This window comes from Bradyrhizobium sp. UFLA05-112 (assembly GCF_053572325.1).
In genome coordinates this window covers 1-53,913 of record NZ_JBANBK010000045.1, presented here as the reverse complement: position 1 = coordinate 53,913, position 53,913 = coordinate 1, and the positions used below count along the sequence as shown (strand labels likewise).

General features: G+C 63.0%; 61 protein-coding genes and 3 pseudogenes (1 of these 64 only partly in view). 40 read left to right on the top strand and 24 right to left on the bottom strand.

Annotation, left to right across the window (positions count from 1 at the left end):
* A protein-coding gene (locus SO180_RS24675) for a multidrug efflux RND transporter permease subunit (protein WP_449381437.1) crosses the window boundary here: on the bottom strand, nucleotides 1–3,064 show its 5' portion. The gene continues 77 nt to the left of window position 1, outside the view; only the first 3,064 of its 3,141 coding nucleotides appear in the window; it begins with the start codon at nucleotides 3,062–3,064; its stop codon lies beyond the left edge, outside the window.
* A 395-nt stretch (nucleotides 3,065–3,459) separates the two neighbouring features.
* Between SO180_RS24675 and SO180_RS24670 the strand changes: the two genes are divergently transcribed.
* Nucleotides 3,460–3,732 (top strand): DUF3551 domain-containing protein, encoded by a 273-nt coding sequence (locus SO180_RS24670; protein WP_449381436.1) that lies wholly within the window; start codon nucleotides 3,460–3,462, stop codon nucleotides 3,730–3,732.
* Nucleotides 3,733–3,750: 18 nt separating this feature from the next.
* Here the strand turns inward: SO180_RS24670 and SO180_RS24665 are convergent, their stop codons facing one another.
* Nucleotides 3,751–4,164 carry a hypothetical protein gene (locus SO180_RS24665; protein WP_449381435.1) on the bottom strand — a complete coding sequence of 138 codons (414 nt, stop codon included), beginning with the start codon at nucleotides 4,162–4,164 and terminating at the stop codon, nucleotides 3,751–3,753.
* Between the two features lie 246 nt (nucleotides 4,165–4,410).
* Here SO180_RS24665 and SO180_RS24660 point away from each other — a divergent pair, with 246 nt between their 5' ends.
* The 6 genes from SO180_RS24660 to SO180_RS24635 all read left to right on the top strand — a co-directional run bounded on the left by SO180_RS24660 (nucleotide 4,411) and on the right by SO180_RS24635 (nucleotide 10,467).
* The gene (locus tag SO180_RS24660) at nucleotides 4,411–6,225 is read left to right on the top strand and encodes a long-chain-acyl-CoA synthetase (RefSeq protein ID WP_449381450.1); all 1,815 of its coding nucleotides are present in this window, start codon (nucleotides 4,411–4,413) and stop codon (nucleotides 6,223–6,225) included.
* Between the two features lie 143 nt (nucleotides 6,226–6,368).
* Nucleotides 6,369–6,614, top strand: coding sequence for an acyl carrier protein (locus SO180_RS24655; protein WP_449381434.1), 246 nt, complete (start codon nucleotides 6,369–6,371; stop codon nucleotides 6,612–6,614).
* A complete protein-coding gene (locus tag SO180_RS24650; RefSeq protein WP_449381433.1) occupies nucleotides 6,601–7,986 on the top strand; it encodes a class I adenylate-forming enzyme family protein in 1,386 nt (461 codons plus the stop codon). Before SO180_RS24655 ends, SO180_RS24650 begins: the two co-directional genes overlap by 14 nt.
* Entirely contained in the window at nucleotides 7,979–8,701 is a 723-nt protein-coding gene (locus SO180_RS24645) for an SDR family NAD(P)-dependent oxidoreductase (protein WP_449381432.1), read from the top strand. Before SO180_RS24650 ends, SO180_RS24645 begins: the two co-directional genes overlap by 8 nt.
* 225 nt (nucleotides 8,702–8,926) lie before the next feature.
* A complete protein-coding gene (locus SO180_RS24640; protein WP_449381431.1) occupies nucleotides 8,927–9,121 on the top strand; it encodes a hypothetical protein in 195 nt (64 codons plus the stop codon).
* A 200-nt stretch (nucleotides 9,122–9,321) separates the two neighbouring features.
* Nucleotides 9,322–10,467: a DUF3095 domain-containing protein gene (locus SO180_RS24635; RefSeq protein WP_449381430.1), complete on the top strand. Its 1,146-nt coding sequence runs from the start codon at nucleotides 9,322–9,324 to the stop codon at nucleotides 10,465–10,467.
* Between the two features lie 57 nt (nucleotides 10,468–10,524).
* On the opposite strand, the gene SO180_RS24630 is transcribed toward SO180_RS24635, so the two are convergent.
* The 3 genes from SO180_RS24630 to SO180_RS24620 form a co-directional block, all read right to left on the bottom strand.
* Entirely contained in the window at nucleotides 10,525–10,965 is a 441-nt protein-coding gene (locus tag SO180_RS24630) for a DUF2147 domain-containing protein (protein WP_449381429.1), read from the bottom strand.
* An 81-nt stretch (nucleotides 10,966–11,046) separates the two neighbouring features.
* A complete protein-coding gene (locus SO180_RS24625; RefSeq protein ID WP_449381428.1) occupies nucleotides 11,047–12,468 on the bottom strand; it encodes an MATE family efflux transporter in 1,422 nt (473 codons plus the stop codon).
* 81 nt (nucleotides 12,469–12,549) lie between these two features.
* Nucleotides 12,550–13,077, bottom strand: a complete 528-nt coding sequence (locus SO180_RS24620; RefSeq protein ID WP_449381427.1) for a GNAT family N-acetyltransferase — start codon at nucleotides 13,075–13,077, stop codon at nucleotides 12,550–12,552.
* A gap of 240 nt (nucleotides 13,078–13,317) precedes the next feature.
* Here SO180_RS24620 and SO180_RS24615 point away from each other — a divergent pair, with 240 nt between their 5' ends.
* From SO180_RS24615 to SO180_RS24565, 11 genes and pseudogenes are all read left to right on the top strand, one after another.
* Nucleotides 13,318–13,914, top strand: a complete 597-nt coding sequence (locus SO180_RS24615) for a superoxide dismutase (RefSeq protein WP_449381426.1) — start codon at nucleotides 13,318–13,320, stop codon at nucleotides 13,912–13,914.
* Nucleotides 13,915–14,294: 380 nt separating this feature from the next.
* Nucleotides 14,295–14,906, top strand: a complete 612-nt coding sequence (locus SO180_RS24610) for a permease (protein ID WP_449381425.1) — start codon at nucleotides 14,295–14,297, stop codon at nucleotides 14,904–14,906.
* Nucleotides 14,903–15,404, top strand: a pseudogene (locus tag SO180_RS24605) (hypothetical protein). Before SO180_RS24610 ends, SO180_RS24605 begins: the two are co-directional and overlap by 4 nt.
* Before the next feature lie 106 nt (nucleotides 15,405–15,510).
* Complete coding sequence (locus SO180_RS24600; protein WP_449381424.1) at nucleotides 15,511–15,747, top strand: hypothetical protein; 237 nt, start codon at nucleotides 15,511–15,513, stop codon at nucleotides 15,745–15,747.
* 2 nt (nucleotides 15,748–15,749) lie between these two features.
* On the top strand, nucleotides 15,750–16,505 hold the full coding sequence (locus tag SO180_RS24595; protein WP_449381423.1) for a metal ABC transporter ATP-binding protein: 756 nt from the start codon (nucleotides 15,750–15,752) through the stop codon (nucleotides 16,503–16,505).
* Between the two features lie 6 nt (nucleotides 16,506–16,511).
* The gene (locus SO180_RS24590; protein ID WP_449381422.1) at nucleotides 16,512–17,378 is read left to right on the top strand and encodes a metal ABC transporter permease; all 867 of its coding nucleotides are present in this window, start codon (nucleotides 16,512–16,514) and stop codon (nucleotides 17,376–17,378) included.
* Between the two features lie 8 nt (nucleotides 17,379–17,386).
* A complete protein-coding gene (locus tag SO180_RS24585; RefSeq protein WP_449381421.1) occupies nucleotides 17,387–18,256 on the top strand; it encodes a metal ABC transporter substrate-binding protein in 870 nt (289 codons plus the stop codon).
* Between the two features lie 153 nt (nucleotides 18,257–18,409).
* Entirely contained in the window at nucleotides 18,410–19,474 is a 1,065-nt protein-coding gene (locus SO180_RS24580; protein ID WP_449381420.1) for a CobW family GTP-binding protein, read from the top strand.
* Nucleotides 19,474–20,493, top strand: coding sequence for a WD40 repeat domain-containing protein (locus SO180_RS24575; protein WP_449381419.1), 1,020 nt, complete (start codon nucleotides 19,474–19,476; stop codon nucleotides 20,491–20,493). The genes SO180_RS24580 and SO180_RS24575 overlap by 1 nt, the downstream gene beginning before the upstream one ends.
* Nucleotides 20,494–20,639: 146 nt before the next feature.
* A complete protein-coding gene (locus tag SO180_RS24570; protein WP_449381418.1) occupies nucleotides 20,640–21,356 on the top strand; it encodes an MgtC/SapB family protein in 717 nt (238 codons plus the stop codon).
* Between the two features lie 98 nt (nucleotides 21,357–21,454).
* Entirely contained in the window at nucleotides 21,455–21,802 is a 348-nt protein-coding gene (locus SO180_RS24565; RefSeq protein ID WP_449381417.1) for a hypothetical protein, read from the top strand.
* A gap of 273 nt (nucleotides 21,803–22,075) precedes the next feature.
* Here the strand turns inward: SO180_RS24565 and SO180_RS24560 are convergent, their stop codons facing one another.
* The 6 genes from SO180_RS24560 to SO180_RS24535 all read right to left on the bottom strand — a co-directional run bounded on the left by SO180_RS24560 (nucleotide 22,076) and on the right by SO180_RS24535 (nucleotide 27,002).
* Complete coding sequence (locus SO180_RS24560) at nucleotides 22,076–23,518, bottom strand: homospermidine synthase (protein ID WP_449381416.1); 1,443 nt, start codon at nucleotides 23,516–23,518, stop codon at nucleotides 22,076–22,078.
* A gap of 48 nt (nucleotides 23,519–23,566) precedes the next feature.
* Nucleotides 23,567–23,956 (bottom strand): RidA family protein, encoded by a 390-nt coding sequence (locus tag SO180_RS24555; protein WP_449381415.1) that lies wholly within the window; start codon nucleotides 23,954–23,956, stop codon nucleotides 23,567–23,569.
* Nucleotides 23,957–24,044: 88 nt separating this feature from the next.
* The gene (locus tag SO180_RS24550) at nucleotides 24,045–24,215 is read right to left on the bottom strand and encodes a hypothetical protein (protein WP_449381414.1); all 171 of its coding nucleotides are present in this window, start codon (nucleotides 24,213–24,215) and stop codon (nucleotides 24,045–24,047) included.
* A gap of 15 nt (nucleotides 24,216–24,230) precedes the next feature.
* Nucleotides 24,231–24,815: a GNAT family N-acetyltransferase gene (locus tag SO180_RS24545; protein ID WP_449381413.1), complete on the bottom strand. Its 585-nt coding sequence runs from the start codon at nucleotides 24,813–24,815 to the stop codon at nucleotides 24,231–24,233.
* A 129-nt stretch (nucleotides 24,816–24,944) separates the two neighbouring features.
* Nucleotides 24,945–26,087 (bottom strand): type III PLP-dependent enzyme, encoded by a 1,143-nt coding sequence (locus SO180_RS24540; RefSeq protein WP_449381412.1) that lies wholly within the window; start codon nucleotides 26,085–26,087, stop codon nucleotides 24,945–24,947.
* A gap of 660 nt (nucleotides 26,088–26,747) precedes the next feature.
* Nucleotides 26,748–27,002: a hypothetical protein gene (locus tag SO180_RS24535; protein ID WP_449381411.1), complete on the bottom strand. Its 255-nt coding sequence runs from the start codon at nucleotides 27,000–27,002 to the stop codon at nucleotides 26,748–26,750.
* 135 nt (nucleotides 27,003–27,137) lie between these two features.
* Between SO180_RS24535 and SO180_RS24530 the strand changes: the two genes are divergently transcribed.
* The 3 genes from SO180_RS24530 to SO180_RS24520 are packed head-to-tail and all read left to right on the top strand — an operon-like array spanning nucleotide 27,138 to nucleotide 30,972.
* A complete protein-coding gene (locus SO180_RS24530) occupies nucleotides 27,138–29,228 on the top strand; it encodes a M3 family metallopeptidase (protein WP_449381410.1) in 2,091 nt (696 codons plus the stop codon).
* Nucleotides 29,228–29,866 (top strand): DUF1007 family protein, encoded by a 639-nt coding sequence (locus tag SO180_RS24525; protein WP_449381409.1) that lies wholly within the window; start codon nucleotides 29,228–29,230, stop codon nucleotides 29,864–29,866. The genes SO180_RS24530 and SO180_RS24525 overlap by 1 nt, the downstream gene beginning before the upstream one ends.
* On the top strand, nucleotides 29,857–30,972 hold the full coding sequence (locus SO180_RS24520; protein WP_449381408.1) for a nickel/cobalt transporter: 1,116 nt from the start codon (nucleotides 29,857–29,859) through the stop codon (nucleotides 30,970–30,972). The genes SO180_RS24525 and SO180_RS24520 overlap by 10 nt, the downstream gene beginning before the upstream one ends.
* Nucleotides 30,973–31,128: 156 nt before the next feature.
* Here SO180_RS24520 and SO180_RS24515 read toward each other — a convergent pair whose 3' ends face one another.
* Nucleotides 31,129–31,527, bottom strand: coding sequence for an MAPEG family protein (locus SO180_RS24515; RefSeq protein WP_449381407.1), 399 nt, complete (start codon nucleotides 31,525–31,527; stop codon nucleotides 31,129–31,131).
* Nucleotides 31,528–31,696: 169 nt separating this feature from the next.
* On the opposite strand from SO180_RS24515, the gene hemH reads away from it, so the two are divergent.
* The 5 genes from hemH (at nucleotide 31,697) to SO180_RS24490 (ending at nucleotide 36,334) form a co-directional block, all read left to right on the top strand.
* Complete coding sequence (gene hemH / locus SO180_RS24510) at nucleotides 31,697–32,734, top strand: ferrochelatase (RefSeq protein WP_449381406.1); 1,038 nt, start codon at nucleotides 31,697–31,699, stop codon at nucleotides 32,732–32,734.
* A gap of 25 nt (nucleotides 32,735–32,759) precedes the next feature.
* Complete coding sequence (locus SO180_RS24505) at nucleotides 32,760–33,740, top strand: ABC transporter substrate-binding protein (protein WP_449381405.1); 981 nt, start codon at nucleotides 32,760–32,762, stop codon at nucleotides 33,738–33,740.
* Between the two features lie 189 nt (nucleotides 33,741–33,929).
* Nucleotides 33,930–34,928: an SPFH domain-containing protein gene (locus SO180_RS24500; protein WP_449381404.1), complete on the top strand. Its 999-nt coding sequence runs from the start codon at nucleotides 33,930–33,932 to the stop codon at nucleotides 34,926–34,928.
* Nucleotides 34,929–34,948: 20 nt separating this feature from the next.
* Complete coding sequence (locus SO180_RS24495; protein ID WP_449381403.1) at nucleotides 34,949–35,392, top strand: NfeD family protein; 444 nt, start codon at nucleotides 34,949–34,951, stop codon at nucleotides 35,390–35,392.
* A gap of 456 nt (nucleotides 35,393–35,848) precedes the next feature.
* Nucleotides 35,849–36,334 carry a helix-turn-helix transcriptional regulator gene (locus tag SO180_RS24490; RefSeq protein WP_449381402.1) on the top strand — a complete coding sequence of 162 codons (486 nt, stop codon included), beginning with the start codon at nucleotides 35,849–35,851 and terminating at the stop codon, nucleotides 36,332–36,334.
* Nucleotides 36,335–36,594: 260 nt separating this feature from the next.
* On the opposite strand, the gene SO180_RS24485 is transcribed toward SO180_RS24490, so the two are convergent.
* Together SO180_RS24485 and SO180_RS24480 are read right to left on the bottom strand one after the other, a co-directional pair.
* The gene (locus SO180_RS24485; RefSeq protein WP_449381401.1) at nucleotides 36,595–36,930 is read right to left on the bottom strand and encodes a hypothetical protein; all 336 of its coding nucleotides are present in this window, start codon (nucleotides 36,928–36,930) and stop codon (nucleotides 36,595–36,597) included.
* A 52-nt stretch (nucleotides 36,931–36,982) separates the two neighbouring features.
* Entirely contained in the window at nucleotides 36,983–37,357 is a 375-nt protein-coding gene (locus SO180_RS24480; RefSeq protein ID WP_449381400.1) for a hypothetical protein, read from the bottom strand.
* A 339-nt stretch (nucleotides 37,358–37,696) separates the two neighbouring features.
* On the opposite strand from SO180_RS24480, the gene SO180_RS24475 reads away from it, so the two are divergent.
* Nucleotides 37,697–38,092 (top strand): hypothetical protein, encoded by a 396-nt coding sequence (locus SO180_RS24475; protein ID WP_449381399.1) that lies wholly within the window; start codon nucleotides 37,697–37,699, stop codon nucleotides 38,090–38,092.
* A gap of 168 nt (nucleotides 38,093–38,260) precedes the next feature.
* Nucleotides 38,261–38,674, top strand: coding sequence for a hypothetical protein (locus SO180_RS24470; RefSeq protein WP_449381449.1), 414 nt, complete (start codon nucleotides 38,261–38,263; stop codon nucleotides 38,672–38,674).
* A 127-nt stretch (nucleotides 38,675–38,801) separates the two neighbouring features.
* On the opposite strand, the gene SO180_RS24465 is transcribed toward SO180_RS24470, so the two are convergent.
* On the bottom strand, nucleotides 38,802–39,014 hold the full coding sequence (locus SO180_RS24465; RefSeq protein WP_449381398.1) for a hypothetical protein: 213 nt from the start codon (nucleotides 39,012–39,014) through the stop codon (nucleotides 38,802–38,804).
* A 65-nt stretch (nucleotides 39,015–39,079) separates the two neighbouring features.
* On the opposite strand from SO180_RS24465, the gene SO180_RS24460 reads away from it, so the two are divergent.
* Together SO180_RS24460 and SO180_RS24455 are read left to right on the top strand one after the other, a co-directional pair.
* Complete coding sequence (locus SO180_RS24460; protein WP_449381397.1) at nucleotides 39,080–39,742, top strand: SOS response-associated peptidase; 663 nt, start codon at nucleotides 39,080–39,082, stop codon at nucleotides 39,740–39,742.
* A gap of 177 nt (nucleotides 39,743–39,919) precedes the next feature.
* On the top strand, nucleotides 39,920–40,228 hold the full coding sequence (locus tag SO180_RS24455; RefSeq protein WP_449381396.1) for a hypothetical protein: 309 nt from the start codon (nucleotides 39,920–39,922) through the stop codon (nucleotides 40,226–40,228).
* A gap of 231 nt (nucleotides 40,229–40,459) precedes the next feature.
* Here the strand turns inward: SO180_RS24455 and SO180_RS24450 are convergent, their stop codons facing one another.
* Nucleotides 40,460–41,455 carry an ABC transporter substrate-binding protein gene (locus SO180_RS24450; protein ID WP_449381395.1) on the bottom strand — a complete coding sequence of 332 codons (996 nt, stop codon included), beginning with the start codon at nucleotides 41,453–41,455 and terminating at the stop codon, nucleotides 40,460–40,462.
* Between the two features lie 168 nt (nucleotides 41,456–41,623).
* Between SO180_RS24450 and SO180_RS24445 the strand changes: the two genes are divergently transcribed.
* Nucleotides 41,624–42,424: a DUF4198 domain-containing protein gene (locus SO180_RS24445; protein WP_449381394.1), complete on the top strand. Its 801-nt coding sequence runs from the start codon at nucleotides 41,624–41,626 to the stop codon at nucleotides 42,422–42,424.
* A gap of 264 nt (nucleotides 42,425–42,688) precedes the next feature.
* On the opposite strand, the gene SO180_RS24440 is transcribed toward SO180_RS24445, so the two are convergent.
* The 5 genes from SO180_RS24440 to SO180_RS24420 all read right to left on the bottom strand — a co-directional run bounded on the left by SO180_RS24440 (nucleotide 42,689) and on the right by SO180_RS24420 (nucleotide 46,298).
* Nucleotides 42,689–43,933, bottom strand: coding sequence for an ABC transporter substrate-binding protein (locus tag SO180_RS24440; protein WP_449381393.1), 1,245 nt, complete (start codon nucleotides 43,931–43,933; stop codon nucleotides 42,689–42,691).
* 404 nt (nucleotides 43,934–44,337) lie between these two features.
* A complete protein-coding gene (locus SO180_RS24435; RefSeq protein ID WP_449381392.1) occupies nucleotides 44,338–44,769 on the bottom strand; it encodes a hypothetical protein in 432 nt (143 codons plus the stop codon).
* On the bottom strand, nucleotides 44,759–45,112 hold the full coding sequence (locus SO180_RS24430) for a hypothetical protein (protein ID WP_449381391.1): 354 nt from the start codon (nucleotides 45,110–45,112) through the stop codon (nucleotides 44,759–44,761). Before SO180_RS24430 ends, SO180_RS24435 begins: the two co-directional genes overlap by 11 nt.
* A gap of 55 nt (nucleotides 45,113–45,167) precedes the next feature.
* Entirely contained in the window at nucleotides 45,168–45,365 is a 198-nt protein-coding gene (locus SO180_RS24425) for a hypothetical protein (protein ID WP_449381390.1), read from the bottom strand.
* A gap of 3 nt (nucleotides 45,366–45,368) precedes the next feature.
* On the bottom strand, nucleotides 45,369–46,298 hold the full coding sequence (locus SO180_RS24420; RefSeq protein ID WP_449381389.1) for a hypothetical protein: 930 nt from the start codon (nucleotides 46,296–46,298) through the stop codon (nucleotides 45,369–45,371).
* A gap of 304 nt (nucleotides 46,299–46,602) precedes the next feature.
* On the opposite strand from SO180_RS24420, the gene SO180_RS24415 reads away from it, so the two are divergent.
* Nucleotides 46,603–47,694: a hypothetical protein gene (locus SO180_RS24415; protein WP_449381388.1), complete on the top strand. Its 1,092-nt coding sequence runs from the start codon at nucleotides 46,603–46,605 to the stop codon at nucleotides 47,692–47,694.
* A gap of 25 nt (nucleotides 47,695–47,719) precedes the next feature.
* Entirely contained in the window at nucleotides 47,720–48,046 is a 327-nt protein-coding gene (locus tag SO180_RS24410) for a hypothetical protein (RefSeq protein ID WP_449381387.1), read from the top strand.
* A gap of 205 nt (nucleotides 48,047–48,251) precedes the next feature.
* On the opposite strand, the gene SO180_RS24405 is transcribed toward SO180_RS24410, so the two are convergent.
* Complete coding sequence (locus SO180_RS24405; RefSeq protein WP_449381386.1) at nucleotides 48,252–48,650, bottom strand: hypothetical protein; 399 nt, start codon at nucleotides 48,648–48,650, stop codon at nucleotides 48,252–48,254.
* Between the two features lie 158 nt (nucleotides 48,651–48,808).
* On the opposite strand from SO180_RS24405, the gene SO180_RS24400 reads away from it, so the two are divergent.
* Nucleotides 48,809–48,991: a hypothetical protein gene (locus SO180_RS24400; RefSeq protein ID WP_449381385.1), complete on the top strand. Its 183-nt coding sequence runs from the start codon at nucleotides 48,809–48,811 to the stop codon at nucleotides 48,989–48,991.
* A gap of 13 nt (nucleotides 48,992–49,004) precedes the next feature.
* Here SO180_RS24400 and SO180_RS24395 read toward each other — a convergent pair whose 3' ends face one another.
* Complete coding sequence (locus tag SO180_RS24395; protein WP_449381384.1) at nucleotides 49,005–50,378, bottom strand: class I SAM-dependent methyltransferase; 1,374 nt, start codon at nucleotides 50,376–50,378, stop codon at nucleotides 49,005–49,007.
* Between the two features lie 526 nt (nucleotides 50,379–50,904).
* Here SO180_RS24395 and SO180_RS24390 point away from each other — a divergent pair.
* From SO180_RS24390 to SO180_RS24365, 6 genes and pseudogenes are all read left to right on the top strand, one after another.
* Nucleotides 50,905–51,078 carry a hypothetical protein gene (locus tag SO180_RS24390; RefSeq protein WP_449381383.1) on the top strand — a complete coding sequence of 58 codons (174 nt, stop codon included), beginning with the start codon at nucleotides 50,905–50,907 and terminating at the stop codon, nucleotides 51,076–51,078.
* A gap of 150 nt (nucleotides 51,079–51,228) precedes the next feature.
* A complete protein-coding gene (locus SO180_RS24385) occupies nucleotides 51,229–51,369 on the top strand; it encodes a hypothetical protein (RefSeq protein ID WP_449381382.1) in 141 nt (46 codons plus the stop codon).
* Nucleotides 51,370–51,830: 461 nt separating this feature from the next.
* Nucleotides 51,831–51,998: pseudogene (locus SO180_RS24380) on the top strand (serine--tRNA ligase); the annotation flags it as partial.
* A 96-nt stretch (nucleotides 51,999–52,094) separates the two neighbouring features.
* Nucleotides 52,095–52,280 carry a hypothetical protein gene (locus SO180_RS24375; protein WP_449381381.1) on the top strand — a complete coding sequence of 62 codons (186 nt, stop codon included), beginning with the start codon at nucleotides 52,095–52,097 and terminating at the stop codon, nucleotides 52,278–52,280.
* A gap of 74 nt (nucleotides 52,281–52,354) precedes the next feature.
* Nucleotides 52,355–52,966 carry a recombinase family protein gene (locus SO180_RS24370; RefSeq protein WP_449381380.1) on the top strand — a complete coding sequence of 204 codons (612 nt, stop codon included), beginning with the start codon at nucleotides 52,355–52,357 and terminating at the stop codon, nucleotides 52,964–52,966.
* Nucleotides 52,963–53,178 (top strand): hypothetical protein, encoded by a 216-nt coding sequence (locus tag SO180_RS24365; protein WP_449381379.1) that lies wholly within the window; start codon nucleotides 52,963–52,965, stop codon nucleotides 53,176–53,178. The genes SO180_RS24370 and SO180_RS24365 overlap by 4 nt, the downstream gene beginning before the upstream one ends.
* A gap of 198 nt (nucleotides 53,179–53,376) precedes the next feature.
* Here SO180_RS24365 and SO180_RS24360 read toward each other — a convergent pair.
* A pseudogene (locus SO180_RS24360) lies at nucleotides 53,377–53,913 on the bottom strand (hypothetical protein); the annotation flags it as partial.

Genomic DNA, 53,913 nt, shown 5'->3' with positions numbered 1-53,913 from the left:
GCAGATTGGAGAAGCGGTCGAGATAGAGATAGACGACCGGTGTCGTGAACAGCGTGAGGGCCTGGCTGACCAGGAGGCCGCCGACCATGGCATAGCCAAGCGGCTGGCGGATCTCCGCGCCGGTGCCGGTTCCGAGCATCAAGGGCACGCCGCCGAGCAGCGCCGCCATCGTCGTCATCATGATGGGACGAAAGCGCAGCAGCGCGGCCTGGCGGATCGACTGCTCCGGCGACAGATGCTGCTCGCGTTCGGCGACGATCGCGAAATCCACCATCATGATGCCGTTCTTCTTGACGATGCCGATCAGGAGAATGATGCCGATCAAGGCGATCAGGCTGAAGTCGAAGCCGAAGATCATCAGGATGGCGATCGCGCCGACGCCGGCGGAAGGCAGCGTTGAGAGAATGGTGAGGGGGTGGATGTAGCTCTCGTAGAGCACGCCCAGGATCAGGTAGACCACGACGAGCGCGGCGAGGATCAGCAGCGGCACGGTGCCGAGCGATTGCTGGAATGCCTGGGCAGTGCCCTGGAAGCTCGTTGCCAGCGTCGGCGGCGCGCGCATCTCGCTGACGGTTTGCGAGACCGCGTCGGTCGCCTGCCCGAGTGCCACGTCCTCGGCGAGGTTGAAGCTGATCGTCACCGCCGGAAATTGGCCCTGATGCGCGATCGCGAGCGGCCGCACCGGCACATTGGTCCAGCTGCAGAAGACCGAAAGCGGCACCTGCTCGCCCGTCAGCGGCGACCGGATGTAGAGCTTGTCGAGCGTATTTAGCTTGCCCTGGAGCTCCGGGGTGATCTCGAGGATCACGTGATAGCTGTTGGTCTGGGTGAAATACTGCGTGACCTGGCGCTGGCCGAAGGCATCATAGAGCGTATCGTCGATCAGCTGCGGCTGGATGCCGTAGCGTGCGGCGGCGTCGCGGTTGATGGTGAGTTGAAGCGTCGTGCCTTCGGTTTGCTGGTCGGTCGCGACATCGCGAAGCTGCGGCAGCGTCTTCATCGCCTCCAGGATCTTTGGCGCCCATGCGTTCAGCTCGGCGAGATTGGCGTCCTGGAGCGTGAACTCGAACTGGGTGCGCGTGGCGCGGCCGCCGAGGCGGACGTCCTGCGAGGCCTGCATATAGAGGCGGGCGCCCTCGACCTCCGCGAGCTTCGGCCGCAATCGCGCGATGATCTGCTGCGCGCTGACGTCACGCTCTTCCCGTGGCTTCAAGGTGATGTACATGCGCCCGGAATTCAGCGCGGTGCCGCCGCCGCCGATGAACATCGCGATCGAATCGACGGCGGGATCGGCCTGCACGATCGCGTTGAGCTCCTCCTGGCGCCGCTTCATCTCCGTAAACGAGATGTCCTGCGGCATCTCGGAGACTGCAGTCAGGAAGCCGTTGTCCTGCTGCGGGAAGAATCCCTTCGGGATCAGGATGAAGAGGTAGACCGACAACGCGATGGTTGCAAAGAAGATGCAGAGCGTGATGAAGCTGTGTTTGAGCGCGATGTCGAGCCCGCGCTCATAGGTGCCGAGCAGGCGCTCGAACATCCGCTCGCTCCACTGATAGGCGCGGCCATGCCGCGCCTCGTGACCGGCGCGCAGGAAGCGCGAGGCCATCATTGGCGTCAGCGTCAGCGAGACCACCAGCGAGACGAAGATCGCCATGGCCAGCGTCACGGCGAACTCGCGGAACAGCCGGCCGATGATCCCGCCCATGAGCAGCAGGGGAATCAGCACGGCGATCAGCGAGATGCTGATCGAGACGATGGTGAAGCCGATCTCCGCCGCCCCCTTGTAAGCCGCGGCAAGCGGTCGCTCGCCATGCTCGACGTAGCGGGTGATGTTCTCGAGCATCACGATCGCATCATCGACCACGAACCCGACCGCGATCGTCAGCGCCATCAGGGAGAGGTTGTCCAGCGAATAGCCGAACACCCACATCAGCGAGCAGGCGCCTAGCAGTGCCAGCGGAACGGTCACGGTCGGGATGATCGTGGCCCAGAAGCTGCGCAGGAAGAGAAAGATCACCATCACCACCAGCGCAATGGTGATCAGGAGCGTGATCTGCACGTCCTCGACCGCGTCGCGGATCGTGATGGTGCGATCGCTGATGATCTTGATGGCGATCGCCGGCGGGATCGCCGCCACCAGCCGCGGCAGTTGCGCCTTGATGCGGTCGATGGTGTCGATGACATTGGCGCCGGGCTGCTTGAAGATGACGAGGAATACGCCCCGCTTGCCGTCGGCCCACGCCGCGGTCTTCATGTCCTCGGGGCCGGCCATCGCCTCGCCGATGTCGCGGACGCGCAAGGGAGCGCCATTGCGATAGGCGATGATGACGTCCTGCCATGCCGCGGCTTCGAGCAGCTGGTCGTTGGCGTAGATGGTGTAGGCGCGCCGCGTGCCGTCGATGTTTCCCTTCGGACTGTCGGTGGTGGTGATCGCGATCTGGCTGCGCACGTCCTCCAGCGACAGGCCCTTGGCGACGAGCTTTGCCGGATCGACCTGGATGCGCACCGACGGTTTCTGCTGTCCGCCGACGAAGACCTGCGCAACCCCGGAGATCTGGCTGATCTGCTGGGCAAGCTGGGCGTCGGTGCGGTCGCTGACTGTGGTCAGCGGCAGCGTGTCCGACGTTGCCGACAGGATCATGATCGGCGAATCCGCCGGGTTGACCTTGCGATAGGTAGGGGGTGAGGGCAGGTTTTTCGGCAATTGGCCGCTCGCCGCGTTGATCGCGGCCTGAACGTCGTTGGCGGCGGCGTCGATCTGGCGGTTGAGATCGAACTGGATGGTGATCGAGGCCGAACCGAGCGAGCTCGTCGATGTCATCTGCGCGATGCCGGGGATCTGCGCGAGCTGCCGCTCGAGCGGCTGCGCCACCGAGGAGGCCATCGTTTCCGGGCTGCCGCCGGGGAGTGATGCGGAAAGCTGGATGGTCGGAAAGTCGACCTGCGGCAGCGGTGCAACCGGCAGCAGCGGATAGGCCACGAGGCCGACGAACAGGATACCCGCCATCAGCAGCGAGGTGCCGATCGGGTAACGGATGAACAGAGACGAGAAGCTCTCTTGCATGCCCTGAAACCATCGACTGGCCAGCGCATCTTCTCCTCGCAAAAAGCGGAGTCGCGCCCGAGAGCCCGAGCGCGAATGTGCGTTTCCTTCAGCCTAAAGCTTGTTGATTGCCCTGAGCCATCGGCGGTTCGGGGCCGGCGTTGTGACAGCAAGATTAGTCCCTTCGCGCCGGCTTGCGAACGGAATCCTGCGGGGGATGATTGCGACCTTTGTCGAACGGGGGTGGCCCGCAGATATGCGCTTTCTGCAGGTCAAAAGACGTCAGCTCGCCTCCTCTTTCGAACGTGCGTCGCAAGCGGGAGAGGTATGTTGCGGAGCGGTCGCCTCCGCCGCCGCGTTATGCCATATCGGAACCGTGCGACGCCCGCCGTCGCTGCCGATTCGAGGAATTTCCGATGCGCATACCGCTCCTGACCATCATCGCCATCGCCGCGCTCCAGGCTGCGACGCCTGCCAGCGCCCAGCGCTACGACCCGCGCTATCCGGTGTGCATGCACGTCTACACGGGAGGGATGCGCAGTGGTGGCAGCGACTGGTTCGACTGCTCGTTCACGTCGCTGGAGCAGTGCCGCGCCACGGCCTCAGGCCTGTCCGCGTCATGCGATGTCAATCCCTACTACAACTACGATCAGCCACAGCCGCGGCGTCGTCCCAAGCGGGTCGACTAGCGCGCCAGCGCTTGCCCGTCAGCGCTCGCCAGGCCACCATTCCGAGCGCGGATCGCGCACGGAGATCCTCGTGGTGCGCAGCGCCACGAGATGGCTGCGCTTGTAGGGAAACCCTGACAGCTCCGAGCATTGCCGGCAGCGCATGTAACGTTCCAGCTCGTGGATCGGCGTCGACTTCTTGCGCCTGATGATATCGAGCGCGACGGTCTGGTGCGTCTCGCAGCCGAGGCACTTCACCTCGAGATAGCGGTAGCCGGCGTTCAGCGCGTCGCCCAGCGTCGGCGACGGCTGCGCCGGCCCCTGAAAGGACAGCATCCGCTTGTTCCAGGCCTCGCAGGCCAGGCGGTCGGCCTCTTTCCGTGCCGCTGCCGCCCGTTCCGCCGCCGCGCGAACGGATGCGCCGTAGATTCGCTCGCGAGATTTGTTGCCCATGGCGCAAGACAATGCGCGCGCAGGAGAGGCGAGGGCAAGCCGCTAGGGATTGCGGGTGTGGATGCTGCGGACGCAAGCCGCGTTGCGCGTGGGTGTACGCCACGGCAGTACATCGTTCCCGTCGGCTTGGTAAAGGAATGACTAGAGTTAATCGCGGACTAACCGCGTTTTACCTTGTCTCTTAACGCCTGGTCAGGGGCTCGCGGTCTATAGCTACCGTGACAGACGAGTGGCCAGCCGAAAGACATCAACAACATGAACACCGGCGTCATCGAGCAGGCGACATCGACGCGCACGCCCTCGGCCTCGAAAATCTGGCTGAAGGCGATCGAGCTCACCGCGCGCATCGAGACGCTGCCGGGCCGGCTGTTCGCCGATGTCGTCGAGGATTGGGCGAGGCGTCAGCCGGATCGCGCGGCGCTCGTCACGGACGACGAAACGATCAGTTACGATCAGCTCGCAAAACGCATCAACCGCTACGCGCGCTGGGCGCGCTCGGTCGGTCTTGTGAAGGGCGACACTGTCGGTATGATCATGCCGAATGGCGTCGACTATGTCGCCGCCTGGCTCGGTATCAGTCGCATCGGCGCCGTCGTCGCGCTGATCAACACCAAGCTGGTCGGGCAGTCGCTCGCGCATTGCATCGATGTCGCAAAACCGTCCCACCTCATCGTCGCGCATGATCTCATCGAGGCGCTTGCCGATGCCACGCCGCACCTGACTTCGGCTGCGAAGATCTGGACCCATGGCGATGCGCGCAGCGAGCGCTCCATCGATGTGGCGCTGGCCGCGCTCGATGACGGCCCGCTCGCGCCGGACGAGCACGGCGACGTGACCATCAATGACCGCGCGCTACTGATCTACACTTCCGGCACGACGGGCCTGCCGAAGGCCGCCAGCATCAGCCATCGCCGCATCCTCAACTGGGGCTTTTGGTTCGCTGGTCTCACCGGTGCCACGCCACAGGACCGGCTCTACGACTGCCTGCCGCTGTTTCATTCCGTCGGCGGAATCGTCGCGCCCTGCAGCATGCTTGCCGCCGGCGGCTCGGTGGTGATCGTGGACAAATTCTCGGCGACGAATTTCTGGCCCGACATCGTCCGGCATGACTGCACGCTGTTCCAGTATATCGGCGAACTCTGCCGCTATCTCCTGAAGGCGCCGCCGTCGGAATACGAAAATCGTCATCGCCTGCGGCTCGTCTGCGGCAACGGCCTGCGCGGCGACATCTGGGAGGATTTCCAGGCGCGCTTTGCGCCTCCCCGCATCCTCGAATTCTATGCGGCGACCGAGGGCAATTTCTCGCTGTTCAACGTCGAGGGCAGGCCGGGCGCGATCGGTCGTATCCCGCCGCTGCTCGCGCATCGTTTTCCGGCGACGATCGTCAAGCTCGATCCTGATGCCGGCATGCCCTTGCGCAATGCCGACGGCCTTTGCATTGCCTGCGCACGCGGCGAGGCCGGCGAAGCCATCGGCCGCATCGGCACTGCCGATGAAGGCGGAGGCCGTTTCGAGGGCTATACCGACGCCGGCGAGACAGAGAAGAAGATTTTGCGCGACGTCTTCGTTCACGGCGATGCCTGGTTCCGCACCGGCGACCTGATGCAGCTCGACGACAAGGGCTTTTTCCACTTCGTCGACCGCATCGGCGACACCTTCCGCTGGAAAGGCGAGAACGTCGCGACGTCGGAGGTCAACGACGCCGTGCGTGATTGCACCGGCGTGGTCGACGCAACGACCTACGGCGTCGGCATTCCCGGCACCGACGGCCGCGCCGGCATGAGCACGATCGTGGTCAACGAGGGCTTTGATCTCACCGCGCTCGCGGGTCATCTCGCCGCGCGCCTGCCTCATTACGCCCGTCCGGTCTTCATCCGTATCTCGACCGAGCTCGATGCGACCGAGACTTTCAAGCAGAAGAAGAGCCAGCTTGCGCGCGAGGGATTTGATCCCCGTGCGATCGCCGATCCGCTGTACGTGATGGAGCCGAAGTCCGGCGCCTATGTCGCAGTTGACCAGGAGACATATGCGCAAATTGTTGACGGTTCTATCAGGCTCTAATGGACTACAAAAACAGAGATAGGTCCAATTTTATCCGAATTGTCCAAGAAGCCATTTACCTCTGTCCGGTAAACCACGGAGCAATGGGAAGCAGGCACTCCGGAAGACGACCAAGCAACAGCAAACACGAAGCGAGCGCAGCAATGTCGATAAGGTTAAAGGTCACTGAAGCGATCAGGCAGATTGCCAAGGAGCAGCACGTCACGCTGCCGGAGCTGACGGACGACCTGTCGCTGCATGAGACGGGCTTCGATTCGCTCGCCTTCGCGATCCTGGTCGCGCGCCTCGAGGACGAGATCGGCGTCGATCCCTTCACGATTTCCGAGGACGCTGCCTTCCCCGCGACCGTCGGCGATTTCGTGCGGGCCTACGAAAATGTCCCCGCGTGAGATCTTTGCACTCCGCGACTATCTCGGCGCGGAGCTGAAGGGACGCACGCTGTCGGACGCGCACGATCTGGTGTCGCTGACTGATGTCCTGTCGCAGACGGTCCTGGGCGGCCGTCTCGGCGAGTTGGCCGGCCGATCGGTGCTGCTGAAACTGTCGGACCAGCTCAAGTCCGGCCTTGCCATGATCGAGCTCGACGGCATCGCCCGGCGCATGCTGTTGTGCCCGCCGGATCTCAATCCGGCGCACCTCGGCGCGCTGATTGCCGACGCGGAGATCGATGCCGTCGTTACCGACGAGCCGGAATTCTGGAGAGACAGCGCGCTTCCGCTCGTCGTGATCGCGCAACTGCCGCTCACCGCGACTACGCCCGGCAAATCCGAGCGCGCCACCGAATGGCTGATGCTGACCTCGGGCACCTCAGGCGTGCCGAAGATCGCAGCGCATACGCTGGAAGCGCTGACCGGCGCGATCCGGGCCGAGGCGCCCGCGCGCGGCCCCGCGCCGGTCTGGGCAACTTTCTACGACATCCGCCGCTATGGTGGCCTTCAGATATTCTTGCGCGCGATCCTTTCCGGCGGCTCGATGGTGCTGTCGGACGCGCATGAGGTTCTCGCGGACCATGTCGCGCGGCTGAACGCGCGCGGTGTCTCGCACATTTCCGGTACGCCCTCGCATTGGCGCAAGCTCCTGATGAGCGGCTCAGCCGCGCAATTTGCGCCACGCTATGTCCGCCTCTCCGGCGAGATCGCAGACCAGGCCGTGCTCGAGGGCCTGAAGGCGGCATTCCCCAACGCCTCGATCGGCCATGCCTATGCCTCGACGGAAGCCGGCGTCGGCTTTGCCGTCAACGATGGGCTCGAAGGTTTCCCCGCCGACTATATCGGCGTGAACGCCAGTGGCGTCGAGATGAAGATCGTCGACGGCTCGCTGCGCATCAGGTCGAAGCGCACCGCGCATGCCTATATCGGCCGCAATGCCGGCAAGCTCGCCGAGGACGACGGCTTCGTCGACACCGGTGACATGATAGAGCTGCGCGGCGACCGCTACCATTTCGTCGGCCGCCGCGGCGGCATCATCAATATCGGCGGGCTGAAGGTTCATCCCGAGGAGATCGAGGCGGTCATCAACCGTCATCCGGGCGTGCGGATATCGCGCGCGAAATCGCGCAAGAGCCCGATCACCGGCGGCATCGTCGTGGCCGACGTGATCCTTGCCGACGGCACCGATCCGGCGCAGGCGAAGGATATCCGCGAGCAGATCCTGGACCGGTGCCGGGTGCAGCTCGCCTCGCACAAGGTGCCGGCGGTGATCCGCTTCGTCCAGACGCTCGACGTCACCCCGGCCGGAAAGCTGGCGCGCACCGATGCATAACGTCCTCATCACCGGCGGCAGCCGCGGCATTGGCCTTGCGATCGCGACGCGCCTGGTGGGCGCCGGCTATAACGTGATCGCGGTGGCGCGGCGCGAGACCGAGGAGCTCGCGGCAGCGGTGCGCGCATCGGAGAAGCGCCTGCATTTCCGCGCTTGCGACCTCGCTGTGATCGACGCGATCCCGGCCTTCGCAAAGCTGGTGCGCGACGAGTTCGGTCCGATCTATGGCCTCGTCAACAATGCCGGCCTCGGCACCGAGGGTCTGCTTGCGACCATGCACAATTCCGAGATCGAGGCGCTGGTGCAGCTCAACGTGTTGTCGCCGATCATCCTCACCAAATATATCGCGCGGCAAATGATGGCCGACGGCGCAGGCCGCATCATCAACATCTCCTCGATCATCGCCACGACCGGCTACAACGGTCTGTCGGTCTATGGCGCGACCAAGGCTGCCGCGACCGGCTTCACGAAATCGCTGGCGCGCGAGGTCGGTAAGCTCGGCATCACCGTGAATGCGATCGCGCCCGGCTTCATCGATACCGAGCTGACGCAGAATCTCTCCGATGAAGGCCGCAAGCGGATCGCTGGCCGCAGTGCGCTGCGCCGGTTGCCCGAGACCGACGACGTCGCGCGGATGGTCGAGTATCTGCTCGGTGAAGGCGGACGCAACGTCACGGGTACGGTGTTCACAATCGATGCGGGAAATACCGCTTAGATCACGATCCGGACCCGAAGGGCCGCGTTAGCGCAAAGTGTGCAGCGGTTTTCGCTGGCGACAAACGCGGAACGCGTTTGCATTGCTCAAACAGTAACGGGGAACCGCAGCGCTACAAATTGAATTGACCGGGCTCAATTTCATTTCAGCGCGTTTGGTTCTAAGATGCTCCGCAATCGGTTGGCTTACGTCAATCGATCTGCCCTAATCGACAGGGAGCAGTGCATGACCGCTTCGAACCTTCCCCGGGTGTCAGCGCAGTCATCTCAAGCGAGAGAGAGCATCAGCAACTGCAAGCCGATGTCGCATCAGAATTCCGGCGATCATGGCTACGAGATGTATCCACAGCAATTCGTGCGGCTGATCGGCTGCCATGACGTGCACGCGCCCTCGGTGGCGGAGAACGAGAAGCTGCACTAGCGCTGCTTCCACGACATCGCGCAAAAGACCCAATCCGTTTTGCTTGCCGATCGCGTCCGCTGGCGCGACGCGAACGATGCTCTTGTTGTCCGGACCTGTTTCCGCCAATTATTACCAATCCCTCCAGGGTGAGCCGACCGGCGAACCCAATCGATTCCTGCCCCGTATCTTGATTGTGCGATACACATCGGTCCCAGGCGATGACACCAGGCGTCTCCTTCTACAGCAGCATCGCTGTCTTCCGCGGCTTCACCAGCCTGATGGATCCCTCCCTCTATTCGCCGTTGCCGGATGATTGGACCATCGGGGTGGCCGACATCGTCGATTCGACCAAGGCGATTGCCGCGCAGCGCTACAAGGCGGTCAACATGGCCGGTGCTGCGGTGATCGCAGCCGTCACCAACGCGCTGGAGGGACGGGAATTCCCCTTCGTGTTCGGCGGCGACGGCGCGAGCTTTGCGGTCGGGCCCGGCGATCTCGATCGTGCCCGTGAGGCGCTGGCCGCGACGGCGACCTGGGTCAGGCAGGATCTCGATCTGAAGATGCGCGTCGCGCTGGTGCCGGTCAGCGCGATCCGCGCGCAAGGGCTGGACGTGCGCGTCGCACGCTTCGGGCCGTCGGCCAACCTGTCCTATGCGATGTTCTCCGGCGGGGGATTGGGGTGGGCTGAAGCCGCGATGAAGCGCGGCGAGTTCGCGGTTCTGGACGCGCCCGACGACACGCAGCCTGATCTGTCCGGCCTGTCCTGCCGGTTCGAGGAGATCCCGGCCTCGCGCGGGCTCATCCTGTCGGTGCTGGTGGTGCCGGCGCGCGGTGCCGATCCGCCTGCCTTCCGCAAAGTGATCGAGGATGTGATCCATCTCGTCGAGCGCAGTCCGGATGCGGGCCGGCCGGTGCCGCCGCAGGGCCCGCCGCTGAAATGGCCGCCGCAGGGGCTCGACTTCGAGGCGCGCGCCAGGCGCGGCGGCTCGCTCCTCAAGCGCCGCGTCAGCGTGCTGGCCTATACACTGTTCGCCTACATGATCGTGCGCTTTGACATCAAGGTCGGCGGCTTCGTGCCGAAGACCTATACGCGGCAGGTCGTCGAGAACTCGGACTTCCGCAAATATGACGACGGGCTGCGCATGATCCTCGACTGCACGCCTGAGCTCGAGCGCAACTTGAGCGATCGACTCGCAGCCGCGGCGAAGAGCGGTGTCGTGCGCTACGGCCTGCACCGGCAGGATGCGGCAATGATGACCTGCTTCACGCCCTCAGCGCTGCGCAGCGACCACGTCCACTTCATCGACGGAGCCCGGGGCGGCTACGCATCGGCGGCGACGGCGCTGAAGGCGATGGTGGCGTGACGCCATTCCAGAAGCGGATTGTGGCTTCACCTCTCCCCGCTGGGGAGATGTGAGCAGTCAGCGTCCGACGCGCGTCCAGGTTTCGCCGCCGCAGAGCGCGCCGACGCAGCCTTCGACGCGGAGCGTATCAGTGCCGGTGACGGAGATGTTGCTCGCATAGGCATTGCCGTCATCGGCGTTGTAGATCTGCCCCGACCATTTGTTCGCTCCTGAAGGCTGCATGCCGCTGAACAACGGCAATCCGATCAGCGGGCGCCTGGCGAGCGCGGGATTTGCATTCTTGCTGTCGCTGGCGGGCTGACCGGTCGCGGTGTCGTAGGGCTCCTTCAGCCAGACGATGACGCCGCAGATGCCGCCGCCGCATTTGCTGACCTTCACCCGTGCATCGCCCGCCTGGGTCAGCCAGGTCCCGCTCGCATCGGCGCTCTGCGCACGTGCGGCAGGCGCGCCGAACAGCGCAGCGAGACAGGCGACGAGAACAGCGAATCTGCGGATCATGGAGAGCCCCGGAAAATGGAGGCGTCTCCATAGCAGCAAATCAGGATCATGCAACGCGCGGCTGCAATCACATTCCTGCGTTCATTTGCCCCAGCGCGCGAGGGCAACGGACGTTGCCGTGGACAGCCCGAACACCGCCATGGCGCCGCCGATCAGAGCGAACAGTGTCCAGGCCGGCGCCTGAGCAGTCGTGAGCGCGGCACCGCCGACGGCAACGATCAGGAGCCGCGCAGTGGACGCAAGCACCGGACCTCCGACGCGCGCGGCACCTTGCGATGAGAAATAAAGCGACACGCCGACGCCGAAGAAGACGAAGGCCGGCCCCGCCCAGTGGAAATAGCTGTGTGCAGCGGCGGTGACGCCGGCGTCGCGCGTGAACAGCGAGACCCACAGCGCCGGATCGAGCGCGACGACGAGGCCGATCAGGCCGACGATGAGGCCTGCCGCTGCCGCCGCCGTCCAGGCGACACGCCGCGCGCGCTGCAACTGGCCGGCGCCAATCGCCATGCCGACCATCGGCACCGAGGCGATGCCGAAGGCGAAGGTGATCGGGATCAGCAGGAATTCCAGCCGCGAGCCGATGCCGTAGCCGGCGAGCATCTCGGTACCGAAGCTTGCGAGAATTTTCGTGAAGATCAGGATGGTGAGCACGGTCTGCAGCGGTGACAGGCAGGCCACCGCGCCGACCTTGAGGATGTCGAGGAACATGCCGCGCTCGAACCGGAACGCCTTGAAATTCAGCGCCAGGCTGCTGCGGCCGGCGAGCAGATACCAGACGAAGAAGACTGCCGCGAGCGTGAAGGCGATGAGTTGGCCGGAGGCGACGCCGCGCATGCCGAGTTGCGGCACGCCGAACAGGCCGAGCCCGAGCGTACCGCCGACCGCGACCTGCACCAGGCTGGCGCCGATCAGTGTCATCGAGGGCAGGCGCATGTCGCCGGTGCCGCGGATCACCGAGGCAAGCGTGTTGACCAGCCAGATCGCGATCGCGCCGGAGAACAGCACCTGCGAATAGTTGCAGGCTTCTTCCAGGACATTGCCGCGGCCGCCGAGCAGCGTGAAGAAGCTGCGGCCGAACAGCAGCATCATCACGGTGAAGAACAGCCCGCCGCAAATGCCGATGATGGCGGCGTGCAGCGCCAGCGTCGCGGCGCGATTTCGATCGCCCGCGCCGAGCGCCCGGCTGATCGCGGACGACACGCCGCCGCCCATCGCGCCCGCGCTCATCATTTGCGTCAGCATGGCGAAGGGAAACACCAGCGCGATCGCGGCCAGCGCAATAGTGCCGAGCCGGCCGATATAGGAGGTCTCGGCGATCGCGACCAGCGTGCTGCCGACCATCGCGATCATGTTGGGGATCGCCAACCTGAGCAGCGTCGGCAGGATCGGCGCGATCAAAAGGCTGGCGATGGGCGACGTCACCGGGGCACGCGAGGCGGCCGGGGCACGCGAGGCGGCCGGGGCACGTGACGGTGCGGCGTCTATGGGGGCGTCTATCGTCATGTGTCACCGGGCGAAATTAGATGATGGACAACATATTATAATGCAGACATCGTCAGCGCCAGCCCTCCATTCAAGCAGGGCTCACCACGGCAGGCCGCATAGGTCGATGGTGCCCAGGCGCGGCGCGCGGACGACATCGAAGACGAACGGTGCGCTACAATCGAAGCGGATCCGCCCCTCCGGCTGCTCGCAATAGACATCGCCGGTGAAAGGATGCCAGTTACGGGCCTGGTAGAATGCGAAATTATGCGGCTCGCAGAACAGGAGCGCGAAGCGGACGGCCTCGTTGGCGCGAATTGTGTGAACAGCGGCATCGATAGCAAGCGTCGCGTAGCCGCGCCCACGGCAATCCTCGCGCGTGCAGACACCGCCGATGCCGCCAACATGAACCTTGCGGCCGTTCCAGGTGATGGTGCGGAAGTAGATGCCTACATGACAGGCAAGCCCGCCCTCAGGCGCCTCGATCAACACGCGAAGCTCGGTATCGGCCCACTTGATGTGGCTCCAGGGCCGCTTCTCGACGGCATCACGCGGCCAGACTGCCTTGAACAGCGGCTCGGCGATTTGCCATGAGGCGTCGCCGTTCAAGATGTCGATCTCGATGCTCATGGGGCCGCTCTTCCTGTTTTCCCGCGCAACGGCGCATTCGTTCTCTCTTAAACGCTTCAAAGGCAATGATATTTTGCATCAGCCCCCGCGAAGCTTTTGTTCTGAGCTGAATTTGAGCATTCAGGCCATGCCGACCGCGCCATGCGGTTTCGCAAATTCTAAGGTATTTAACGGCGCAGGAACCTTCTATAAGGGGTGACCGTTAGAACACGTTCCCCACCCAGTTGCGGACAACAAGCCATGACCTTTACGCTCCCCCCACTCCCTTACGCCTATGACGCCCTCGGCCAGTATATGTCGAAGGAAACGCTGGAATATCACCACGACAAGCATCATCAGGCCTACGTCACCAACGGCAATAACGCGCTGAAGGGGACCGAATGGGAAGGCAAGTCCCTCGAGGAGATCGTGAAGGGCTCCTTCGGGAAGAACCCCGCGGTCTTCAACAATGCGGGCCAGCACTACAATCACATCCACTTCTGGAGCTGGATGAAGCCCAATGGCGGCGGCACCAAGCTGCCGGGCAAGCTCGAGAAGAAGATCAATGAAGACCTCGGCGGCTTCGAGAAGTTCAAGACGGACTTCCAGGCGGCGGGCGTCGGCCAGTTCGGCTCCGGTTGGGCTTGGCTGTCCGTGAAGAACGGCAAGCTCGAGATCTCCAAGACGGCGAACGGCGAGAATCCGCTGGTGCACGGCGCCACCCCGATCCTCGGCGTGGACGTCTGGGAGCACTCCTACTACATCGACTATCGCAACCGCCGTCCGGATTATCTGAAGGCGTTCGTCGAGAACCTCGTGAACTGGGAATACGTGGAGTCGCTGTTCGACAAGGCATGAGGCTTCACGTCACCTGACAAGCGAGAAGGCGGTCGCTGTGTGACCGCCTTTTTTGCTGTGCGGAATTCGCGCGCACAGACATTTCCACATCGTCATGGTCGGGCATAGCCGTCCGAAGGACGGCGTCGTTTCCGCTCCGCCTATGTCCCGCGGCCATCCGCGACCTTTCCCGCGGGACGAAGAACGTGGATGCCCGGGACAAGCCCGGGCATGACGAGATTGTGGAGCGAGCGTGCCGAAGGAAGGCGATCCGCCATGCGATTGCTGTTGCTCGGCATAGCCCTGCGCGAGGCGCGCATCGCTCCCGCCATCACTGTGTTTGCATCGCGTCAGTGGCACCCTTAAGCAGAACGGATATCCCCTCGATCCGACCCGAGCCGTTGTCAGAACCTTCCCCGAACAATCCGACGCCTGCCGAGGACGCGGAGTCCGAGCCGCGGCCGGGGCGCATCCGCAAGCCGATCGGCTGGTCGACGATCATCATCGCAGGTCTGGTGGCGGTAAGCGCGGCGCTGGTCTGGCGGCGAGACGGCGCCGACGGCGTCCTCGACATTCTCACCCACGATCTCTCGCTATTCGGCGGCATCCTGCCGCGCGTGCTCGCCGGCTGCCTGCTCGGGGCCTTCATCTCGGAGATCCTGCCGCACGAGAAGGTGTCGCGCTCGCTCGGGCCGAACTCCGGCCTGATGGGCCTTCTGATCGGTACCGCCTTTGGCGCGATCCTGCCGGGCGGGCCCTTCACCGCCTATCCGGTGGCAAGCGCGCTGCTCGCGGTCGGCGCCGATTTCGGCGCCACCATTGCCATGGTCGTGAGCTGGACCCTGATCGGCTATGGCCGGGCGGTCGCCTGGGAAATCCCGATCATGGGCACCGATTTCACGCTGTGGCGGATCGTGATCTCGCTGCCGCTGCCGGTGCTCGCGGGGGCGCTCGGCCGTTTCGTCTATGTCCGGCTCTATCCGAAGCGTGACGCAGGGGACGACGAGACGTGAGCGCAGCACTCCTCATCGATATCCTGTTGTGGGGCTCGGTGCTCGGCGTCGGCCTGATCGCCTTTCGCCGCGGCAAGCCGGTGTTCAAGGCCTCGCTGCGCGAGGGGGCGATGGATTTCGTCAACATCGTGCCGCGGATCGCGCTGGGGGTGATCGGCTCCGGCTACATCGCCGCGATCATCCCGCAGGAGGTGATCACCGGCTGGCTCGGCCCCGATAGCGGCTGGCTTGGGGTGGTCACCGCCGTGGTCGCTGGGGCTGCCACGCCAGGCGGTCCCGTGATCGGATTCTCCATCGGCGCGGTGGCGTTGAAGTCCGGCGGCGGCGTCCCCCAGGTGGTCGCCTATGTCGTCGCCTGGGCGCTGTTCGCCTTCCAGCGGGTGATCCTGTGGGGAAATCCCGTTCATGCCGGCCCGTTTCGTCTGGTTCCGCTGCGCCGTCTCGGTGCCGTTTCCGTTCGTGGCGGCGGCCATCGCCATGGTGATCGGCAAGCCCTGAGAGGCTGCAAATGTTGGCGTCATTCCGGGTTCGATACTTCGCATCGCCCGGAATGACGGGTAAGGTCGGCGTGGACAGGGGTAATGTTATAATATAACATTCCCAAATGGTTCCCGCCGCGTCCCACGTCCACCATCACGACCATTCCCAGGGCCACTCTCATGACCACGCCCATGCCCATGGGCACGACCACACGCACGCCCATGTCCACGACCCCTCGGCGCCGCATCCCGCCCAGGCCGCGCCCTGGTCGATCCTGCGCATGACCATGGTGGGCCGCTTAGCCGCGGCACTGGCCGTCTGCGTGGTGCTCTGGGGCGTGGTCTTTCTGGCGATGAGGTGACCATGGCGGCGCTCGGTTTCCACAATGTCACCCTGGGTTATGACCGCCACCCGGCGGTGCACCACCTCAAGGGCGAGATCGCGCGTGGGGCGCTGGTCGCGGTGATCGGGCCGAACGGCGCGGGCAAGTCGACGCTGCTCCGCGGCATCGTCGGCATCCTCAAGCCGCTGGCAGGCAGCATCCAACTCGGGGGACTCGATCCGCGCGATATCGCCTATCTGCCACAGACCGCCGACATCGACCGCAGCTTCCCGATCTCGGTGTTCGATTTCGTCGGCACGGGGCTGTGGCGTGGGATCGGCCTGTTCGGCGGCATCGGCAAGGCCGCACGCGAGAAGATCCTGGGCGCGATCGCCGCCGTGGGGCTGAACGGCTTCGAGAATCGCCCGATCGGCACGCTGTCCGGCGGGCAGATGCAGCGTGTGCTGTTCGCGCGCGTGCTGCTCCAGGATGCGCGCCTGATCGTGCTGGACGAGCCCTTCAACGCCATCGACAGCAAGACCACGGCCGATCTGCTCGCGCTGGTGACGCGCTGGCATGGCGAGGGCCGCACCGTGCTCGCCGCTCTGCACGATATGGAGATGGTGCGGGCGCACTTCCCGCAAACGCTGTTGCTTGCGCGCGGCCCGGTGGCCTGGGGCGCGACCGCCGAGGTGCTGACGGCGGAGAACCTGATGGTCGCGATGCGGATGTGCGAAGCCTTCGACGACAGCGCGGCGGCCTGCGCCGACGATGACGAGCGCTCGCAGGCGGCATGACGCACGATGTATGACGCGCTGATCGGCCCCTTCACCGAATTCGAGTTCATGCGGCGCGCGCTCGCTGCCGTGGTCGCGCTGTCGCTCGCGGGCGCGCCGATCGGCGTGTTCCTGATGCTGCGGCGGATGAGCCTCGTCGGTGACGCCATGGCACATGCGATCCTCCCTGGTGCCGCGATCGGCTTCCTGCTCTCCGGCCTCAATCTGTTCGCGATGACCGCAGGCGGCCTGATTGCGGGATTTGCGGTCGCTATCCTCGCCGGCGTGGTCGCGCGCTCGACCGGTTTGAAGGAGGACGCCTCGCTTGCGACCTTTTATCTGGCCTCGCTGGCGCTAGGCGTCACCATCGTCTCGATCAAGGGCACCAATATCGATCTGTTGCATGTGCTGTTCGGCAACATCCTCGCCATGGACGACCAGACACTGCTGGTGGTCGCCTTCAACGCCACGATCACGCTGCTCGTGCTCGCGGTGATCTACCGTCCGCTGGTGATCGAGAGCGTCGACCCGCTGTTCCTGCGCACCGTCAGTCGCGCCGGGGGACCGGCGCACCTTGCCTTTCTCGCGCTCGTCGTCATCAATCTCGTCAACGGTTTTCAGGCGCTCGGCACGCTGCTTGCGGTCGGATTGATGATCATGCCTGCCGGCATCGCCCGGTTCTGGTCGCGCGACCTCACCGCGATGATCTCTATCGCGGTCATCGCCGCAGGGGTCTCGGGCTATGCCGGGCTCGTGCTGTCGTTCCAGACGCGGATTCCCTCAGGGCCGGCGATCATCCTGGTGGCGACCGTGTTCTACGTCCTCTCCGTGCTGTTCGGCAGCGTCGGCGGGCTGGTCCGGCAGATGTTTCCGGGCCGGCATCTGGAGGCTTGATTTCAGCGATGCGCCGCCTCCTGCTCCTCGCCGTTGCGCTCCTGCTGTTCGCCTCGCCGCTTCAAGCGGCGGAGCGGCTCAACGTGGTCGCGAGCTTCTCCATCCTCGCCGATTTCGTTCGCAACGTCGGCGGCGATCGCATCAACCTCACCACGCTGGTCGGTGCCGACAGCGACGTCCATGTCTACACGCCGGCGCCGGGTGATGCGAAGCGCATCGCGGATGCAAGGCTCGTCATCGTCAACGGGCTTGGCCTGGAGGGCTGGCTGCCGCGGCTCGTACAATCCTCAGGCAGCAAGGCGACCGTGGTGACGGCGAGCGCCGGCATCGCTCCGCTCAAGCTCGGTTCGGAGTCCGATCCGCATGCCTGGCAATCGATCCCCAACGCGAAAGCCTACGTGACCAACATCGCCGCCGCGCTGGCCGCGGCCGCGCCTGAGGATGCGGACGTTTTCCGTAGGCAAGCCAAAGCCTATCTGGAAAAGCTCGAAGCGCTCGACCGCGAGGTGCGCGAGGCAATCGCAAAAATCCCGCCGGAGCGGCGCAAGGTGATCTCCACCCACGATGCCTTCGGCTATTTCGCCGCCGAATACGGCATCCAGTTCATCGCTCCGCTCGGCGTCTCCACCGAAACCGAGCCCAGCGCCCGCGATATCGCAGGGATCATCAGCCAGATCCGAGCCCAAAAAATCCCGGCTGTGTTCCTCGAAAATATCAGCGACGACCGGCTGATCCGGCGGATCGCGGCGGAGACCGGCTCAAAGGTCGGCGGGACCCTGATTTCGGACGGTTTGACGGGCGAAAAGGGGCCTGCCCCCACTTACATTGACATGGTCAGGCACAATATAAAGGCCCTGACCAGCGCGCTTGACCATTAGGGCACGATCCGGAAAAGTGTGCAGCGGTTTTCCGAAAAGATCGTGCTCAAGCAAGGGCTAAAGCGCGATGACGATTCAACTTAGATTCATCGCGCTTTAGGGCAGGGGCCACCCCGCCTCGCGTCGCGCGACAAGCCCGACCCCGGAGTTGTTATGTCTGAAGCGACCGCCCCCAAGATTCTTGAAAAGATTCCCGTGACCGTGCTGACCGGCTATCTCGGGGCCGGCAAGACCACGCTTTTGAATCGCATCCTGTCGGAAAATCACGGCAAGAAGTACGCCGTCATCGTCAACGAATTCGGCGAGATCGGCATCGACAACGACCTCATCATCGGCGCCGATGAGGAAGTGTTCGAGATGAACAATGGCTGCATCTGCTGCACCGTGCGCGGCGATCTCGTGCGCATCATGGACGGGCTGATGAAGCGCAAGGGCAAGTTCGACGCCATCATCGTCGAGACGACGGGTCTTGCCGATCCGGCGCCCGTCGCCCAGACCTTCTTCGTCGACGAGGACGTGCAGAAGAACGCGCGGCTCGATGCGGTCGTGACGGTTGCGGATGCCAAATGGCTCTCCGACCGTCTGAAGGACGCGCCCGAGGCCAAGAACCAGATCGCGTTTGCCGACGTGATCGTGCTGAACAAGACCGACCTCGTCTCCAAGGGAGAGCTCGCCGAGGTCGAGGCCCGCATCCGCGGCATCAACCCCTATGCGAAGCTGCACCGCACCGAGCGCTGCTCGGTGGCGTTGGCTGACGTGCTCGACCGCGGCGCCTTCGACCTCGACCGCATCCTCGACATCGAGCCGGACTTTCTGGAGGCCGATGATCATGACCACGACCATGATCATCACCACCATCACGGACATGACCATCACCACCACCATGATCACGGCCACGGCCTGAAGCACTATCACGACGAGGAGATGCAGTCGCTCTCGCTCAAGACCGACAAGCCGCTCGATCCCAACGTGTTCATGCCCTGGCTCCAGAACCTCGTGCAGGTGGAGGGCCAGAAGATCCTGCGCTCCAAGGGCATCCTCGCCTTCCACAATGATGACGACCGCTATGTCTTCCAGGGCGTGCACATGATGCTCGAGGGCAATCACCAGCGGAAGTGGAAGGAGGGCGAGCCGCGCGAGAGCCGTCTCGTCTTCATCGGTCGCGAATTGCCGGAACAGGCCATTCGCGAAGGCTTCGAGAGCTGCATCGTCTCGTGATGAAAGAGTTTACGCCGGCTCCCGATTCACCCTCGATCGTCTCCGTCACCGACCGCGTCAAGCCGGTCGCGCTGGGGATGGCCGTGACGTCTGTGCATTTCCTGGCCGACTGCGCCGCCTTCGTCGGCGGCGAGGAGAATGTTGCGCTGGTGGATAGCCAGGGCGAGATCAGCACCGTCGCCGTCCATAGTGGCGGCATTCTTTCGACCGCGAGCGACGGCAAGCGCCTCGTGATGGGCGGCGACGACGGCAAGGTCACAGCGCTCGACGCCAAGGGCGACGTGACGTTGCTCGCGACCGATCCCAAGCGGCGCTGGATCGATGCGGTGGCGCTGCATGCCGACGGCGCCTTCGCCTGGTCGGCCGGCAAGTTTGCCTTCGTCAAGAGCGGCAAGAACGAAGAGAAGTCGATCGAGGTGCCCTCGACCGTCGGCGGGCTCGCCTTTGCGCCGAAGGGTCTGCGGCTTGCGATCGCGCATTACAACGGCGCGACGCTGTGGTTTCCCAACATGGCGGGGAGTGCCGAATTCCTGCCCTGGGCCGGCTCGCATCTCGCCGTCACCTTCAGCCCGGACAACAAATTCCTGGTCACCGCGATGCACGAGCCGGCGCTGCATGGCTGGCGGCTCGCCGATAACAGGCACATGCGCATGACCGGCTATCCCGGCCGCGTCCGCTCGATGTCCTGGAGCGCGGGCGGCAAGGCGCTGGCGACCTCGGGCGCCGACACCGTGATCCTGTGGCCGTTCGCAAGCAAGGACGGTCCGATGGGCAAGGAGCCCGCGATGCTCGCGCCCTTGCAGGCGCGCGCGTCGGTGGTCGCCTGCCATCCGAAGAACGACATCTTCGCTGCCGGCTATAGCGATGGCACCGTGTTGATGGTGCGTCTGGAGGACGGCGCGGAGATCCTGGTCCGCCGCAACGGCACACCGGCCGTGGCCGCGCTCGCCTGGAACGCCAAGGGGACGCTCTTGGCATTCGCCGACGAAAATGGGGACGGCGGCGTTCTGGAGCTTTAATTCTTCATCGTTCCGGCCGTAGTGTGGGCAAAGGTGCCCTTGCGCCGTGCCCACCATCGCTCCGCGAGACAAAAGTGGTGGGCACGTCGCGCGAACAGCGCGCCTTTGCCCACCCTACCGCATCTCTCAAACGGCGGCGCGAACCCATGCGGTTTCTGACGACCTTCCAGCTTGCAGACTTCCTCGATACGCTGGTCAGCCTTTTCACGGCCTTCGTGCTGGGAACGCTGATCGGCGCCGAGCGGCAATATCGCCAGCGCACCGCGGGCCTGCGCACCAATGTGCTGGTCGCTGTCGGCGCCGCCGCCTTCGTCGATCTCGCCATGCATCTGACAGGGGCCGACGGCGCGGTCCGCGTGATCTCCTACGTCGTCTCCGGCATCGGCTTCCTTGGCGCCGGCGTCATCATGAAGCAGGGCATGGACGTGCGCGGGTTGAACACTGCGGCGACGCTCTGGGCCTCGGCCGCCGTCGGCTCCTGCGCCGGCGCCGACCTGGTCGCGCAGGCTGTCGCACTCACGGTGTTCATCATCGCGGGCAACACGCTGCTGCGTCCCCTGGTGAACGCAATCAACCGCATCCCGCTGAACGAGAAGGCGCTGGAGGCGACCTACTACTTCAAGGTCGCGGTCACGACGGAAGCCTTGCCCGACATGCGCGACCGCCTCGTCGACAAGCTCGAGAGCGCGAAATATCCCGTGGCGGATGTCGAGGTTGTCGAGATCGGCGACGACATCCTGGAGATCGTTGCGAAGCTGGTCGCGACCGCGGTCGATCCGAACGAACTGAACGCCGTGGCCGTCGACATGCAGCGCCACTCCGGCGTGCGCCACGCCACCTGGGAAGTCAGCACGACGGACTGAACGCAGCGTTTCGGCGGGGTTCCCTGCGGCGACATCCCCGCGGAACTGCGGTCCGGCCATTTCGTTGATACTGCGGACGAATTCGCGGGGTAGCTGAGATGGCCGGTAAGCAAGACAAGCTCAGATTTCACCGGGATCTGCTGATCGCCTGTGTCCTGTTCGGGGCGGGCGTCCTGATCTCCGGCCTGTCGCTGGCGCAGATCCGGGCCGAGAGCCGGCAACACATGGCTCAAGCCACGCAGCCGCTGCAAGGCACGCCGACGCCGGATGATCAGAGCAAGACGCCCGCGGAGTCAAAGCCAGGCGGCGACCGCCCCACCACCCCAGCACCCGAGCCCGCGCGGCCCGATCCGCAGACTCAAGGTGCGGCGAAGCCGGTGCTGCCACAAGCGCCCGCCGAGAAGATCGCCCCGCCGATCAAGGAGCCGTCGATCAAGGAGAAGTAGCCCCCAACCGTCATTCCGGGGCGCGACGAAGTCGCGAGCCCGGAATCCATCTATCCGCTAACTCTGCGGCAGGATGGATTCCGGGCTCGACGCTGTCGCGTCGCCCCGGAATGAGGGTGGAGATCGTGGCGTCATCCCGGCTGATTTGCCCGACGCGCCAGTGGTTTCGCAGAACCCGCAACGCCCCACGCCAGCCGTCGCCGGCTACTGTGCATGGGGTTGTTTTCGACATTTTGATGCCCCGCCTTGGCAGGGCATAACGCAGGCGTGTCGTCAGCGCACCAAAATATTCCGGAACTGCCAGGGATCGCTGGTATCGATATCCTCCGGAAACAGTCCCGGACGATCCGTCAGCGGCGTCCAGTCGGTGTAGAAACCCTTCACCGGGCCGAGATACGGCATCTGGATTTCCAGCAGACGATCGAAATCCATCTCGTCGGCCTCGACGATGCCTTCGTTCGGGTTTTCCAGCGCCCACACCATGCCGCCGAGCACGGCGGAGGTCACCTGCAGGCCGGTGGCGTTCTGATAGGGCGCGAGTTTGCGGGTCTCCTCGATGGAGAGCTGCGAGCCATACCAGTAGGCATTGTTGTCGTGGCCGAACAGCAGCACGCCGAGCTCGTCGATACCATCGACGATTTCGTTCTCATCGAGAATGTGGTGCTTTTCCTGCATCTTCGCGGCGCGGCCGAACATTTCATGCAGCGACAGCACGGCATCGTCAGCCGGATGATAGGCATAGTGGCAGGTCGGTCGATAGATCGCCGTGCCCGATGCGTCGCGCACCGTGAAGTAATCGGAGATCGAGATCGACTCGTTGTGCGTGACGAGGAAGCCATACTGCGCGCCGCGGGTCGGGCACCAGGTGCGCACGCGCGTGTTGGCGCCGGGCTGCATCAGATAGATGGCAGCGCCGCAGCCAGCTTCGTGGGTCCGCGCATTCTCGGGCATCCATTTCTCATGGGTGCCCCAACCGAGCTCGGACGGCTGCACGCCTTCCGACAGGAAACCTTCCACCGACCAGGTGTTGACGAAGACATCAGGCTCTTTCGGCTTCTTGGAGCGCTGGGTGTCGCGTTCGGCGATGTGGATGCCCTTGACACCGGCCTGCCGCATCAAGTCCGCCCATTCGGCCTTGGTCTTCGGCTTGGGGGCATTGAGCTTCAGGTCGGCGGCGACATTGAGAAGTGCCTGCTTGACGAAAAAGGAGACCATGCCGGGATTGGCGCCGCAGCAGGAGACGGCCGTCGTCGAGCCCTTGGGCCGCGCCTTCTTGGCGGCCAGCGTCACCTCGCGAAGGGCGTAGTTGGAGCGCGCTTCCGGGCCCTTCGACGCATCGAAATAGAAGCCGAGCCAGGGCTCGTTGACGGTGTCGATGTAGAGAGCGCCGAGCTCGTTGCAGAGCTCCATGATGTCGGTCGAGCCGGTGTCGACCGAGAGATTGACGCAAAAACCCTGGCCACCGCCTTCGGTGAGCAGCGGGGTCAGCAACTCGCGATAATTGTCCCTGGTTACGGCCTTCTGGATGAAGCGCACATTCTGCTTCTCGCAATGTGCCTTGCGGCCCTCGTCCTTGGGATCGATCACGGTGACGCGCGACTTGTCGTAGTCGAGATGCCGCTCGATCATCGGCAACGTGCCTTTGCCGATGGAGCCGAAGCCGACCATGACGATGGGACCGGTGATCTTCGCGTAGATCTGCGAGGGAGGGCTCATGGGATGGTTTCTCCGGAACGTGCTGGCAGACAAAGGGTGAGGGGTGGATCAGGCGCTGCGGCGCTTGGCGGTGACTTCGATCTCGACCTTCATCTCGGGCTTATAGAGCGCTGAGACGACGAGAAGCGTTGCGGCCGGGCGGATGTCGCCGAGGACTTCGCCGCAGACGGCGAAATGCGCGTCGGCCTCGCTGCCGTCGGTGAGGTAGTAGGTCACGCGGACGATGTCGGCCATGTCGAATCCGCCCTCCTTCAGGGCGGCCTCGATGGTCTTGAAGCAGTTACGTGACTGGCTCGTGACATCGGCCGGCATCGTCATCGTCGCATAGTCGTAGCCGGTGGTTCCGGAGACGAAGGCGAAGTCGCCGTCGATCACGGCGCGGCTGTAGCCGGCGGTCTTCTCGAAGGGAGAGCCGGTGGAAATCAGGCGACGGGACATCTGTTCGACCTCGACTGAAGGGGTGTTTCGCGGGGTTAAAGGGCCTTTCGGGGCCCTGCGCAACCCCCGAAACGGCAGTGAAAGGAGCTCAGCGGGAGTGCTGTGTCGTACCTTGCGACGGCGGCGGCGAGCCGCTCCACCGTCGCACCAGGATGTCCCTGACGATCATGACCGCGATCAGGACGAACAGCACCGATGTGATCAGGCTGCGCAGGCGCGGACGGGCATCACCGCTGGATGCGGCCGGGGTCTTCGCCATGATGGACGTCGCCCTTTAGGCCGCGTGCGCGTGCGGGCGCGCCGCCCGCCGTTTGGGCAGCGCAGCGCCGGTCGGGATGATCATGCCGCAGGCGTCATCCAGGCTACCGGCCTCGAATTCGAGGCCGAGCAGCCGTTCGCGCTCGAACGGCCCCGGCAGTGAAAGCGCGCCGGTCTTCTCCGCCGAGAAGCCGAAGCGGGCGTAGTAGGGGGCGTCGCCGAGCAGGATCACGGCGGCATGCCCGCGCGCCCGGGCGGCGGCCAGCGCTTGATGCATCAGCGCGGCGCCGATCCCGAACTCGCGGCAGGCAGGATCGACCGCGAGCGGTCCGAGGACCAGAGCAGCCCTGCCTCCGGCGCTGACGTGCCACAGCCGCACGGTTCCCACGAGCTTCCCCTCGCGCAACGCCGACAGGGCAAGGCCTGCGGCGGGTGCACGTCCGTCGCGCAGGCGCTGGCAGGTGCGGCCATGGCGGTTCTCGCCAAAGCAGGCATCGAGCAGCGCTTCACGCATCGCAACGTCGGCAGCACGCTCCGCACGGATCGCGAACGGAGCGGCTTTCGAGGTGAGGGCGACCTGTGGCTTCCGAAGAGCAGTCATGACACGTCAGTCCTCGCTTGAACTTGCGGACAAGCGTCCGCGCGCACAAGCGTCGTCAGAAATCGAAAATGTCAGGGAGGAGCCGGCATCGCCGGCTCCCGGTTCATCAAGCCTCGACGTCGAGGCGGATCAGATGTGATACGTCTTCAGCGGCGGGATGCCGTTGAACGCCACCGACGAGTAGGTCGACGTATAGGCCCCGGTCCCTTCGATCAGCACCTTGTCGCCGATCTCGAGCGTCACCGGGAGCGGATACGGGCTCTTCTCGTACAGGACGTCGGCGGAATCGCAGGTGGGCCCAGCGAGCACGCACGGCGTCATGTCCGCGCCGTCATGCGGGGTGCGGATCGCGTAGCGAATCGACTCGTCCATGGTCTCGGCGAGACCGCCGAACTTGCCGATGTCGAGATACACCCAGCGCACCTCGTCCTCGTCGCTCTTCTTCGAGATGAGCACGACCTCGGACTCGATCACCCCGGCGTTGCCCACCATGCCGCGGCCCGGCTCGATGATGGTCTCGGGGATCTGGTTGCCGAAGTGCTTGCGCAGCGCACGGAAGATCGACCGGCCGTAGGTGACCACCGGCGGCACGTCCTTCAGGTACTTGGTCGGGAAGCCCCCGCCCATGTTGACCATCGAGAGGTTGATGCCGCGTTCGGCGCAGTCGCGGAACACCTGCGAGGCCATCGCCAGCGCACGATCCCACGCTTTCACCTTGCGCTGCTGCGAGCCGACATGGAAGGAGATGCCGCACGGCTCCAGGCCCAGACGCTTGGCGAGGTCGAGCACCTCGACCGCCATCTCCGGGTCGCAGCCGAACTTGCGCGACAGCGGCCACTCGGCGCCGGCGCAGTCGTAGAGGATGCGGCAGAACACCTTCGCAGCCGGCGCGGCACGGGCGACCTTCTCCACCTCGGCGGCGCAATCCACCGCGAACAGCCGAATGCCGAGCGCGAAGGCGCGCGCGATGTCGCGCTCCTTCTTGATCGTGTTGCCGAAGGAGATGCGGTCAGGTGTCGCACCGGCGGCCAGCGCCATCTCGATCTCGGCGACGGTTGCGGTGTCGAAGCAGGAGCCCATGGAGGCGAGCAGCGCCAGCACTTCCGGCGCCGGGTTCGCCTTGACGGCATAGAACACGCGGCTGTCGGGCAGCGCCTTGGCAAAGCTCTGGTAATTGTCGCGCACGACCTCGAGGTCGACGACGAGGCACGGCTCGGTATCGAGACCTTCAGTGCGGCGGTTGCGCAGAAATTCCCTGATGCGATCGGTCATAGCACCCTCCAAACGGCCCCAGCGACGGAGCCCGTTCAAAATGTTCTCGGACAGGGGTGCTTTGGCGCTGCCGCACGATGGAGACGCGACAGGGCCGAGAACCCGAGACCGAATTGTGCTGCCGTGGATTGGTTGGGAATTTTCCCGCCCGCTCACCTGGCAATGAAGGACAAGCCTTTTCAGTAGCCCGCGCCGGCGTTGGAATGCCGGTAGAGACCAAAAAAGCCCGATCCGTCGTTGCTTTAAGTCGCGTCCCCCGTTGAGAACGAGGTGCGCCGGTTCGCCTCCGGCTGCCAGTCACGGTTGCAAAGAGCAAAGTCACCTTCGACTAGGCATCTCTTTGAGAGAGATGCTGGACACTCCGGGCTTGCTTCAGTCTTCCGACTTCGGCACTTCCGAAGAGCCCCTCGGCTTCTTCACCCCTTGGCGGCTGTCCGGCCTCTTGTCCGGATACCTACCGACTGACACACGACCACAGGCACGTGCGAAATTGGGCAAGACCGCACATAAGCGTTTTGACTCTGCTTCGCAAGAATTTTTTTATGCTGAGAGCAGAATTGCCTAACGGCTGCTTGCGCTGTGGTGCGCGAGCGACGCTGAAGATGAACGGCTGTTAAGTTTGCGCGAGCTTGCGCGCGCCTCTTGCTCGCGCGCGGCGCCTCACGCGCGCTTCGTGAACGGCTCGACGCGCTGAGCAGCGCGGATGAACGCGGTCATGACGAAGACGCCGAGCGCGAACAGCACGGCCTGCACGATGTGCGCGCCGGTGTCGTCGAGCCCGAACAGAATCGCGAGCGCCCAGCCGCCGGCAAACGCCGCGCCGAACACCTCGGCGCCGATCAGGATGGCGGCGCTGATGACGGTGATGACGCTCGGCCAGACGATCTGGCGGGAGGAGGAGGCGGGTGCGTTCATGAGCTCTCGGTCCGTGGTCTTAGGGGCCGCAATCTCCCCGAAAAGGGGCCCGGGAGCAAGGCCAAATGGCGCAAAAAAGCCCCATCGCGTGCTATAGCTGGCTGCAACAAACCAGCGCAAAAAACGGGACAGGTCATGTCAGAACCCCGCGAAAATACCGGCGACGCGCCGGCCGAGACGAACCCGCTCCTGAAGGCCTGGGTGACGCCGTTCGCAACCCCGCCGTTCGACGAGATCAGCCCGGAGCACTTCCTGCCCGCCTTCGAGCAGGCCTTCGCCGACCACTCCGCGGAGATTGCGGCGATCGTCCATGATCCGGCGACGCCGGACTTCGCCAACACCATCACGGCGCTGGAGCGCTCCGGCAAGCTGCTCACCAAGGTCTCGGCCGTGTTCTACGACCTCGTCTCCGCGCACTCCAATCCGGCGATCCTGGAGATCGACAAGGACGTTTCTTTGCGGATGGCGCGGCACTGGAATCCGATCATGATGAACGCGGTGCTGTTTGGCCGCATCGCCCAGCTCCACGAGATCCGTGCCACGCTGAAGCTCAATCCGGAGCAGCTCCGCCTGCTCGAGCGCACCTACACCCGCTTCCACCGCGCCGGCGCCGGGCTCACCGAGGAGGCCAAGGCGCGGATGGCCGAGATCAACGAGAAGCTCGCCCAGCTCGGCACCACCTTCAGCCATCATCTGCTCGGTGACGAGCAGGAGTGGTTCATGGAGCTCGGCGAGGACGACCTCGAGGGACTGCCGGGGAGCTTCGTCGCGGCCGCCAAGGCTGCGGCAGAAGATCGCGGGCTGGCCGGCAAGGCCATCATCACGCTGTCGCGCTCTTCGGTCGAGCCGTTCCTGAAGGGCTCGGCGCGGCGCGACCTGCGCGAGAAGGTCTACAAGGCCTTCACCGCGCGGGGCGACAATGGCAACGCCAACGACAACAACGAGACCATCGTCGAGATCCTGAAGCTGCGCGAGGAGAGCGCCAATCTCCTGGGCTATCCGACCTTCGCCGCCTACCGGCTCGAGGATTCGATGGCCAAGACGCCGGATGCGGTGCGGGGCCTCCTGGAGCGGGTCTGGAAGCCTGCGCGGGCGCGCGCGCTCGCCGATCGCGACGAAATGCAGGAGCTGATCACGACCGAAGGCGGCAATTTCCAGCTCGCGCCCTGGGACTGGCGCTACTACGCCGAAAAGCTGCGCCTCCAGCGCGCCAATTTCGACGATGCCGCGATCAAGCCGTATCTGACGCTCGACCACATGATCGCGGCGGCCTTCGACTGCGCCACGCGGCTGTTCGGCATCACCTTCGAGGAGCGCAAGGATGTCCCGGCCTGGCACGCGGATGTCCGCGTCTGGGAGGTGAAGGACCGGGACGGCAAGCACAAGGCGCTGTTCTATGGCGACTACTATGCCCGGCCGTCAAAGCGCTCGGGTGCCTGGATGACCTCGCTGCGCGAGCAGCAGAAGCTCGACGGCGAGACCGCGCCGCTCGTCATCAATGTCTGCAACTTCGCCAAGGGCGCCGGCGGCGAGCCCTCGCTGCTGTCGCCCGACGACGCCCGCACGCTGTTCCATGAGTTCGGCCACGGCCTGCACGGCATGCTTTCCAACGTGACCTATCCGTCGCTATCGGGCACCTCGGTGTTCACCGACTTCGTCGAGCTGCCCTCCCAGCTCTATGAGCACTGGCAGGAGCGGCCCGAGGTGCTGCAGCAGTTCGCCCGCCACTATCAGACCGGCGAGCCGCTGCCCGACGACCTGCTCCAGCGCTTCCTCGCGGCACGCAAGTTCAACCAGGGCTTTGCCACCGTCGAGTTCGTCTCCTCGGCGCTGGTCGATCTCGAATTCCACACCCAGCCGGCCGATACCGCGACGGACGTGCGCGCGTTCGAGAAGGCGGAGCTCGAGAAGATTGGCATGCCCGAGGAGATCGCGATGCGGCACCGGCCCACGCAATTCGGCCACATCTTCTCCGGCGACCACTACGCTGCCGGCTATTACAGCTATATGTGGTCGGAGGTGATGGATGCCGACGCCTTCGGCGCCTTCGAGGAAGCCGGCAACATCTTCGATCCCGATGTCGCCAAACGCCTGCACGATGACATCTACTCCACCGGCGGATCGGTCGATCCGGAAGCCGCCTACGAGGCCTTCCGAGGCCGGCCGCCGGAGCCGGATGCGCTCTTGCGCCGCCGCGGCCTGCTCGACGAAGCGAAGGCGGCCTGATGGGCATGCGCGGCCTGTTCGGATGGTTGCTCGCCGCCGGCCTGTCGCTTGCGGCGGGGATGGCGCAGGCCCATCCGCATGTCTGGATCACCGCGACCAGCGAGCTGATCTACGCGCCCGACGGTTCGATCACCGGCGTCCGCCACGCCTGGACCTTCGACGACATGTTCTCGGCCTATGCGACCCAGGGGCTCGAGGGCAAGACCAAGGGCAGCTACACGCGCGAGGAGCTGGCCCCGCTCGCCCAGACCAATGTCGAGTCGCTGAAGGAATATGCCTACTTCACCTTCGCCAAGGCCGACGGAAAGAGGGAGCGCTTCAACGAGCCGGTCGACTATTTCCTCGACTACAAGGACACCGTGCTGACCCTGCACTTCACGCTGCCGCTGAAGACGCCGCTGAAGCCGAAGCAACTCGTGCTTGAGGTGTTCGACCGCTCCTTCTTCATCGACTTCCAGATGGCCAAGGACAACCCGGTCAAGCTGGTCGGCGCACCAGCCGGCTGCCAGATCAAGCTGGAGCGGCCGAATGACGGCACCGCGAGCGCCCAGAAGCTCAACGAGCAGACCTTTGTGGACGGCGAGAACTCGAACTTCGGCATGATGTTCGCCAACAAGATCACCGTGGATTGCCCGTGACTTCTCTCCTTCGCTCTCCGCTTGCCCATTCGCTTGCAACCGGCGCGGCCGTTCTTGTCGCCGTCTTGGCCGTCGATGCGGCGCTTCACGATCTCTTCGCGCAAAACCCCTTCGGCGGCCCGCGCCCCGCGCCCGAGCCGGAGGCCGGCGGCATCATCGGTTGGCTGCTGGCGAAGCAATCGGAATTTTACCGCGAGATGTCGGCGACCATCCGCGCCGCGAAATCCGACGGCTCGGCGGTGTGGACGCTGCTCGCCATCTCGTTTGCCTACGGCATCTTCCATGCCGCCGGCCCCGGCCATGGCAAGGCTGTGATCTCGTCCTACCTCGTCGCCAACCAGGAAACGGCACGGCGTGGCATCGTGTTGTCCTTTGCCTCGGCGCTGATGCAGTCGCTGGTCGCAGTCCTCATCGTCGGCGTCGCGGCCTGGGCGCTGAATGCGACGGCCAGGACCATGTGCAGCGCCGAGAAGGTGATCGAGATCGCCAGCTACGCTCTGATCGCAGCGTTCGGGCTGCGCCTCGTCTGGGTCAAGGGCGGCGCCTTCATCCGCGCGCTCCAGGCCTCCCAGCCGGTGCCTGCGATCGCCGGCGTGCCGCATCATCACGATCACGGCCACCATCACCATCATCATGACGCGCATGATCATGGTCACAGTAATCACCACCATGGCCAAGCCCACACCCACGCCCATGCCCACGACCATGTCCATGACGAGCATTGCGGCCATTCCCACGGCCCGACGCCAGGCGAGCTTGCCGGCCCCGGTGGCTGGCGGCGCGGGCTCGCGGCAATCCTCACCGTCGGCATCCGCCCCTGCTCAGGCGCGATCCTGGTCCTGGTGTTCGCACTCGCCCAGGGCCTGTTCTGGGCCGGCATCGCCGCGACCTTCCTGATGGGGCTCGGCACCGCCATCACGGTTGCTACCATCGCGGTCATCGCCGTCTCCGCCAAGGACATCGCCCGGCGCCTGAGCGCCGGCCGCGACGGCGGCGGCGCACTCTTTATGCGCGGCATCGAATTTGCGGCTGCCGGCCTCGTGCTCCTGTTCGGCACTGGCCTCTTGTTCGGCTACCTCGCCGCCGAACGAACGACGTGTTTTTGATGAGAATTCTCGTGCCCCGGACGCAGCTCAGCGTCTCTTCGACGATGCGCCGCAGAGGGCCCATCTCTCCGCGCAGTGGGCGTGGCTTTCTGGGTCCCGGCTCTGCGGTGCAGCGCCAAGGCGCTGCACCGCGTCCGGGACACGTCAGAGAGAACTTCACACCGGCAGAAATCGCTTCAAGGCGGGCATGAAGAAGATCGCGACGTTGATCGCAAAACCGATGCTCCAGAGGATCGAGCGCAGCGTCGGGCGGTTGCCAAGATAGGTGAAGACGTATGCGATCCGCACGATCAGGAAGAGCGCGGCGAGCTCGTCGACCAGGCGCTGCGGCGAATCGCGGAATTCAGCGAGCAGCACGGCAATCGCGAAGAACGGGAAGGTCTCGATGCCGTTCTGGTGCGCGCCCAGCGCGCGCTGGGAGATGGCATCCTCATAGAAGGCCGGGTCGCGCGGCTTCGAATTGTCGAAGCGACCGAACCTGATCCATTTGATCGAGGCGATCGTCGCAAGATAGAGCAGCAACGCCCCAAACACGCACCATTCCGCGAGCGTCATGGTTCCTTCCCCCTGCGCATGGTCCGGAAAAGTGGGCACCGGTTTTCCGAGGAGACCATGCTCCGCCAAAAGGTCGAGCGCGATGGAAACCCACCGCGCTCGGGTCGAAACCCTAGCGAACTCGGCCCAATCTTGACAAGTTCGGCCCAACGCGCGAACCCGTTGGGCCATGACGCGCGTTCTCCCGATCGACACATCGAAGGCCACCGCGGCTGCGGCCGCCTCGCGTGTCGGCGTGCTGCTCGTCAATCTCGGGACCCCCGACACCGCGGATGCTCCGGGCGTGCGCGTCTACCTCAAGGAATTCCTGAGCGATCCCCGCGTCATCGAGGACCAGGGCCTGGTCTGGCAGTTCGTGCTGAACGGCATCATCCTGCGCAAGCGCCCCCGCACCAAGGCGATCGACTATCAGAAGATCTGGAACACCGAGAAGAACGAGTCGCCGCTCAAGACCATCACGCGCTCGCAGGCCGACAAGCTCGCGGCCGCACTCGCCGACCGCGCGCATGTCGTGGTCGACTGGGCGATGCGCTACGGCAACCCGTCGATCAAGTCCGGCATCGACGCGCTGATCGCGCAGGGTTGCGACCGGATCCTCACCGTGCCGCTCTATCCGCAATATTCGGCTTCGACCTCGGCGACCGTCTGCGACGAGGTGTTTCGCGTGCTCGCCCGCCTGCGCGCACAACCGACGCTGCGGGTGAGCCCGCCTTACTACGAGGACGAATCCTATATCGAGGCGCTCGCGACCTCGATCGAGGCGAGCCTGGCGAGCCTGCCGTTCAAGCCGGAGCTGATCGTCGCCTCCTTCCACGGCATGCCGATATCCTATGTCGAGAAGGGCGATCCCTATCAGGGCCACTGCGTGGCAACCACCGAGGCGCTGCGCCGCCGGCTGAAGCTCGACGCGTCAAAGCTGCTACTCACCTTCCAATCGCGGTTCGGCAATGAGGAATGGCTCCAGCCCTATACGGATGCGACCATGAAGCGCCTGGCGCAGGAAGGCGTGCGCCGCATCGCGGTGGTGACGCCGGGCTTTGCTGCCGACTGCCTGGAGACGCTGGAGGAGATCGCACAGGAGAATGCCGAGATATTCAGGCACAATGGCGGCGAGGCGTTTGCCGCGATCCCCTGCCTCAACGACAGCGAGCCCGGCATGGACGTGATCCGCACCCTGGTGCTGCGCGAGCTGCAAGGCTGGATCTAATGTGCCTGGATCTGAGGGACGCCTCATGAAGCGGCGCGAGGTTCTGGCACTTCTCGGCGGCGCCGCGCTGCTGCCGCTGCCGGCGGCAGCGCAGCCGGCGCCGGTCGCGATGCGCCGGCTCGGCGTGCTCACGGTGACGGCAGCCGATGACGCCATCGCGCAGATGCGCGCGACGATCCTGGTCGATGCGCTCGCGACGCTTGGCTGGAAAGAACAGGACAATTTACGGATCGACTGGCGTAGTGGCGGCGGCGACCGGGCGCTGATCGCCCGGCAGGCGGGCGAGCTGGTTACGCTCAATCCCGATATCCTGCTCGCGGTCGGCACGCCCTGCGTCGAGGAATTGCGCAAGCGTACCTCGACAATGCCGATCGTATTCGCGGTGGTCACCGACCCCGTCGGTCAAGGATTTGTGGAAGCGCTCGCCCATCCCGGCGGCAACATCACCGGCTTTACCGATTATGACGGGCCGATGGCCGGCAAATGGCTGCACATGCTGACGCAGATCGCGCCGCCGGTGCGCCGCGTGGCGGTGATCTACAATCCCGCCACCGCGCCGTTCGCCGGCCTGATGCTGCGCGCAATTGAGGACTCCGCGCGCGCGCTCGGGGTCGTCGTCGAGCCGGCGCCGGTCCATGACGAGGCCTCGATCGCAGCCCTTGCATCCCGCAAGGACGAGGGCCTGCTGGTGCTGCCGGATTTCTTCACCCTGGCAAACCGCGCGCGCCTCCAGGCCGCGATCAGCAAGGCCCGTCTGCCCGCTGTCTATTGGAGCCGCACCTTCGTCGACGAGGGCGGCCTGATGTCCTACAGCACTGACAGCGCCGAGCAGCTCCGCCGCGCCGCTGCCTATATCGACCGCATCCTGAAAGGCGAGAAGCCGGCCGATCTTCCCGTGCAAAATCCCACCAAGTTCGAGCTTACGGTCAACCTGCGCACCGCCGGGGTGCTCGGCGTGGCGATCCCGCCGGCATTGCTCGCAACGGCCGATGAGGTCATCGAATGAGGCGCGCTAGGTTGCCGCCGCCGCGTTTCAAGAGCCTCCCCGCCAATACTTAATGGCCGTCGTTCCGGCTTCGTGCGTCTTGTGAAATGATCGCGAGAGGCCGACGTAAAGTGTGCCGCTGAACCGGTCGGGACGCGAATCCGACCAATGAACGGCGCGGGAAAAGCCTTTTCCCGCCTTGGAGGAGCTATGAGTGGTTTCGATATTTTTGCAATTGCACTGGTGTTTCTCGTCATCGTCACGCTGCTTGCCGGCGTGAAAACGGTGCCGCAGGGTTATGACTGGACCATCGAGCGGTTCGGCAAATACACCCAGACGCTATCGCCGGGACTCAACCTGATCGTGCCCTATTTCGATCGCGTCGGGCGCAAGATGAACATGATGGAGCAGGTGATCGACATTCCCGAGCAGGAGGTGATCACCAAGGACAACGCGACGGTGAGCGTGGACGGCGTCGCCTTCTACCAGGTGTTTGATGCTGCGAAGGCGAGCTACGAGGTCGCCAACCTCAACAACGCAATCACCGTCCTGACCATGACCAACATCCGCTCGGTGATGGGCTCGATGGATCTAGACCAGGTGCTGTCGCATCGCGACGAGATCAACGAGCGCCTGCTCCGCGTCGTCGATGCCGCGGTTTCGCCCTGGGGCGTCAAGGTCAACCGCATCGAGATCAAGGACATCGTGCCGCCGGCCGATCTCGTCGAGGCCATGGGCCGGCAGATGAAGGCCGAGCGCGTCAAGCGCGCCGACATTCTGGCCGCCGAAGGCCAGCGGCAGTCCGAAATCCTGCGCGCCGAGGGCGCCAAGCAGGGCCAGATCCTCCAGGCGGAAGGCCGCCGCGAAGCCGCCTTCCGCGACGCCGAAGCACGCGAGCGTCTGGCGGAGGCCGAGGCCAAGGCAACGCAGATGGTGTCTGAGGCAATTGCCAAGGGCGACGTCGCCTCGTTGAACTATTTCATCGCCGACAAATATATCAAGGCGTTCGGACAGTTTGCGGAGGCGCCAAACCAGAAGATCATCATGCTGCCGATGGAAGCCGTGAGCCTGCTCAGTTCGCTCGCCGGCATCGGCGAAATTGCCAAGGCGACGTTCGGCGAAAGCGCGGCCTCCGCAACCGCCGCCGCCCGTCGCGGCTCGGTGCCGCCGGCCGGTAGCGCGCCGCCGGCCGTGCCGCCGCAACAATGAGGTAACCCAGAGGTCGTGTCATGACCGATATGTTCGTCACCCTCGGCACGTGGAACTGGCTGATCTTCGGCTTCATCCTGATGGCGCTGGAGGTGTTCGCGCCGGGCGTGTTCCTGTTCTGGCTCGGGCTTGCCGCGCTGCTGGTCGGATTGGTGTCCTTCGTCGCTCATCCCGCCTGGCAGGCACAGCTCGTGATGTTCGCGCTGTTCGCCGCCGCCGCAGTCCCGGTATGGCGGCGCCTCGCGCGCGGCAGGATCGACACGAGCGCGAGCCCGCATCTGAACAAGCGCACCGAGGCGCTTCTGGGCCGCGAGTTCACGCTGGAGAAGCCGATCATCGATGGAAGCGGCACCGTGCGCATCGGCGACACCGTCTGGCGCGTCGCCGGCCCCGATACACCAGCCGGCACGCGGGTGAAGGTGGTGCAGGTGGATGGCGCCAACCTGACGGTGGCCGCGGCGTAGCTCTCTTGCCCTCTCCCCTTGCGGGAATGCGTGCCCCTATGTAACCTATTGATAACGCGAGAGAAAACAAAAATGGTGTCTATATAGTGTCCCTTGCGCAGGGTTCCCTCGCCCTCCGATTGCGAGGGATCGTCGCCAGTGCGTCGTCGGGTGGCTCTTGCGCACTATGCCCCGCACGCTTCGACGCACCTGTGACTGTCCCTTGCGACCCTGAAACGATGCCCGCGCCGCGACTGTCTCGACGTTCGCACCTGATCTGTCGCAACGCAATCTCACTTCTGGATCGTTAGGTCGATGACACGTAGCATGCGCGGCGGAAGGCCCCTAGCCCTCGGCTTCGCGATCCTGCGACGTCCTCTCGATGCGGGCGGCCGGGCGCACTTGACGTAGCGCAACTGCCTCGCGCGCAAACTATGATAGGGCTCTCCCGCATCCGAGCATTCGGGCCGGGCGCCCATGAACAGACCGATCCTCGAAACGCAGGTCGAACGTGAGTTTCTGCTCGGGCAGCTTTCGCCCGAAGGTCGCCGCCGTGTTCGGGAGGTTATGCAAAAGCAAGGTCTAACGGCAGAACAGGCCATTCAGATGCTAGGCATCGGGGAGGCTGCTTTAGGCTTCGTTGTCTCGACCACCGAAGACCCGGAGTTTTTGCTTAGCCAGCTATCTTCGCACGACCGCGCGGCGTCCGAGCAAGCCCTTGCTTGCCACCCTGCGCGCGGCATGAGCAAACTGCCGCTAAGTCCGCGCGAGAAGCAGTTCCTGAGGCGCTTGGCGGCTGGCAAGACTGATGCTCAAATTGCCGAACGGCTTGGCGGGACCGCCAAGCAAGTCGCAGAACAGCGCGTCCGCTTGCTCGCCAAGCTGGGTATCAGCGCGCCGGACGAGATCGCCGATGCGGCCGAGCAACTGGCATCCTTTAGAACCTACAGAGGCGTAACGTAGGCGCCGCGCACAGCCTGATCTCGCAAGCGATGCGCGCAGCCTGCCCGGAGAAACATCTCAAGAAATGTTTGCCGTTGGGGTCCTTTGGCGGCCATAGGCGGGGCGGGGTACGCGCGACAGCGGGCTTTCAAGATATTTGCCCGGGCGATTTTCCGAGTTGCGTTGCGGAGGCTTGCCTCCGTTTTATTGGGAAGGGCATCGAAGAGACCGATGTTTGACCATGTCGCCGGTCGAGGTTGCGCGGGAGGCTCCGGTTGTCATCACTCCGCCCCCTTAAAGCGCTCGTACTTCCAGCCGGGACCGGGCACCGTTGAAAACCCTTCGTGAACGCTAGGCGGCAACGGTAGCGGCGCGGGATTTTTATTTTCGTCCCACCCCTGCCGCTCCCGCACCGCGCGGGGATTGGTGCCGAGCGCTCGCGGATTAGTACCCAGCGCGCGTGGGTTGGTGCCAAGGGCTCGTGGATTGGTGCCCATCGCTCGCGGGTTCGTGCCCATCGCCCGACTACCGGCGAACGACGGGGACGAAGCCAACGTCACGACGATCAGCAGGATGCCAGCAGTCGCTGTGGCAGCGGTCGAAAGACGGTTAGTCATTGGTCTCGTTTCTTCAGTTCAATTGACGAGGACCGGGCGGCCCGCTGCTTGGTCAAGTAGCTGGCGGCTTGCCCTGAAATTGAATGTTGCACTTCTTTGCAACAGATGCCTGTTCGATTGCGACCATCTGCCCCTTCATCTGGCCGAGTTCGGCTGCGGTTTGTTTGTCTCCGCCCACAAGAAACGCTGCCGGCCAGAAAATCACGACCGCCGCCGTCGTCGCGATTGCGTCCTTTGTTCGCTGATTGTCCTGTGCTCCCGAGAGCGCAGCGGCGCGCGCCGATACCGATTGAGCTTCCAGTCCTAATTGCTGGCAGTTATAGGACGAATATTGAACCGGCGAGACGTAGCTCGGCGTGATGTCTGCTGCGGATGAGGCGCAGCCAGCCAGCATGGCGGCAAGCACCACCACTCCCAATTTTTGCATATTCCCAGAACCCCTCTGTTGAGCAATCGTCAGCGCTCTCCGCCAAACCGCATTGGCCTGGACGCTGAACTAAGTTTGGCTCGCTTATTGATGTGGTTCACACCCCGTCCGGATTGAACCGGAGCGAGCCAACGGGACGCCCTACGACGGTGACAGCTACTTAGTCTTGCTATGGCGCGCCAAAATCTTGTGAATTTGAGCCAAGAAGGAATTCATCGCCTTGAGACGGCGCGCGGGGCGGGGTACGCGGGACCCCGGTGCGTAAGGGTATTCTCAAAAACGCGCATCGCGGTAAATTATGTTCGACTTCGCACACAAAGGCGGTGCGCGATGTGGCGGATGTCGAATGCGCAATCGCTGATCTTCGTCGCGGCGGGCGTCGTCATGGTCGCGCTGCTCGTAACGCCCAGCCTCGCCCGTGATCGTGGCAAGTATACTGGCTCATCTCCGGAATTGCGCGCGTGGTTCAACGGCCTAAGGAGCGGCAGGGGGCCGTGCTGCTCGGCCGCCGATGGCCGAACGATCGCCGATGCCGACTGGATTAGCAGCGGCGGCCACTATCGCGTCCGCGTGCCGCGCAGCGATGGCGATGACAGCGAGCTGGTGTGGGTCGATGTGCCCGACGATGCGGTCATCACCGAGCCGAACCGGGTGGGGCGAACGATCGTCTGGCCGCTCTGGGTTCTCGGCTACAGCGTCTCGATCCGCTGCTTTATGCCGGGGAGCATGACGTAGATGGGCTACTTGCTCCGCTGCTTGATCTCCTACAGCCGGTAGGCTGCCTCGATGTACAGGTCCGGTTCTGTCGGCGCCGGCACCGGCCGCCTTGTGCCCGTCGAGTTCTCCACCGCAATCCGTAGCGGCTTGCCTGTCCGGCGCCGCCCGGCGATCCTCCGTCCTGGCATGGGCACCAAATCGCGCGAGAGCATTTACGGCGCATCGGTTCGGGCGGCGGCAGAGCGGGCGGCAGAGGCCCGCAAGCAAGCCGACCGGCTGGCCATCGAGGCGTGGAATAAGCGCATGCTCGCCTTCAAGGGGCCTGCCCAGCCGTCGCCAACGCTTGGCGACGCGCTCAACGCCGGTTACTTCTATCTTGAGGTCCGCTGCCTCGGTTGCGACACCAATCAGACCGTCGCCCTCGACATCGTGCGCCGGCCGAAGTGGACGCCGGTTCATGAGCTGGAGCGCTCGATGCGATGCAAGGATTGCTCGGTGGTGCGCGGCTATCCGTACAAGCGGAGCCACCTTGTGGCGCTGCGCCGGACGAAGATTTCAGCGAACGATCCGCCGTCAACATGGTGGCCAGGAGAATGCTGAATTGACCCGGAGGGGGACGAGAGTGAGTGGACGCAAGTTGACGAAGGAACAATCTGAAAAGGCCAACGCTCTTCTCAATGAGGTTCGGTCAAAGCTCGAAGCTATGAGCGGTGGCGATCCCCAGCTCCTATTCTACTTTCGACGGCGGATATTCATCCGGCTGACGCATGATGAGCGTGGAACGCCAGCCCATCGGACGAAGCTGAAGCAGCTGAAGATGCGCGAGCAAGATGGCAAGTGCAGCATTTGCAGCAAACAGCTTCCCGAAAAGGAGGCTGAGCTTGACCGATTTGTAGCTTGGAAAGGGTACACTCCCGAGAACACTCAACTTATCCATCATGAGTGTCATCGTCGCCAGCAACAGGATCGTGGGTTTGGCTTGGGCAGGCCGGATTAGCGTCAGCGATGTGCAATCTCTACAGCATCACCACCAACCAAGCCGCGATCATCAACCTGTTTCGCGTGATCAACCGCTACGTCGGCAACCTGCCGCCAATGCCGGGCGTGTTTCCCGACTATCCTGCGCCGGTCATCCGCAACGCCGACGCGGGCACTGAGATGGTCCTGATGCGCTGGGGCATGCCGCCGCCACCGCGCACAGGCGGGCCGCCGGTCACCAACATACGCAACACGTCGTCGCCGCACTGGCGAGGCTGGCTCAAGCCGGAAGGCCGCTGCTTGGTCCCGGCCAACAGCTTTGCCGAGTACGCGCCGGAGCCGAACCCGGAGACCAAGAAGAAAGACGTGGTCTGGTTCGCGCTCAATGAGGACCGGCCGCCGTTCGCGTTCGCGGGCATCTGGACGACGTTCAACGGCGATCGCGGCACGAAGTCCAAGCCGGTACCAGGGCCGCATCAGGTCTACGGCTTCCTGACCACAGCGCCGAATGCCATCGTTGCACCGATCCACCCGAAGGCCATGCCGGTCATCCTGACGACCGACGAGGAGCGCGATGTGTGGCTGCGGGCGCCGTGGGACGAGGCCAAGACGCTGCAACGGCCATTGCCGGATGAGGCCCTCAGGATCGTCATGCGCGGCGAGGACAAAGAAGACGAGATGGCGGCGTAGGCGCCGACTTCATCTGCACAACCTGCGGCAAGCGCGGCGCAGACTTGCGGTCAGACTTCAATTGGAACAAGTGCCAGTTAGCATATGGGCTCTCGGGGAAGGCGAGACAAATTGTAAGCTGGCGCGGCATTCACTGGCACGTAGGCTAGTGGCACGCTTTGGTCCAGGAGTTTCGTTATGCATGCCTCGCCATCGATTGTGCCCCAAGGGGCCGACCAAAACACTTATCTCGTGCTGGAGGACTTCGGCCGGATGGGCTGCTACTGGCGCGAGACCGACGCTGACAACGCTGACCGCGAGACCCTGATACGTGACCTAGTGGAAGGCCAGTATAGTCGTCCAGTCCGCATCGTGGCTTTCAATACCGCCGAAGGCTGGTCTCGTGACGCGACCATGGATATCGCCGACGAGCTGCGCCGACGCTACGTTGAGTTCGGCGAGGTACCAAACTCGATCCTCGAATTCATGGATACCAATCGGCGCTGAACGGCGATGTCTGGATGCGCGCGCCGTGGGATGATCCCAAAGCGCCGCAACGGCCGTTGCCGGATGATGTGCTCAAGATCGTCATGCGACGGGCTGATAAGGAAGATCGAGCGGCAGCATAGTCTGTCGCTGAGCCCCAGGAGCAGACCAACAGCAGGCGGCCCAGTAGGGGTGCGATGGGCCACTAACCGACAAGGGAGCTACCTAGTCGTACGTAGGCGGAAGAAAACGTCATTCGATCACCATATCGGCGGCGGTTAGCAGTGTCGCGGGTACGGTGAGCGAAAGCGCCTTTGCGGCTTTCAAATTGATCGACAGTTCGAATTTTGTGGCCTGATAAAAGGGAATATTGCCGGGATTTGCGCCCTTTAGGATCGCATCCATATCGGCCGCCATGCGTTTGTTCAATTCAACCAGATCGGTGGCGTAGCCCATCAGGCCGCCAGCCACGACGAACTCCGTAAAGGGATAGATCGCGGGCAGCCCGGCGGCCCCAATCAGCTTCGCAACGAGCACGTGATTGACGAAAGGATCGCCATCCAAGGCAACCATGACGCCATCTGCGCCCTCATTTTTGGCCTTGGTTATCGCATCGCGATAGACGGCTTCGCTGCTCGGAACGGTGATAGGACAGCGTTCCAGCGGGATGCCTTGCGCATCCGCTGCGGCGCGCGCCTCTCGCAAGTAGATGTCAAGTGTCTCTGTCGTGGCAAGAAAAGCGAGCTTCTTTAAGGACGGGAACATTTCGCGCAACAGCGCGATCCGCTTGCCATGGATAGGGACCTCGGGATCGAAGGAAACACCCGTGATATTGCCGCCAGGATGCGCGATCGACTTGACCAATCCCTCCCGAATGGGATCGAAGCTGAGCGCCACAACTGGTATCGTATTGGTCGCCTGCTGGAACACCGCGCCTGCCCCGACGACAAAAATGAGATTTGGCTTGCTATCGACAATCGCGGCGATGGTCGCTTTCGATCTGACGTCAGGTGTTTCCCTGCCGTAGCGCTCGATTTTGAGGCTCTTGCTCTCGACAAGCCCAAGACGCCGCATTTCGGCGAAGAGTGCGCGAATGTAGCGGTTATAGCTGTTCTCATACATCGAGGATAAGGGTTCGGTAGCGCTGTACATGACAATCCTCGGCAGCGACGCTTGCGATTGCGCGCGTGCCGTCAACGGCAACATTGCGCTGATCACCGTCGCAGCGATGAATTCCCGCCGTCGCATATGCCCCTCCAAGGACCATAGAAGAACGTAGCACTTTGTCGTGGGGATGTGGGGTGGTTTAGAAGGACCGGTTTGGGTCAGAAACAGACATCACTGTGGAACGAAAGGTTGGGGCAACTGGTATTGGCATGTCGGTTGCTCTATTCATTCTGCTAATCTTCAACGATCTTGCGGTTTGTCAGAAGGGTAACCTCTATGAGCTGTCCACGCTATGTGTCGGTTGTTATCGCACTCGTTGCACTCATCGCCGTTGCAAAGCCGACAACCGCCCATGAGCTGATCGTCAAACCAACAGAAATGAGCGTAGCCGTCGGCTCTGAGTTTGGTTTTGCCGTGTTGTCGTCTCATGTCTTCATCACAAGCCAGGAGCTGGAAGCGCCGGAGGATGTTCGCGCTGGTGTGGCTTTCAACGGCAAGCGCACGGAAACCCCGCTTCGACCCGATGAAGGTTCGCTATCCTTTCTCGGCAAGGTCAATGCGCCGACGGGCAACCCGTTCTTTCTGGTCGCGACCCGCCTGCCGCAGGTCTGGGCTACCACGGCCAAAGGCGTCGTCCGGGCGACCAATAAGACGCCCGGCGCATATAATGCGTTCAAGATCGACAAGTTCGCGAAGACGTTGATCAACGGTGCGCCCGACGCAGCAGGTTTTGATGCGGTCCTTGGCGATCCGCTTGAAATCGTCCTCACCGAAAATCCCGCTTCCGCGCACGTCGGCGATGGGATTGGCGTCAGAATACTCGCGAACGGAAAACCAATCGCGACAACGGTCAACGCGACCTATGACGGCTTCTCCAAGAAGGAGGACACTTACGCCTACACCACGCAGAGCAAGGCGGATGGTTCCGCGGTCGTGAAAATCACGAAGCCGGGCCTGTGGATGGTGCGCGTGCAAAATTCAGTACCGGAGAAGACCGACGACTATGATCGGCACGTGACGCGCGCCGTTCTCCTGTTCGCGGTGCCATAACGGAGTGCGCAGCCTGAGCGCATGTTCGTAAATATGGCCGACGCGCCTGCTCCGAGCGGTTAGTCACTCGTCAGTATGAGGTCTGGTTCGGGTCACAAGCAGCGGTCAAGGCAAGCACACCCCGGCGTCCGGTTTACCGCCGACAGCCGACATCACGACGGCTTAAGCGCGGTTCGGCTTGGGGCCAGGGCACAAAGACGGACATCCCCGCCCTTGGATGCCTCCAACGTAAGACGTGATCTCCTGAATTCATCCTGCAAATCTCTATTTAGAAGAAAGCGCCACCTGCTCGACATGCGCGTCGATTATCGGGCCGAATCCCTCCCAGTGTTCGCCGTTGAAGCGGTTCATTCGCAGCTGTTCGATCGGGTAAAAATCGGTCGGGGAGGTCTTGACGCGGATTCCGGGGCGTAGGGTTTCGACCTCGAAGTCAAGATTGGCGACCACCTTCATTATGTTGTCGCGTGTGAGATTGTCACCGCAGCGCTTCAGGACTTCGACCAGCCCGGTCGAGATACTGTAAGCCGCCAGCGTACCGCCATCGGACTTGTCCGCTTCCGGGTAATACTTTTCCAGGAAAGCGCGGAAGTGCCGCATGCCCGGGTAGTTGTCCCATTGCGGATCTGTGACATCCATATTGTAGAGTGCGGTCAGGATACCCTTGGCGTTCTCAAGCCCTGCAGGCTTCAATACCCCACCAATAGAACCGGAGACATTGGACACAATCTGGACTGGGTGCCAGTCGAGTTCAGCAAGTTTCCTGATAGCCTGCGCTGCGTATTTCGGCGTAGCAATATTGATGAAGAGGTCAGGATTCGCGGTCTTGATCGCCACTACCTCCGAGTCCACGGTCGGCTTGCCGACTTCGAAGGGCGCGCTGATGATGACCATTTTTTCATACCTGTCACCAAGCCCATCCTTCAGACCCTGTATGTAGTCCTTACCAAAGTCGTCGTTCTGGTACAGGACGCCGATCTTAGCCGTCGGGTGGTGCTCCAGAATATAGCTTGCGTAGATGCGCGCTTCGGCACGGTAGCTAGGCTGCCAGCCGATGGTCCATGGGAAGTGCTCTGGGTCGCCCCAGCGCGATGCGCCGCTCGACACGAACAATTGCGGCACTTTCATTCTATTCATGTACTTCTGGATGGCGGCGTTATTGGCGGTCCCGAGCGGAGCAAAAATCAGAAAAACCCCGTCGCTCTCAACTAGCTTGCGCGCTTGTTCCACAGTCTTTGGCGGGCTATAGCTATCATCGTACGAAATGAAATTTATTCTGCGCCCGTTGATGCCGCCGTTGTCGTTGATCATCCGAAAATAGGCGCTCATCGTCTTGCCGTTGATGCCATACGCCGATGCCGGTCCACTATACGGCATGATGTTGCCGATCTTGATCTCCGTATCGGTTACGCCGGTATCGTATTTTTTCTGAGCAAGTGCGCTGCCCTGACAGGCAGTTAACAAAACGATGGCGGTCGAGAACGCCGCCAATCGTCGGCTGACGAATGACATTTCGCTTCTCCCTATGAACCAACGCCCTATGAACCAACGAATGTGTCCGTTTTAATTCGAGAACACTTATCGCCTCCTGTTCGATAGTGAACACCCATCGCCTGAGGTTGTCGATCACTATGAGCGCTCCTTTCGCGCGCGTATCAGTTCATCCGGCTCGTCAACATGTCTGACCTTAATTGTCCAGGGCACATCACTGCCACCGCTGGAGATCAAACAATCAGCACGGCGTCCGCTCGGGGTTAAAACCGGTAAGGCTCAGGTCGAGCATATAATTTCGGCTTCGCCTTCAAGAGCCGACTAAGCGTCAAGCCGGCTCGAACAAAAGGCCCCGACGTTGTTGCACGTCGGGGCCTTCAAGATCGTCAGGCCGGTTACGTCCGCCGGGCCATCGGATCGTTGGATTACGGCACCCGATCTAGTACAGAACGTGACGCGGATGCGCCGTGACGCCGATCATATTCCGCTTGAAATCGGCGCGCCGCCAACTCCCGCTTACGCCAATCAGCCCGGCGCCGATGCTCGATCGCCAACGCCTTGCGTGCCGCCACTTCCCAGATGATCTTGTCGATCTCGGCATCATCTAGCGTGCGTTTGATCCGCAGCACGGTGGACAGCACGATCACCAAGTCGCCGTAGGGCAACAACAAGTCATTCGCCGCAATATCGCAATACTTGAGGAAGGCGGCGATTGCTTCCTCGCTCTTACAAATGAGCAGCGCCAGCTCACGTGCCTGCCGCTGATCATCTACGCCCGACCCGGTATCGTCATGTCCCAACAGCATTCGCTCGGCGGCCCGGCCGGCCGCCAGCTCGATACAATGACTATGAAACATTCGCGAATACGTCAGAAACTGAAGCGACATCCTCACCGGGCTGGGGCATCAACGGAGCAAGGGCATGGCGAACGTGGAAAGCATCGCCCCGGCCTTCGGCGTACGCCTCCATGTGCCGCTCGCTCCAAACCCGGCCGCCATAGCCCGGGCCGGGATCGACCGTCGCTCCGCCGAGCGAATGTCCGAGCAAACGCGCCACCACGATGTGGCCGGCCTCATGGACCGCGATCCTCACGTCCTCGTCATACGAACGGCCGATTGCCGCGAGCAGTTCTTCGTAATCATCCACCTCCGCGTCGGGGCCCCTGCCGTTGTCGCTAACCTCGACGCCGGCAGCGGCCACCTCTCCACCGAGAGCGGTCGCGGGGGGTGCGCCACACTCTTCGGCTGAAGTCAATTTATTCACGGCTGAGCGCCTTCTTGTGACGCAAGAGCATGCGCGCGCGGATGGCCGCGATGGTGCCGTTGCGGGCATGGGGCATCGCCTCGGCGATCAGCTCGGCAACATGGGCTGGGACATGGTCCGGGCCTCCGATCCAGCCGTCCAAACGCGTCATGATCGTATCGAGCGGCATGATGAGCTTCTGCTTACGCATTGGTTACATCCGAGGAACCGCGATCTGGATCGTCCGCGCCTCAGCCGAGCGATCGATCTCAACGAAGCCGGCTTGGCGCAGGATGGAGTCGGCGCCGAGGCCGGAGGTGTTGTTCGCCTCCTCGACGGCGTCGAGATCGATGACATCAGGAGCCTGAGGAGCGAAGTCACCGCCACGCATGCCACGGAGCTGGGCGCGGCGCGGATCGGCGGTGGCTACCGCGATGCCGAGGCGCAATGCGCGTTGCGCCGTCGCCGCCGGCATGGTTGCGTCATCGAACTGACCGGCGAAGCGCTTGCGGCCATCATTGTCGCGATAGCGGGCCGACTTGAGCATGAACAGGGTCATGGTCGGCGGCGGCGCCTCGACATTCGCAACCGACGCGGGCGCAGGCTTCAGCGGAATAGCCGCAGCCCCGGTTTTGATCTGCTCCACCATTTGGCGCAGCTCCACCAGAGCAAGCGCGCCAGCGACGTCGATCTGTGCCGCCCAGTTGCGCGCGACCGCGCCCAGCTCGTTGGCTTCGAAATGGAAGTGAGCGACAGCCTCGACGGCATCGGCGAGCTGGCGAGCGGCCGTCTGGTATGCCGGCAGCGCCTTGTCGATCTCATCGAGGTCGCGCGCCAACTTGTCGGCCGCCGCGTTGCGCTCAATGACCGCGCGCTGAGCGGCAATCTTGGCTTCGGCCTCGGCGACCTTGGCCGGCTGGACGGCAAGGGCCTTGGCGAAGTTGTCCCGCGTCACCGCGCAAGCAGCGATGGTCGTTTCCAGCTTCGTACGAACCTTCTCATCGGCGTCGAGATCGGCCTCCAGCAGGTGCCGCTGGAGCTTTGTTTCGGCGTCAATGAAGGCCGCTTCAGCGGCTTTGTGACGGCTGTGCAAGGTCGCGGCGCGCGCACGCAACGCCGCGAGTTCGTGTTCGATTTTTTCCATGGGTGATTTGCGTCGGAAGGAGATTGCCATGCCCACAGACTACGGCCTGTCGCATGCTTGGCGAAGGCTGCACTCGTGAGCGCGCCAAACGGGGGCCGTTTCTTAGGCGACCTGGCGGGTTTTGTTGTGGCGTGCGCCAACCATGAGGGAAGCTGGCGCTCACGAGAGTCTCGATGAAGCGTCCAATAGCGGACGTGCCCGGATGTCGCAGAAGGGGTCAACTCCGGGCGTCAGGGCCAGAGGCATGCGGTTCATCGGCTTTCAAATGCACGATCGCTGACCAAGCCTGACGATTCCGCGACAAATGTTCGCACCTTCATCAAGGAAAAACCGCAAGGAATTCAATCCGCAATTCGCTGCCGGGATGGTGGGCAACGGCTTCCGGCAGCCCAGGGGAATTGCTACCGTTGGTTTTGCGTGCGTGGATCGAAAGGGGGCACCTGTGCTGCAGTTTTTCAGATTTCTCTGTATCGCCATTTCTTGCTTTGCAGTAAGCGTCGTCTCGGTAGAGGGGCGATCAAAAGGAAAATCAAATCGAACAGGGTGCAACTTCGTCGATTTGGAAGTGCAGACGGATTGCCTAATAGCAGAGACGCTGCAACGCCGCGATTTAGCGGCCCTTCAGCGTTATCTAAATCTGCCGTATGCAAATCCGAAGCGGTTGATGGTATCGCCGACTTGCCGAAAACGAAGCTACTTCGACTGCGCTTTAGTATACGGCGTAATTGAAGCGTTCCCAGCTATAAGCGCTGCTGGCGGCGATCCCAACATCCACGATGTAAGCCAACCAACGCTTTTGAGGTATCTCGTTGGCAGGTTGCGTGAGCTAAATAAGACCGCTCAGCTTGAGAGCGCTGTAGATATTTTGATTGCCAGCGGGTTGAACGCGAACACGGTTGAGACCAGCGCCCGTTTTACCCCCTCCACCACGTTGGCTGCAGTCATAACATCCTGCCAATCGTATGATCGCGCAATGTTTGCTCGCGTATTGCAAAAACTAGTGACGAGGGCCGGAGCTCAGCCATTTGCAAGATCCGCGCGAGGCGGAATGAGTATACCTCATCAGGTCGCGACTTCGTATGCCTGTGTACCCGATGCGCTGGATGCGATTGGTTTTGCCTCAATGTCAAAGGCCGGCCTTCAGTTACTGGGATTATACACCGATGATTTTGGTGCAAGCATAGTAGATGTTGCAATGTCGTCGATAGATCGCAGGAGGCGGCCTCCTTACGATCGGATGTGTTTGATCGCTAATGAGAGTTTGGTGAATTGGGCTTTGGCTAGATATTTCGCTTCAAAAGACCAGGCAATCGCAACTGATATGGCCGTCAACCAGGGAAGATTGGGTACCTATATTGAATGCGCGTGGGGCCGCATCTTCGCGGGAGTGTTATAGCAATTTTGGCTTCGTGGAGGCACCAATGTTTAAGATATCGATCGGACTATTGCTTGCTATGTTCTTTTGCGTCTCTCCGTCCATGGGCAGAGGGATAGTTATGGAGGACATTGAAGATGCGGGGATCTATTGCGCAATAGATGGCGTTCGGGGCTTCTACGATCTTGCTGTAAAGAGGTGCAAAGGCAAGACCTTTTGCACGATGGCGGCGACGATGGTTGCGACGAGACAGGAGTTGATCCAAAAGAAATGCAGTGGCTTTTTCGTTGCACCCGTTTGTCGCGGGACACCGGTGAATGTCGAAAGCCGCTACGACGTATTCAAGACGCTACCGGTCTCTTGCAAGAGGTGAATTCCTCTACCTGCCCGATTGGGCTAATGCGAGGGCCTACGGTGACACATGCACGTCGACTTGGAATCACACGCGGAATGGCTCGTTCTGAGCACAACAGCAACGTCGCCGTAGGTTAGTGTCGGTGCCCGCTTCGGGTCACGAGCGACAAAACACACCGTGAGCACAAATAGGTCTGCTTTCTGGTGCGCAGTGACCGAACCGCTCACGCCTCCTGCGCCGGCACCTCCACCAGCGGCTCCTGCGTTCGCGCCCAGCCCTCATATTTCTTCGCGCGGTCCTCGGCGAGCCGACGCTCGTGAGGGCCGCGACGCTTGTTATTGATCCTGCCGCGCTCAAAATCATCGAGCAGCCGCGCCTTACTGACGAACCAGCGTCGGCCGAACTGAACACCCAAAGGTCTACCGTCCTTGGCGGCCAGTTCGCATTGCCTGCGGACTTGCTCGTCGCTGCACAGGCAAATGTCGCCGGCCTGTTCGAGCGTCAGCAGTTCGCCAACCAGAATGAGGTCGATCACGTCTTCGATCGTCGGGGGCGCCCAGCCCAGCAAGCCCAGCATCTGCAGGTGGAGTTCGACGAGACGGTCACGGTCACGATCCAACATTAATCGGCCTCATGGTCATCGACGTGAGGTATGGCCTCAATCATCTTGATGATGGAGTCAGCTCCATCGCCATTTTGTGACCTGGGTCATGTAGGCTGATTGGAGGCTCCACTAGTGTCCGGCGCGGCAGACCGGCGATTGACCAGGAGGCACCACTCATGACGAATGTGGCGCAAGGTTCGCGTCGCGATTACCTCACCGCGACCACGAGCGACGGCAAGATCGAACTAACCGAGGAGGAGTTAAGCAGGGCCGCGGGTGGGCTAAAATTTACTACGACCACCAAAGACAAGGTGGAAACCTACCTGACGTTCGAGCTTTCGAATACGCTAATTTCCTGAGGCGGGCGCTCGTTCAAATTCCATGCGCCGCGAGGAAAGTGCGCCACGCCTCGCATTCCGGACCGTCTGCCGTCTCGCCGCGCAGAACCGCACGGAGTCTGCTGTCGATACTCACGGCCGTGCCGCAGGGCAACGCCAAATAGGTGACCTCCTCCGGGCAGCCGAGGCGGCGCGAAATGACCGCGTTCAGAGGCGCGACATCAGCGTGGGTCGGTTCAACCGGGCGAATTTGGGTCGATGCACACAAGACCATTGCGTTCGCGATTACATCCATTGGTATCACGCCGACTTGTTCGACAATATCGCGGAGTCGGCACGGTCCTGCCGCGAGTGCCATAACAATCCCGCGTGCGGCTGCGTTGTCGAACGCGAGCCGGCCGGCCGGCGTTGCAAATGTGTACTCAACCTGTGTGTCTGGACGGGCTAGCAGAAAGGAACCGTCGAGCAGCCTCTGCTGTTGCGCCTGCTCGTCCAGGTTTGCGCCCGCGCGAACGAATATGTCGCGGCGGAAGAATTGATCGATCAGAAAGTCTCGGGCAAGCTCCCGGACATCATCATCCGCAATAGCAACAAGCGCGGCGCGCGCGGCTTGACCGAGCACAAAGGCGTCGTGGTTCTCGATGAGGGTCGCAGACCCAACCGGCCGGAGGCCAATGGTTGCCATCTCGGAGCGCACCTCGGTCACAAAAAGCGGGTCCCAATGCTTCCCCATAAACTCATGGGCGAGATACGCGACAGCCGAGGGTCCATGCCGCTCTTTGACCCCTGCGAGCATCGGGCTAGCCACCAGAGCTGGCGCCTTGAGCTCCAGAAAACCCTTCACGACTTTCAGCGCGGCCACGACCCGTTGGGTGCTGTCGCCTTGGCAAATCTCGCCGATGGCTCGCACCAAACGCTGAAGCGGCAAGTCGGCGGCACGGCCCGGCATGGCATTGTAGCTTAGATAGACGAGCCCGCCCGGCTTAAGACGGGACTCGATAAAGGACCGCACGGCGGCGCGGGCCAGCGGACTTATCCAGGAATAGACCCCGTGACTGACGATGTAATCGAATTGGGGCAAGCTCAATTCGGTTGCGTTCGCGAAATCCGCAGCATGGAAATGGACATTGCAGATCGCGGCTTCTGCGGCGATACCCTGTCCGTGCTCGACGTGCTCAAGCATCGCATCGACGCCGTGGAACTGGCCCGCCGGGTGCATTGCCGCCAGCATAGCGGCGGTCAATCCCTGGCCGCACCCCAGATCACACCAAGTAAATCCATCCCTCCTCGCAGGCGGCATAATGCCCGAAACCACGGCTACGTGATCGAGCCAGGCTGGAGCCAGTTCGTGAATGAAAGCGCGGACGTATGGCACGTCGGTTATATAACCATCGACGTGAGTGGACATCGGTTGCCCCAATCTGGCTCAGTGAGCCTAGAGAGAACATCGAGAGGTTCAAGGCGCTCTGGGCTGACCGCCACGCGACATTCCAAGCCAAGGTCAGCCTCGGGTCAAAAACTTGTATGCCATCCTGCGTTGCAGCCCCTCACACCGGGCGCCAGATAGTTGGCTGAGGCCACGGATGATCCAGTTTGCGCCCCAATCCGGGGGGCTTTTTTGGGGGTCGAAATCATTTCCTTGACCCAAGAAATCAGCACGAAACATACAGTTGTTCGCATGTCGTCAAACCATCAGGAGACGACCATTATGGAACCTAAATCCACAAAGATACCAGCCGACGAAACCTTCTGAGCCGAAGGATATTCCTCCGGGTCAAACCGAACTTGATCTGGACGAATTGGCCGGTGCCGCCGGTGGTACTCAGCAGGTCGATCCTAAGATCGATACCGCGCCGTTACCCCAGAAGCACAACATAGGTAACGTCAAGTGGACAGGCTAGATTTAGCTAATGAACTAATGAGGAGATACAATCATGACGAATCCAGACGAGGCAAAGGGCTCTCGTAGCGAGCACCTGACAGAGACTACCAAAGACGGCAAAATCGAACTCACCGAGGAAGAACTAAAGAGGGTGCCGGGTGGTGCCGTGCCGAGGGTCGACATCAAATGGACTACGACCACCAGCAAAAAAGTTGAGACATATTAAAAGGGCCCCTTGTAACTTGATCGCGGTAGCCGTCCGAGATCGTGGTCAGGGGGTCGCTCCACAGATCGCCGCTGCCCACGTCCCAGGTCCCGGCATCGGGCTGGCGCGAGCAGGCTTTGGGTCGCCGCGGCATCATCTCCAGAGCAAGCAGTGAGCCTAGTTCTGAATGCCATCCCGGAGGGCTGGTCCGCCTCGCTGGCCCAGGGACAGTTGACCCCGGCCGAAGTACAAGAGCTCGATCTGAAAAATGGCGAAGTGCACGAAATTACCCGCACCATCCGCACGGGTTGATAGCGGCCTTACTTGCCTTTCTGCTTGATCGCCCACGGCCGATAGGCTTCCTCGATGCATGGGTCCGGCTCCATGGGCTCCGGCACCGATCGCCTTGTGCCCGCCGCGTTGTCCACCGCAATCCGTAGCGGCTTGCCTGTCCGGCGCCGCCCGGCGATCCTCCGTCCTGGCATGGGCACCAAATCGCGCGAGAGCATTTACGGCGCATCGGTTCGGGCGGCGGCAGAGCGGGCGGCAGAGGCCCGCAAGCAAGCCGACCGGCTCGCCTGCCAGGCGTGGAATAGGCGCATGTGCACGCGCGAAATGATGCTCCTTGGACAGTTGCCTTCGATTGGAGATCGCAGAGCCATGCGGGTCTACAGATGTCTTCCCTGCCAGCGGACAACCTCTACGCCTGCTCAGGAATAGTGGGGCGTCGCACTCACGTCTCCTTGTGCGCCGCGAAGGTCTTCGCTGTTCTGCCGGACGGTAAGCCGCGCTTCGTCCATACGCTCAATGGCTCCGGCACCGCGGTTGGCCGTGCGCTGATCGCCGTGATGGAGACCTATCAGCAGGAGGACGGCTCGATTGCCGTGCCGGACGTGCTGCAACCCTACATGGGCGGGCTGAAGGTGGTCGCGCGCGAGTAGGGCGGTTGCCTTGACGGGCGTTGCGCGTCGGCGTTATTTGGCATCTACTTCAAATTGAATTTTATGACTACCTAATTTTCAGACGAGAGGTATTCATTGAGCGTCAAAGCCCTGATGGTGACGATCCTCCAGAACCAAATGACGTTGCGCGGCGTACATTCACTGATCACTTCTGAATACGAAGAAATCGTGGACTTGCTGATTGAGCAGCTCAGCCAACTTGAACTTCGCTTGGCCGCGCGCGACGTAACTGACAAGCAAGAGCCGCCGGAGCCTCGTTAGCCGTCTATAACCTCAACACAAACCGCGCCCACTCGCGGGCGCAAGCGCTTGCGCCGCGTGGGGCGCGGAGGTTGATGCTCGCTTTCTCCGGCCGCAAGGACCCTAGCACTGTCGGCGCCATTGCCCGGTTCGCTGAGGCCGAAGGCTTCGAGGTGGCCGGTGAGTTCGTCGAGGTCGAGACCGGCAAAGGTGCCGACGCGCTTGCTCGCCGCCCGCAGTTGGCTGCCGCGTTGGCTGAGGCCAAGCGTCGCAAGTGCGCGGTCGCGGTCGCCAAGCTGGACCGGCTCAGCCGCGACGTTCACTTCATCAGCGGCCTGATGGCGGAGCGCGTCCAGTTCGTCGTCACCGAGCTGGGTGCCGACGTCGATCCGTTCCTGCTGCACCTCTACGCCGCGCTGGCCGAGAAGGAGCGTCGGCTGATCTCTCAACGTACCCGGGATGCGCTCGCTGCCAAGAAGGCGCAGGGCAAGCAGCTTGGCAATCCGAAGCTGGTGGCGGCGGCGACCAAGCGCGACAAGGTGCTGCGGCCCATCCTGCAGAAGCTCGCCGGTCAGTCGCTCCGCGCCATTGCTGCCGAACTCGACCGACGCGGCATCAAGAGCTGGAGCGGCAAGCCTTGGAACGCGGTCTCGGTCAGGAATGCGATGGTCCGCCTCGGCTTCCAGACAACAGGGGGCGCGTCATGACGCCATCCCGGCGGCGCCAAACGCCCGCTTCGTCAGGCGCACCGCGCCCGCGCTGCTGCCACCGTATGTCATCTTCCCAGCACCTCGTATGGCAGCACAGCTATGCGCAGGAGGTGCGCAAGCCGAACGCCATGCGTTTCACATTGGACGAATTCGAGGTGGAAATCACGCTGTTCTTCGACGAGTGCGCCAACGAGACAGACGACGAATGACGTCGCCGCAAACCCCAGACAGGAAGTAACATGGTAAAAGATATTGTTCCTCGCGGGTCACCGCGGACGCCGGTTAGCCGGCCATCGTCGCCGCCGGTTCGCCAGTCATCACCGCCGCCGACGATCCTGACGTCGTCACCGCAAGCTGCTCCAGGGGCGGCGTCTAGGCAGCGCTCTTACCCGTCCTCGTCGTCGCGCTCATACTCGTACACGCCACACGGCAAGACCTGGACCGTCTACGACGGGATCGTGGCATTGATCGCGTGGATCAAAAAACGGTTCAGGAAGAAGCAGGCGTCCGAGCCGACGCCTACGCCGGTAACGCTGCTGCCACACGAGCCGGCGCCGACACTGTCGCACAAGCCCACCAAGACCATCGAGAACAAGCCCCCAATAGGAGCAGACATTGCACAGACTGGAATTCGTTCTACACGCCCTCGGCGTCCGTGAGGAGCGCAACGAAGGGCCGAGATGGCGAAAGAGTTGATGGCTCTCGCCAGCGCATCGCTCTTCGCGAGCGGCCTTTGAAAAACGCATTTCTTTGGCCGCTTGCCGCCGTTGCACCTCGTGGTCATGCTTGCGCGAATGCAACGCGTTGAAGTCGGAGACGCCGTCGACGCCCAGCAGAACAGCCTCGCCATCGATGACGAAATGTTTTTGGCGGTTCTTCAGCGCGGCCTCGGCGATCCACGGATAGCGCTTGGTCCAGTCGCTGCCGTTGCGGGACAGCAGGCG

What these genes read in the sequence shown, in the direction of transcription:
- SO180_RS24425 (WP_449381390.1), bottom strand. Translation starts at nt 45,365, where the DNA reads ATGCGTAAGCAGAAGCTCATCATGCCGCTCGATACGATCATGACGCGT.
- SO180_RS24595 (WP_449381423.1), top strand. Translation starts at nt 15,750, where the DNA reads ATGGCGGCGCTCGGTTTCCACAATGTCACCCTGGGTTATGACCGCCAC.
- SO180_RS24560 (WP_449381416.1), bottom strand. Translation starts at nt 23,518, where the DNA reads ATGAGCCCTCCCTCGCAGATCTACGCGAAGATCACCGGTCCCATCGTC.
- SO180_RS24575 (WP_449381419.1), top strand. Translation starts at nt 19,474, where the DNA reads ATGAAAGAGTTTACGCCGGCTCCCGATTCACCCTCGATCGTCTCCGTC.
- SO180_RS24670 (WP_449381436.1), top strand. Translation starts at nt 3,460, where the DNA reads ATGCGCATACCGCTCCTGACCATCATCGCCATCGCCGCGCTCCAGGCT.
- SO180_RS24585 (WP_449381421.1), top strand. Translation starts at nt 17,387, where the DNA reads ATGCGCCGCCTCCTGCTCCTCGCCGTTGCGCTCCTGCTGTTCGCCTCG.
- hemH (WP_449381406.1), top strand. Translation starts at nt 31,697, where the DNA reads ATGACGCGCGTTCTCCCGATCGACACATCGAAGGCCACCGCGGCTGCG.
- SO180_RS24405 (WP_449381386.1), bottom strand. Translation starts at nt 48,650, where the DNA reads ATGTTGGATCGTGACCGTGACCGTCTCGTCGAACTCCACCTGCAGATG.
- SO180_RS24400 (WP_449381385.1), top strand. Translation starts at nt 48,809, where the DNA reads ATGACGAATGTGGCGCAAGGTTCGCGTCGCGATTACCTCACCGCGACC.
- SO180_RS24470 (WP_449381449.1), top strand. Translation starts at nt 38,261, where the DNA reads ATGGGCACCAAATCGCGCGAGAGCATTTACGGCGCATCGGTTCGGGCG.
- SO180_RS24555 (WP_449381415.1), bottom strand. Translation starts at nt 23,956, where the DNA reads ATGTCCCGTCGCCTGATTTCCACCGGCTCTCCCTTCGAGAAGACCGCC.
- SO180_RS24475 (WP_449381399.1), top strand. Translation starts at nt 37,697, where the DNA reads ATGTCGAATGCGCAATCGCTGATCTTCGTCGCGGCGGGCGTCGTCATG.
- SO180_RS24620 (WP_449381427.1), bottom strand. Translation starts at nt 13,077, where the DNA reads ATGAGCATCGAGATCGACATCTTGAACGGCGACGCCTCATGGCAAATC.
- SO180_RS24485 (WP_449381401.1), bottom strand. Translation starts at nt 36,930, where the DNA reads ATGACTAACCGTCTTTCGACCGCTGCCACAGCGACTGCTGGCATCCTG.
- SO180_RS24450 (WP_449381395.1), bottom strand. Translation starts at nt 41,455, where the DNA reads ATGCGACGGCGGGAATTCATCGCTGCGACGGTGATCAGCGCAATGTTG.
- SO180_RS24665 (WP_449381435.1), bottom strand. Translation starts at nt 4,164, where the DNA reads ATGGGCAACAAATCTCGCGAGCGAATCTACGGCGCATCCGTTCGCGCG.
- SO180_RS24490 (WP_449381402.1), top strand. Translation starts at nt 35,849, where the DNA reads ATGAACAGACCGATCCTCGAAACGCAGGTCGAACGTGAGTTTCTGCTC.
- SO180_RS24365 (WP_449381379.1), top strand. Translation starts at nt 52,963, where the DNA reads ATGACGCCATCCCGGCGGCGCCAAACGCCCGCTTCGTCAGGCGCACCG.
- SO180_RS24395 (WP_449381384.1), bottom strand. Translation starts at nt 50,378, where the DNA reads ATGTCCACTCACGTCGATGGTTATATAACCGACGTGCCATACGTCCGC.
- SO180_RS24465 (WP_449381398.1), bottom strand. Translation starts at nt 39,014, where the DNA reads ATGATGGATAAGTTGAGTGTTCTCGGGAGTGTACCCTTTCCAAGCTAC.
- SO180_RS24420 (WP_449381389.1), bottom strand. Translation starts at nt 46,298, where the DNA reads ATGGAAAAAATCGAACACGAACTCGCGGCGTTGCGTGCGCGCGCCGCG.
- SO180_RS24435 (WP_449381392.1), bottom strand. Translation starts at nt 44,769, where the DNA reads ATGTTTCATAGTCATTGTATCGAGCTGGCGGCCGGCCGGGCCGCCGAG.
- SO180_RS24580 (WP_449381420.1), top strand. Translation starts at nt 18,410, where the DNA reads ATGTCTGAAGCGACCGCCCCCAAGATTCTTGAAAAGATTCCCGTGACC.
- SO180_RS24645 (WP_449381432.1), top strand. Translation starts at nt 7,979, where the DNA reads ATGCATAACGTCCTCATCACCGGCGGCAGCCGCGGCATTGGCCTTGCG.
- SO180_RS24440 (WP_449381393.1), bottom strand. Translation starts at nt 43,933, where the DNA reads ATGTCATTCGTCAGCCGACGATTGGCGGCGTTCTCGACCGCCATCGTT.
- SO180_RS24630 (WP_449381429.1), bottom strand. Translation starts at nt 10,965, where the DNA reads ATGATCCGCAGATTCGCTGTTCTCGTCGCCTGTCTCGCTGCGCTGTTC.
- SO180_RS24550 (WP_449381414.1), bottom strand. Translation starts at nt 24,215, where the DNA reads ATGGCGAAGACCCCGGCCGCATCCAGCGGTGATGCCCGTCCGCGCCTG.
- SO180_RS24460 (WP_449381397.1), top strand. Translation starts at nt 39,080, where the DNA reads ATGTGCAATCTCTACAGCATCACCACCAACCAAGCCGCGATCATCAAC.
- SO180_RS24370 (WP_449381380.1), top strand. Translation starts at nt 52,355, where the DNA reads ATGCTCGCTTTCTCCGGCCGCAAGGACCCTAGCACTGTCGGCGCCATT.
- SO180_RS24410 (WP_449381387.1), top strand. Translation starts at nt 47,720, where the DNA reads ATGTTTAAGATATCGATCGGACTATTGCTTGCTATGTTCTTTTGCGTC.
- SO180_RS24640 (WP_449381431.1), top strand. Translation starts at nt 8,927, where the DNA reads ATGACCGCTTCGAACCTTCCCCGGGTGTCAGCGCAGTCATCTCAAGCG.
- SO180_RS24495 (WP_449381403.1), top strand. Translation starts at nt 34,949, where the DNA reads ATGACCGATATGTTCGTCACCCTCGGCACGTGGAACTGGCTGATCTTC.
- SO180_RS24480 (WP_449381400.1), bottom strand. Translation starts at nt 37,357, where the DNA reads ATGCAAAAATTGGGAGTGGTGGTGCTTGCCGCCATGCTGGCTGGCTGC.
- SO180_RS24500 (WP_449381404.1), top strand. Translation starts at nt 33,930, where the DNA reads ATGAGTGGTTTCGATATTTTTGCAATTGCACTGGTGTTTCTCGTCATC.
- SO180_RS24565 (WP_449381417.1), top strand. Translation starts at nt 21,455, where the DNA reads ATGGCCGGTAAGCAAGACAAGCTCAGATTTCACCGGGATCTGCTGATC.
- SO180_RS24540 (WP_449381412.1), bottom strand. Translation starts at nt 26,087, where the DNA reads ATGACCGATCGCATCAGGGAATTTCTGCGCAACCGCCGCACTGAAGGT.
- SO180_RS24525 (WP_449381409.1), top strand. Translation starts at nt 29,228, where the DNA reads ATGGGCATGCGCGGCCTGTTCGGATGGTTGCTCGCCGCCGGCCTGTCG.
- SO180_RS24570 (WP_449381418.1), top strand. Translation starts at nt 20,640, where the DNA reads ATGCGGTTTCTGACGACCTTCCAGCTTGCAGACTTCCTCGATACGCTG.
- SO180_RS24590 (WP_449381422.1), top strand. Translation starts at nt 16,512, where the DNA reads ATGTATGACGCGCTGATCGGCCCCTTCACCGAATTCGAGTTCATGCGG.
- SO180_RS24390 (WP_449381383.1), top strand. Translation starts at nt 50,905, where the DNA reads ATGACGAATCCAGACGAGGCAAAGGGCTCTCGTAGCGAGCACCTGACA.
- SO180_RS24505 (WP_449381405.1), top strand. Translation starts at nt 32,760, where the DNA reads ATGAAGCGGCGCGAGGTTCTGGCACTTCTCGGCGGCGCCGCGCTGCTG.
- SO180_RS24655 (WP_449381434.1), top strand. Translation starts at nt 6,369, where the DNA reads ATGTCGATAAGGTTAAAGGTCACTGAAGCGATCAGGCAGATTGCCAAG.
- SO180_RS24625 (WP_449381428.1), bottom strand. Translation starts at nt 12,468, where the DNA reads ATGACGATAGACGCCCCCATAGACGCCGCACCGTCACGTGCCCCGGCC.
- SO180_RS24635 (WP_449381430.1), top strand. Translation starts at nt 9,322, where the DNA reads ATGACACCAGGCGTCTCCTTCTACAGCAGCATCGCTGTCTTCCGCGGC.
- SO180_RS24600 (WP_449381424.1), top strand. Translation starts at nt 15,511, where the DNA reads ATGGTTCCCGCCGCGTCCCACGTCCACCATCACGACCATTCCCAGGGC.
- SO180_RS24535 (WP_449381411.1), bottom strand. Translation starts at nt 27,002, where the DNA reads ATGAACGCACCCGCCTCCTCCTCCCGCCAGATCGTCTGGCCGAGCGTC.
- SO180_RS24515 (WP_449381407.1), bottom strand. Translation starts at nt 31,527, where the DNA reads ATGACGCTCGCGGAATGGTGCGTGTTTGGGGCGTTGCTGCTCTATCTT.
- SO180_RS24530 (WP_449381410.1), top strand. Translation starts at nt 27,138, where the DNA reads ATGTCAGAACCCCGCGAAAATACCGGCGACGCGCCGGCCGAGACGAAC.
- SO180_RS24415 (WP_449381388.1), top strand. Translation starts at nt 46,603, where the DNA reads ATGTTCGCACCTTCATCAAGGAAAAACCGCAAGGAATTCAATCCGCAA.
- SO180_RS24545 (WP_449381413.1), bottom strand. Translation starts at nt 24,815, where the DNA reads ATGACTGCTCTTCGGAAGCCACAGGTCGCCCTCACCTCGAAAGCCGCT.
- SO180_RS24615 (WP_449381426.1), top strand. Translation starts at nt 13,318, where the DNA reads ATGACCTTTACGCTCCCCCCACTCCCTTACGCCTATGACGCCCTCGGC.
- SO180_RS24455 (WP_449381396.1), top strand. Translation starts at nt 39,920, where the DNA reads ATGCATGCCTCGCCATCGATTGTGCCCCAAGGGGCCGACCAAAACACT.
- SO180_RS24650 (WP_449381433.1), top strand. Translation starts at nt 6,601, where the DNA reads ATGTCCCCGCGTGAGATCTTTGCACTCCGCGACTATCTCGGCGCGGAG.